48 protein-coding genes and 1 riboswitch are annotated in these 51,096 nt (G+C 61.9%); of the genes, 19 read left to right on the forward strand and 29 right to left on the reverse strand.

Features of this window, described 5'->3' with window-relative positions:
* Nucleotides 1-66: 66 nt before the first annotated feature.
* Nucleotides 67-4,749 carry an RHS repeat domain-containing protein gene (locus BT125_RS26085; RefSeq protein WP_256573838.1) on the forward strand — a complete coding sequence of 1,561 codons (4,683 nt, stop codon included), beginning with the start codon at nt 67-69 and terminating at the stop codon, nt 4,747-4,749.
* A 24-nt stretch (nt 4,750-4,773) separates the two neighbouring features.
* On the opposite strand, the gene BT125_RS26090 is transcribed toward BT125_RS26085, so the two are convergent.
* From BT125_RS26090 to cobO, 10 genes are all read right to left on the reverse strand, one after another.
* Nucleotides 4,774-5,505: an adenosylcobinamide-GDP ribazoletransferase gene (locus BT125_RS26090; protein ID WP_072411787.1), complete on the reverse strand. Its 732-nt coding sequence runs from the start codon at nt 5,503-5,505 to the stop codon at nt 4,774-4,776.
* A gap of 2 nt (nt 5,506-5,507) precedes the next feature.
* Nucleotides 5,508-6,083 carry an alpha-ribazole phosphatase family protein gene (gene cobC, locus BT125_RS26095; RefSeq protein ID WP_072411789.1) on the reverse strand — a complete coding sequence of 192 codons (576 nt, stop codon included), beginning with the start codon at nt 6,081-6,083 and terminating at the stop codon, nt 5,508-5,510.
* The gene (gene cobT / locus BT125_RS26100; RefSeq protein WP_072411791.1) at nt 6,080-7,135 is read right to left on the reverse strand and encodes a nicotinate-nucleotide--dimethylbenzimidazole phosphoribosyltransferase; all 1,056 of its coding nucleotides are present in this window, start codon (nt 7,133-7,135) and stop codon (nt 6,080-6,082) included. Before cobT ends, cobC begins: the two co-directional genes overlap by 4 nt.
* A complete protein-coding gene (cobU, locus tag BT125_RS26105; RefSeq protein WP_072411793.1) occupies nt 7,132-7,653 on the reverse strand; it encodes a bifunctional adenosylcobinamide kinase/adenosylcobinamide-phosphate guanylyltransferase in 522 nt (173 codons plus the stop codon). Before cobU ends, cobT begins: the two co-directional genes overlap by 4 nt.
* Before the next feature lie 123 nt (nt 7,654-7,776).
* Entirely contained in the window at nt 7,777-9,228 is a 1,452-nt protein-coding gene (locus BT125_RS26110) for a cobyric acid synthase (protein WP_072411795.1), read from the reverse strand.
* Nucleotides 9,225-10,217 (reverse strand): threonine-phosphate decarboxylase CobD, encoded by a 993-nt coding sequence (cobD, locus tag BT125_RS26115; protein WP_072411797.1) that lies wholly within the window; start codon nt 10,215-10,217, stop codon nt 9,225-9,227. The genes BT125_RS26110 and cobD overlap by 4 nt, the downstream gene beginning before the upstream one ends.
* On the reverse strand, nt 10,210-11,118 hold the full coding sequence (cbiB, locus tag BT125_RS26120; protein WP_072411799.1) for an adenosylcobinamide-phosphate synthase CbiB: 909 nt from the start codon (nt 11,116-11,118) through the stop codon (nt 10,210-10,212). The genes cobD and cbiB overlap by 8 nt, the downstream gene beginning before the upstream one ends.
* Entirely contained in the window at nt 11,115-11,765 is a 651-nt protein-coding gene (bluB, locus tag BT125_RS26125; protein WP_072411801.1) for a 5,6-dimethylbenzimidazole synthase, read from the reverse strand. The genes cbiB and bluB overlap by 4 nt, the downstream gene beginning before the upstream one ends.
* A complete protein-coding gene (locus tag BT125_RS26130) occupies nt 11,762-13,156 on the reverse strand; it encodes a cobyrinic acid a,c-diamide synthase CobB (RefSeq protein WP_072411803.1) in 1,395 nt (464 codons plus the stop codon). Before BT125_RS26130 ends, bluB begins: the two co-directional genes overlap by 4 nt.
* Entirely contained in the window at nt 13,153-13,764 is a 612-nt protein-coding gene (gene cobO / locus BT125_RS26135) for a cob(I)yrinic acid a,c-diamide adenosyltransferase (RefSeq protein ID WP_072411805.1), read from the reverse strand. Before cobO ends, BT125_RS26130 begins: the two co-directional genes overlap by 4 nt.
* Before the next feature lie 80 nt (nt 13,765-13,844).
* A riboswitch (cobalamin riboswitch) is annotated at nt 13,845-14,057 on the reverse strand.
* A 153-nt stretch (nt 14,058-14,210) separates the two neighbouring features.
* On the opposite strand from cobO, the gene BT125_RS26140 reads away from it, so the two are divergent.
* Together BT125_RS26140 and BT125_RS26145 are read left to right on the forward strand one after the other, a co-directional pair.
* Entirely contained in the window at nt 14,211-14,795 is a 585-nt protein-coding gene (locus tag BT125_RS26140; protein ID WP_072411807.1) for a hypothetical protein, read from the forward strand.
* A 177-nt stretch (nt 14,796-14,972) separates the two neighbouring features.
* Entirely contained in the window at nt 14,973-16,283 is a 1,311-nt protein-coding gene (locus BT125_RS26145) for a PQQ-dependent sugar dehydrogenase (protein ID WP_072411809.1), read from the forward strand.
* A 72-nt stretch (nt 16,284-16,355) separates the two neighbouring features.
* Here the strand turns inward: BT125_RS26145 and BT125_RS26150 are convergent, their stop codons facing one another.
* From BT125_RS26150 to BT125_RS26170, 5 genes are all read right to left on the reverse strand, one after another.
* Nucleotides 16,356-16,892, reverse strand: a complete 537-nt coding sequence (locus tag BT125_RS26150) for a C40 family peptidase (protein ID WP_072411811.1) — start codon at nt 16,890-16,892, stop codon at nt 16,356-16,358.
* A gap of 165 nt (nt 16,893-17,057) precedes the next feature.
* Nucleotides 17,058-17,684 carry a C40 family peptidase gene (locus tag BT125_RS26155; RefSeq protein WP_072411813.1) on the reverse strand — a complete coding sequence of 209 codons (627 nt, stop codon included), beginning with the start codon at nt 17,682-17,684 and terminating at the stop codon, nt 17,058-17,060.
* 212 nt (nt 17,685-17,896) lie between these two features.
* Entirely contained in the window at nt 17,897-18,601 is a 705-nt protein-coding gene (hda, locus tag BT125_RS26160) for a DnaA regulatory inactivator Hda (RefSeq protein ID WP_003178999.1), read from the reverse strand.
* Nucleotides 18,602-18,770: 169 nt separating this feature from the next.
* The gene (locus BT125_RS26165) at nt 18,771-19,844 is read right to left on the reverse strand and encodes an AI-2E family transporter (RefSeq protein WP_072411815.1); all 1,074 of its coding nucleotides are present in this window, start codon (nt 19,842-19,844) and stop codon (nt 18,771-18,773) included.
* A 32-nt stretch (nt 19,845-19,876) separates the two neighbouring features.
* The gene (locus BT125_RS26170; RefSeq protein ID WP_072411817.1) at nt 19,877-20,935 is read right to left on the reverse strand and encodes a DUF2066 domain-containing protein; all 1,059 of its coding nucleotides are present in this window, start codon (nt 20,933-20,935) and stop codon (nt 19,877-19,879) included.
* A gap of 365 nt (nt 20,936-21,300) precedes the next feature.
* On the opposite strand from BT125_RS26170, the gene purM reads away from it, so the two are divergent.
* From purM to BT125_RS26185, 3 genes are read left to right on the forward strand one after another with little or no spacing between them, the layout of a single operon-like run.
* Entirely contained in the window at nt 21,301-22,359 is a 1,059-nt protein-coding gene (gene purM / locus BT125_RS26175; protein ID WP_072411819.1) for a phosphoribosylformylglycinamidine cyclo-ligase, read from the forward strand.
* On the forward strand, nt 22,359-23,009 hold the full coding sequence (gene purN / locus BT125_RS26180; protein ID WP_060741065.1) for a phosphoribosylglycinamide formyltransferase: 651 nt from the start codon (nt 22,359-22,361) through the stop codon (nt 23,007-23,009). The genes purM and purN overlap by 1 nt, the downstream gene beginning before the upstream one ends.
* An 8-nt stretch (nt 23,010-23,017) precedes the next feature.
* Nucleotides 23,018-23,731, forward strand: a complete 714-nt coding sequence (locus tag BT125_RS26185) for a DUF3108 domain-containing protein (protein ID WP_060741064.1) — start codon at nt 23,018-23,020, stop codon at nt 23,729-23,731.
* Between the two features lie 245 nt (nt 23,732-23,976).
* Here the strand turns inward: BT125_RS26185 and BT125_RS29250 are convergent, their stop codons facing one another.
* Nucleotides 23,977-24,462 carry a hypothetical protein gene (locus BT125_RS29250; RefSeq protein WP_139271805.1) on the reverse strand — a complete coding sequence of 162 codons (486 nt, stop codon included), beginning with the start codon at nt 24,460-24,462 and terminating at the stop codon, nt 23,977-23,979.
* A 497-nt stretch (nt 24,463-24,959) separates the two neighbouring features.
* On the opposite strand from BT125_RS29250, the gene BT125_RS26190 reads away from it, so the two are divergent.
* Nucleotides 24,960-25,154 (forward strand): hypothetical protein, encoded by a 195-nt coding sequence (locus BT125_RS26190; protein ID WP_025215049.1) that lies wholly within the window; start codon nt 24,960-24,962, stop codon nt 25,152-25,154.
* Nucleotides 25,155-25,292: 138 nt separating this feature from the next.
* Here BT125_RS26190 and BT125_RS26195 read toward each other — a convergent pair whose 3' ends face one another.
* The 5 genes from BT125_RS26195 to cysM all read right to left on the reverse strand — a co-directional run bounded on the left by BT125_RS26195 (nt 25,293) and on the right by cysM (nt 31,443).
* Nucleotides 25,293-25,832 (reverse strand): DUF2058 domain-containing protein, encoded by a 540-nt coding sequence (locus tag BT125_RS26195; protein WP_053124301.1) that lies wholly within the window; start codon nt 25,830-25,832, stop codon nt 25,293-25,295.
* Between the two features lie 26 nt (nt 25,833-25,858).
* Complete coding sequence (gene mazG, locus BT125_RS26200; RefSeq protein WP_072411821.1) at nt 25,859-26,692, reverse strand: nucleoside triphosphate pyrophosphohydrolase; 834 nt, start codon at nt 26,690-26,692, stop codon at nt 25,859-25,861.
* A gap of 130 nt (nt 26,693-26,822) precedes the next feature.
* A complete protein-coding gene (gene relA, locus BT125_RS26205; protein ID WP_014339754.1) occupies nt 26,823-29,069 on the reverse strand; it encodes a GTP diphosphokinase in 2,247 nt (748 codons plus the stop codon).
* Between the two features lie 101 nt (nt 29,070-29,170).
* A complete protein-coding gene (gene rlmD, locus BT125_RS26210; protein WP_072411823.1) occupies nt 29,171-30,541 on the reverse strand; it encodes a 23S rRNA (uracil(1939)-C(5))-methyltransferase RlmD in 1,371 nt (456 codons plus the stop codon).
* Nucleotides 30,541-31,443, reverse strand: a complete 903-nt coding sequence (cysM, locus tag BT125_RS26215; RefSeq protein ID WP_072411825.1) for a cysteine synthase CysM — start codon at nt 31,441-31,443, stop codon at nt 30,541-30,543. Before cysM ends, rlmD begins: the two co-directional genes overlap by 1 nt.
* A gap of 302 nt (nt 31,444-31,745) precedes the next feature.
* Here cysM and BT125_RS26220 point away from each other — a divergent pair, with 302 nt between their 5' ends.
* The 4 genes from BT125_RS26220 to BT125_RS26235 all read left to right on the forward strand — a co-directional run bounded on the left by BT125_RS26220 (nt 31,746) and on the right by BT125_RS26235 (nt 36,608).
* Complete coding sequence (locus tag BT125_RS26220) at nt 31,746-34,496, forward strand: response regulator (RefSeq protein WP_072411827.1); 2,751 nt, start codon at nt 31,746-31,748, stop codon at nt 34,494-34,496.
* Nucleotides 34,497-34,573: 77 nt separating this feature from the next.
* Nucleotides 34,574-35,563, forward strand: coding sequence for a 2-hydroxyacid dehydrogenase (locus BT125_RS26225; RefSeq protein WP_072411829.1), 990 nt, complete (start codon nt 34,574-34,576; stop codon nt 35,561-35,563).
* Between the two features lie 206 nt (nt 35,564-35,769).
* Nucleotides 35,770-36,204, forward strand: a complete 435-nt coding sequence (locus tag BT125_RS26230; protein WP_072411831.1) for a hypothetical protein — start codon at nt 35,770-35,772, stop codon at nt 36,202-36,204.
* The gene (locus BT125_RS26235) at nt 36,204-36,608 is read left to right on the forward strand and encodes an META domain-containing protein (RefSeq protein WP_072411833.1); all 405 of its coding nucleotides are present in this window, start codon (nt 36,204-36,206) and stop codon (nt 36,606-36,608) included. Before BT125_RS26230 ends, BT125_RS26235 begins: the two co-directional genes overlap by 1 nt.
* A 201-nt stretch (nt 36,609-36,809) precedes the next feature.
* Here BT125_RS26235 and BT125_RS26240 read toward each other — a convergent pair whose 3' ends face one another.
* Entirely contained in the window at nt 36,810-37,277 is a 468-nt protein-coding gene (locus BT125_RS26240; protein WP_072411835.1) for a TlpA disulfide reductase family protein, read from the reverse strand.
* Between the two features lie 114 nt (nt 37,278-37,391).
* Between BT125_RS26240 and arsC the strand changes: the two genes are divergently transcribed.
* From arsC to BT125_RS26255, 3 genes are read left to right on the forward strand one after another with little or no spacing between them, the layout of a single operon-like run.
* Nucleotides 37,392-37,745, forward strand: a complete 354-nt coding sequence (gene arsC, locus BT125_RS26245; RefSeq protein WP_072411837.1) for an arsenate reductase (glutaredoxin) — start codon at nt 37,392-37,394, stop codon at nt 37,743-37,745.
* Nucleotides 37,742-38,347, forward strand: a complete 606-nt coding sequence (gene wrbA, locus BT125_RS26250; protein ID WP_072411839.1) for an NAD(P)H:quinone oxidoreductase — start codon at nt 37,742-37,744, stop codon at nt 38,345-38,347. The genes arsC and wrbA overlap by 4 nt, the downstream gene beginning before the upstream one ends.
* Nucleotides 38,340-38,765 (forward strand): DUF2069 domain-containing protein, encoded by a 426-nt coding sequence (locus BT125_RS26255; RefSeq protein ID WP_072411841.1) that lies wholly within the window; start codon nt 38,340-38,342, stop codon nt 38,763-38,765. The genes wrbA and BT125_RS26255 overlap by 8 nt, the downstream gene beginning before the upstream one ends.
* 87 nt (nt 38,766-38,852) lie before the next feature.
* Here the strand turns inward: BT125_RS26255 and BT125_RS26260 are convergent, their stop codons facing one another.
* On the reverse strand, nt 38,853-39,527 hold the full coding sequence (locus BT125_RS26260; protein WP_072411843.1) for a DNA-3-methyladenine glycosylase I: 675 nt from the start codon (nt 39,525-39,527) through the stop codon (nt 38,853-38,855).
* Nucleotides 39,528-39,608: 81 nt separating this feature from the next.
* Complete coding sequence (gene ttcA, locus BT125_RS26265; protein WP_003204698.1) at nt 39,609-40,433, reverse strand: tRNA 2-thiocytidine(32) synthetase TtcA; 825 nt, start codon at nt 40,431-40,433, stop codon at nt 39,609-39,611.
* Nucleotides 40,434-40,816: 383 nt separating this feature from the next.
* Here ttcA and BT125_RS26270 point away from each other — a divergent pair, with 383 nt between their 5' ends.
* Nucleotides 40,817-41,419, forward strand: coding sequence for a Yip1 family protein (locus BT125_RS26270; RefSeq protein WP_039591896.1), 603 nt, complete (start codon nt 40,817-40,819; stop codon nt 41,417-41,419).
* Between the two features lie 148 nt (nt 41,420-41,567).
* Entirely contained in the window at nt 41,568-42,062 is a 495-nt protein-coding gene (locus BT125_RS26275) for a SprT family zinc-dependent metalloprotease (protein ID WP_003204703.1), read from the forward strand.
* Nucleotides 42,063-42,104: 42 nt separating this feature from the next.
* On the opposite strand, the gene BT125_RS26280 is transcribed toward BT125_RS26275, so the two are convergent.
* Both BT125_RS26280 and BT125_RS26285 read right to left on the reverse strand, forming a co-directional pair.
* Nucleotides 42,105-43,286, reverse strand: a complete 1,182-nt coding sequence (locus BT125_RS26280; protein WP_072411845.1) for a CaiB/BaiF CoA transferase family protein — start codon at nt 43,284-43,286, stop codon at nt 42,105-42,107.
* A gap of 210 nt (nt 43,287-43,496) precedes the next feature.
* A complete protein-coding gene (locus BT125_RS26285; protein ID WP_072411847.1) occupies nt 43,497-44,849 on the reverse strand; it encodes a dicarboxylate/amino acid:cation symporter in 1,353 nt (450 codons plus the stop codon).
* Nucleotides 44,850-45,181: 332 nt separating this feature from the next.
* Between BT125_RS26285 and BT125_RS26290 the strand changes: the two genes are divergently transcribed.
* Nucleotides 45,182-46,180, forward strand: a complete 999-nt coding sequence (locus BT125_RS26290) for an AraC family transcriptional regulator (RefSeq protein WP_072411849.1) — start codon at nt 45,182-45,184, stop codon at nt 46,178-46,180.
* Nucleotides 46,181-46,345: 165 nt separating this feature from the next.
* Here BT125_RS26290 and BT125_RS26295 read toward each other — a convergent pair whose 3' ends face one another.
* From BT125_RS26295 to BT125_RS26305, 3 genes are all read right to left on the reverse strand, one after another.
* Nucleotides 46,346-47,692: an ATP-binding protein gene (locus BT125_RS26295; RefSeq protein ID WP_072411851.1), complete on the reverse strand. Its 1,347-nt coding sequence runs from the start codon at nt 47,690-47,692 to the stop codon at nt 46,346-46,348.
* The gene (locus BT125_RS26300; RefSeq protein ID WP_072411853.1) at nt 47,689-48,366 is read right to left on the reverse strand and encodes a response regulator; all 678 of its coding nucleotides are present in this window, start codon (nt 48,364-48,366) and stop codon (nt 47,689-47,691) included. The genes BT125_RS26295 and BT125_RS26300 overlap by 4 nt, the downstream gene beginning before the upstream one ends.
* A gap of 105 nt (nt 48,367-48,471) precedes the next feature.
* A complete protein-coding gene (locus BT125_RS26305) occupies nt 48,472-49,071 on the reverse strand; it encodes a hypothetical protein (RefSeq protein ID WP_072411856.1) in 600 nt (199 codons plus the stop codon).
* A gap of 144 nt (nt 49,072-49,215) precedes the next feature.
* On the opposite strand from BT125_RS26305, the gene BT125_RS26310 reads away from it, so the two are divergent.
* Complete coding sequence (locus BT125_RS26310) at nt 49,216-50,007, forward strand: dienelactone hydrolase family protein (RefSeq protein ID WP_072411858.1); 792 nt, start codon at nt 49,216-49,218, stop codon at nt 50,005-50,007.
* Nucleotides 50,008-50,209: 202 nt separating this feature from the next.
* On the forward strand, nt 50,210-50,935 hold the full coding sequence (locus tag BT125_RS26315) for a 4'-phosphopantetheinyl transferase family protein (protein ID WP_072411860.1): 726 nt from the start codon (nt 50,210-50,212) through the stop codon (nt 50,933-50,935).
* Nucleotides 50,936-51,096 lie beyond the last annotated feature (161 nt).

Below are 51,096 nucleotides of genomic sequence, written 5' to 3' on the forward strand. Positions count from 1 at the left end.
CTGGCCCTGAGCACGGGTGAAACTTTCAAGGTCACCGGCAGCGACACCGTCAGCGGCCAGTTGGTGATGAAGGAAAAAAAACTCGACAGTTTTCACTTCTACCAGGAGGACGACAAGCATTACCGGGTCGTGCATAAGTCCGGCCTGGTGGAGATATTGGAAGTACTGGGCAGTTCACAGGGCGAGGTAGCCCTGCCCGTTGAGATTCGTGCGGCCACGGGACACTCGGTCACGCTCGGCTATACCCCATTCAGTGGTACTTATCAGGTACTGGCATGGGTCAAGGATGACGCCGACCAGACCCTGCTGACGGTCGACCGCCAGAGTACGTCCCTCGAAGTGCTGCTCCAGCCATCCGCCGGACCGGACGGTGGCCCGTTGGCACGCTTTGCCATGGCTCTGGAAGGCTCTGACAAATACGTCAGCCGCATCACCCTGCCGACCGAGAACGAAGCATCCTGGCGTTTTGGCTACGACCTTGTCCGCGATCATCTCTGCATCACGCGGGTAGAGACCCCAACGGGGGGGAGGGAGGAAATATTCTATCAAGACGACGGCCATCAATTCCCGGATGACAGCGGACACACGCCGTTGCCTCGGGTGACCCGGCACCTGACCGAGCCGGGATTCGGCCAGCCGCCGATTGATGTTCGCTATACCTACAAAAGCGAAGACCCCGGGGAAAGCGAGAAAAACTTCCTGGGCGGCGGCCTGCTCTTGTCTTGGGAAGACAACGGCCTGGACAATCTCTATAAATACATTGGCGTCTACGAATACGTGTGCATCGAAACGCTCTGGATTCAGGATGACTCGGAACCGGAGCCTTACCCAGTTCGAAAAATCGAGCGCAAGTTCAACCAGTTCCATTTGCTGACAAGCGAAACGACCACTCAAAACAATAATGTCGAGACGGTCGAAACCACGTACTACCTGACCCCGGGTGTCGAGTTCGACCAACAACCCAACTACTGCCAACTGCCCAAGACAGTGAGGACCACTTGGTCGTTGCTCAATAATCCCAACCGCAGGCGCACTGAAACCGTCAGCAGTACTTATGACAACTTTGGCAACCTGCGGGTGCAGGTCCGGGCAGACGGCGTTATTGAAACCAACATCTGGTATTGCGCCGCGGGTGAGGACGGCTGTCCGGCCGACCCCGAGGGTTTCGTACGCAACCTCAAGGAGCAAACCGTCACCCCGGCTCCGCCAGCCAATGGCCAGGCCCCGACGCTGAGTACTCGTTACCGTTACAAAGCGCTGTCGCAAGTAGACGACAGCACGTCGCAAGACCTGCCGTTAAAGAAATGGCTCACGCTCGAAAGCCAGACGCTGGTGCAGCTCGGGCCCACCGAAAGCGAACTGGAACAAACGCTCTTCGAGCCTATCGACGATTCGACCAATGCGTTCCTGCATGGGCGCGTTTCCCGTCAGACGACGACCTTGAATGGCCATTCCACCCGGGTCGATTACGACTACAGTAAATTCGACAGCCTTCAATTCGGAGTGCCCGTGCAGCAAACCACGGAAACGCTGAGCACAACGCTCGATGACGCCAGCAAAACCATCATCCGACAGCATTCACGACTCACCTCGCAAGAACTGTCAAGTCACGAAGACGGCGTGGAAACCCATTATTACTATGACGTCCTGAATCGCGTGACGAGGGAAGTCGTCGCCCCAAATACCGCCTTCACGGCCATTCGCAATTATGAATACACCCTCAGCGCCACTCGGGGACAACAGGCGGAGCATTTGACCCTCAACGCCAGGAGAATCAAGACACGCAGCGTGCTCGATGGATTGGGCCGTTTGGTTTTCCAGGAGAGCGAGCATTTCGACAGCGCCGACTCGAGCAGGACTCGCCAAACCTATGCGGCCATTTATAACGCCTGGGGAGAGTTGGCTGAAGAAACCGAGTATGACTGGCTGGACGGAGAATCGAGGGCGCTCAAGAGCACGTTCCACTATGACGACTGGGCGCAGCAAAGCTACGTGGTCGGTCCAGACGGGGTCGAGATCCATCAAAGCCTGGACCCGATCGGGACACCGGAGTCCCAGGGACCGATCCAGCGCAACTGGATCCAGAGCCCCGGGCCATCCCCCATGATAAGCGGCCTGAGCGAGACCTGGCTCAACCTGTTCGGCAAGCCCTCGCAGGTGCGGACCGTGGATGCAGCCGAAGAGGAAATCGCGACCGAAACCTACCTCTACGACGGCCTGGGCCGTTGTACCCAGCACACGGATGCCGCGAAATACACCACTGAATTCGTCTATGACCCCTGGTCGCGCCTGATCAGCAGCACGCTGCCCGACGACAGCATCGTCAAGCGCACGTATGCAGCGCACAGCACCTTGGAATTGCCGGTGGACCTGTGCGTCAGCGGTGGCGGCGTAGACGAAACGAGCGTAGGCACTCAGGCGTTCGATGGCTTGGGACGCCTGACCCGGACCACCGTTGGCACGCACACAGAGCGCTACACCTACGAGGCCGGCCAGTTGCAAGTGAAGACGAGGATCACGCCGGCTAACGATACCATTGAGTACGTATACAACCTGGCACTCACCGACCAGCCCATCAGCAGTAGCGCTCCAGATGAAAACGCGGATTTTGCCTACCACTCGATCAGCTCGCGCCTGACCCAGGCATGTAACGAACAGGGACGCAGAGAATACGAATACAACACCGCCAATCAATTGCGCGTCGAGCGTTGGGTCGACAGTCGAAACATTGCCTGGGAGACCCTGCATGCGAGCTCCATGCAAGGCCGTCCGCTCAAGCGCACCGAATTGAAACAAGAGCATAGCGCCGGGCTGGACACCGTCTATGGTTACGACGAGGCCGGGCGAGTGAGTAGCATCAATCAGGGCCAACTCCACGCCGCGTTCGAATATGACGGCTTGGGCCAGCTCTTTTGCACCACTACGACGGACCTGGCGGCGGACAGCACGCTGGTGGCGCAATTGCAGTATGACGATCAAGGTCGCGAAGTACTGCGCACGCTGACCTTGAATCAGTTGCCACCCTACACCCAGACGCAAACCTGGCAGGTCGACAGCTTGTTGCAAAGCCGACACCTGCAGCACAACGGGGTGAGCCTGCTCAAGGAGACGTTTGGCTATGACCCCCGTGGGCGACTGGTCAAACACGAGTGCGAGGGCAGCACGTTACCCAGGGACAACGAAGGGAGGGAGATCACCAGGCAAATATTCGCGTTCGATGCCTTGGACAATATCAAGCTCGTCTTGACGACATTCGCCGATGCTACAACCGAACGGGCCATATTCGCCTACGCAGACGATAACCCTTGCCAGCTCCAGAGCATTGAGTACACACCGGAAAGAGCCACACAGAATCCGACATTCGCCTACGATCTCAACGGCTGCCAACTCAACGACGAGCGCGGTCAACGCTTGATTTATGACAGCCAGAGCCGCTTGGTAGGCGTCGAAAGCCCTGTGGGCGAGACCGTGAGTCAGTACCGCTATGACAGCCATGATCATTTGCTCACATCGAAACAAGGTAATGAAAGTGAAGTCCTGCGTTTTTATCAGGACGAGAAACTGAGCAGTATCGACCAGGACGGTCAACAGACCCACCTCCTCCATCACACTGACGGGCCACTGGGGCAACAAGCCTCGGACGACTCACAGACGTTGCTGTTACTCACCGACCCGAACCACAGCGTCATCGGTGAAAGCCGGCAACGCGACCTGCGCACTGCCGTCTACAACGCGTACGGGGAACGCCACAGTGACGAGCCTCTGAGAAGCCTGCTGGCCTTCAACGGTGAAATCCGTGAGCAAGCCAATGGCTGGTACATGCTCGGCCTGGGTTACAGGGCCTACAACCCGGGCCTGATGCGCTTCCACACTCCGGACTCCCTCAGCCCGTTTGGCAGCGGTGGGGTGAATCCTTACACCTATTGCCTGGGTAACCCGATAGCCCTGCGTGACCCCACCGGGCACGAGGCGATCGGCTGGAGTGGCAGGTTGCGACGGCCGGACGAGGATACCCCCCTACCGTCGGGCGGCGGTGGTGGCGTGGAAGGCTGGATTTCCGTGGCGGTGGGCGCATTCTTTGTGGTCGTTGGGGTTATTGCATTAATTCCGTCATCGGGCGCCACCTTTGCATTGATCGCCGCGGGTACCGCGCTCTCGGCTGGCTCGACGATCGCCAGCGCGGTGGCGGTAGCGGACACGAATGAGCAGGCCGGTAAATGGGGGCTGTATCTGGGGTATGCGGCGATAGCAGTGTCGCTCCCGCTTATTGCCAAATCATCCTACAACGGAGTCAAGTCGATGCGCGCAAAAGCTAGCGGTGTGGCTAAGAACAGGTCATCAGCCCATTTGATTTTTTCCGGTACCGTGGCTCCGAAAAACTCAACGATGGCAGTTCTTCCAAATAAAAAAGTAGCGCTTATCCAACAGATCATACCGCAAGCAAGATCGATGAATGGGCGTGTCTTCCCTATGCCGCGAAGTGCCGTCCCCGCTACGGTTACGGCTACAGCTTCAGCTGCGCCTACTCCACCGCCACTGAAGCCAATCGGCGGTGGTGGTGCCAGTAGCACTTCAGCGGTAATCAAGCCAATCCAGCCAGCACCGAAAGGAAACGGTGCTGCAATGCTGCCTGACAATCAGAATGCTTTAAAACCTGTGCAGGAGTTTAAGGAAAGACCTAGCATAAAAAACTCCCCGTCTGCGAATACATCCAGTAGCTCAACTACACCCAATCCAGTCCGTACCTAACCCTATTGATCTTCGGAGGCAAACTCAGCTCAACACCCCCCCTACCAACACCACCATCTCCAACAACTCCAACAACGCCCCCGCCGTATCCCCGGTACAGCCCCCCAATCTGCGCAGCATCATGTGGCGCAAACCGATGAACACCGTGCAGGCGAGCAGCAGGGTAAGGACGCCGGCCCATCCCGCAACCAGCACACACCCCAGCGCACACACGAGCAACACCCACCACCCGGCACGCCGAGGCACATGGTCGGCAAGGGCCTGGCCCAACCCACCCGCCCGCACGTAAGGCGTGCTCAGGAACAGGCCAAGCAAAGCGGCCCGCCCCAGCACCGGCACGATGATCAACATCAAGCCCTGCCCTTGCTCGATCAACGCCAGCAACGCAGCGAATTTGAGCAACAGCACCAGCACCAACGTGATGACCGCAATCGGCCCGCTGCGCGGATCCTTCATGATCAGCAACGTGCGCTCGCGGTCGCCAAAACCGCCGAGCCAGGCGTCGGCGCTGTCGGCCAGGCCATCGAGGTGCAGGCCACCGCTGAGCAACACCCACGCCGTCAGCAACAGCGCGGCGTGCAGCAGCAGTGGCGCGCCTGTCAGCCACTCATTGAGCAGCCATAGCAAGCCGCCGAACAACAGGCCCACCAACGGGTAGAACAACAGCGAACGACCCAGTTGCCCGGGCTCGGGTATGCCGGGCAGGCGAACCGGCAGGTTGCTGAGAAATTGCAGGGCGATCCAGAACGGCAACATGGTCAAACCGCCTCTTCCAGCCGCGCGCCGGACGACACGCGCAGGGAAAACAACGCGCCATGGCCGACTTCGACATTGAGCAACTGTTCACGCGGCAGACCACGAGCCCGGGCCAGTAGCAAGCGCATCACGCCGCCGTGGCTGACCAGTAAGACGCGCTGCCCCGCGTAGGACGCCTGCAAACGCTCGACCGCCGCCAGGACCCGGCTGGAAAACGCCAGCACCGGTTCGCCATCGGGCGGAGTGAAGCCGTAGGGATCGGCCCAGAACCGGCCCAGGGCTTCGGCGTCGGTCGTCATCAGCGCCGCCGCGCTACGGCCTTCCCAGGCGCCAAAATGCAGCTCTTGCAGGTCTTTGTCCAAGTGCACCGGCAGTTCGAGCCGGGCACCGAGTTGCTCGGCGAAATGGGCGCAGCGCTGCAAGGGCGAACTGACCAGTCGATCCCAGGGGCCGCCCTGCGCCACCGCCGTGTGCATTTGTTCCCAGCCCTTGGCGGTCAGGGCATCGTCGAGGCTGCCGCGCAAGCCGCCGCCCAGTTCGGTTTCGCCGTGACGCAGCAGGTCCAGGCGCAAGGTCATGCTGGGCGGTCCGCCACGGCCGCTTCGGCAAACGTCGCCATCTGCCCGTGCAGGTCGCAGGCCAGACGCAACAGCGGCACCGCCAACGCCGCGCCACTGCCCTCGCCCAGGCGCAGGCCGAGATCCAGCAGCGGTTCGGCGCCGAGGGTTTCCAGCACATGACGATGGCCCGGTTCGGCGCCGCGATGAGCGAACAGCAACCACGGCCGGCACGCCGGATTGAGGCGCACCGCCACCAGGGCCGCGACGCTGCAGATGAAGCCATCCACCAGCACGGCGACGCCCTGCTGGGCACAGGCCAGGTATGCGCCGACCAACGCGGCGATTTCAAAACCGCCGAGGTTGAACAGGGTCTGCAACGGGTCGTTACCCTGGGCAGCGTGCAACGCCAGGGCCCGTTCGATCACTTGGGCCTTGCGGCTGACACCCACGGCGTCCAACCCCGTGCCCGGCCCGACCAGATGCGCCACCGGGCAGTCGAGCAAGGCGCAGGCCAGGGCGCTGGCGGCGGTGGTGTTGCCGATGCCCATCTCGCCGCCGATGAACAATTGCGTCCCGGCCGCGACGGCACGCAGCACACTGTCGCACCCGGCGTGCAAGGCTTGCTCGCCCTGTCTCATCGTCATTGCCGGGCCCTGGGCGAAATTCGCCGTGCCCGGCCCGAGATTCAGGTGCCGCACACCGGGCAGGTCCAGCGCAGGCGTGACGGTGCCCAGGTCGACCACTTCCAGGGAGGCGCCCAGTTGTCGCGCCAGGACGCTGATGGCTGCGCCGCCGCTGACGAAATTGAGCAGCATTTGCCCGGTGACCTCTTGGGGATAAGCCGATACGCCTTCTGCGACCACGCCATGGTCACCGGCGAAAATCGCGATCCACAACCGGTCCAGGCCCGGTTTGAGCTGCCCTTGCAGACCCGCCAGTTGCACCGCCACCGACTCCAGCCGCCCCAGGGAACCGGCCGGTTTGGTCAGTTGTTGCTGACGGGCCGCGGCCAGTTCCAATGCTTGGTTATCGACGGGTTTGCACGGGTCCAGCCACCAGCGATGATTCATAACGCAGTACCTTTGAGAGTCAGGGGCAGGCCCGCGACGGTCAGCACGACGCGCTGACAACGTTCGGCCAAGGCTTGATGCAGCCAACCGGCTTCATCGACATAACGGCGAGTCAACTCACCCAGCGGCACGACACCCATGCCGGTCTCGTTGCTGACAAAAATGATCTGCCCGGGCAGCGCGGCCAGGCTGTCCAGCAGCGCTTCGCGCTCGGCGTTCAGTTGCTCAGGAGCGTCGAGCATCAGCAGGTTGGTCAGCCACAGGGTCAGGCAATCCACCAGCAGGCATTGCCCGGAGGCAGCGTTTTCCCGCAGCACCCGGGCCAGGGCCAAGGGCTCCTCCACCAGCGCCCATTCGGCCGGCCGCCGGGCGCGGTGCTGGGCGACACGATCGTTCATCTCACCGTCCAGGGGTTGGCTGGTGGCGATGTAGGTCACTGGCAAGCCGGTGTCCGCCGCGAGTTTTTCAGCCAGGCGACTCTTGCCGGAGCGGGCGCCGCCGAGGATCAGTTGGAGCATGGGTCATTACCTTTATTTGGCGGTGTGGCGACTGGCGCCATCGCGAGCAAGCTCGCTCCCACATTTTGAAATGCATTCCCCTGTGGGAGCGAGCTTGCTCGCGATGAGGCCAGCCCAGCCCCCCTAAATCCCACAAAGCTCACGCAACAATCCAATATCCAGATGCCGCTCCACCAGATCCGCCAACCGCTCGATGTCCCGCTCGCGCAAGCCGTGGTAATCCACCGTTTGCACATCCGGCAACCCCGCCCAACGCAACAACGCGCTGCTGGCCTGGGGGGACTCGAACAGCCCGTGCAGGTAGGTGGCGAAAATTTGCCCATCGAGGCTCTGGGCACCGTCGCAACGCCCATCCTCCAGATGCACCGCAGCCTGTTCCAGGGCCGGGCCAGTGGTCACGCCCGCGTGGATCTCATAGCCGCTGACTTCGGCCGCTTCCAAGGCCAGTCGCCCGTGCACATTGCGCAGTTGCTTCTCGTGTTCCAGGGTCGTTTCGAAGTCCAGCAGGCCCAGACCGGCACTGGAGCCCGCCGCGCCTTCCAGCCCCAGCGGGTCGTGGACCTGCTGGCCAAGCATCTGCAAACCGCCGCAGATTCCTAGCACTTTTCCGCCGTAACGCAGGTGACGATCGATCGCCGTTGCCCAGCCGTTGGCGCGCAGGTAGGCCAGGTCGCTGCGCACGCTTTTCGAGCCGGGCAGGATGATCAGGTCGGCCGGCGGGATGGGCTGGCCGGGGCCGACGAATTGCAGGTCGACCTGTGGGTGCAGGCGCAACGGATCGAAATCGGTGTGGTTGCTGATGCGCGGCAAGACCGGCACCACCACTTTCAGCACTTGCTCGGCCTTGTCGATCTGACGCTGATCAAGGCCATCCTCGGCTTCCAGGTGCAGATCCATGACGTACGGCAACACGCCGATCACCGGTTTGCCAGTGCGCGCTTCCAGCCAGTCCAGGCCCGGTTGCAGCAAGGCGATGTCGCCACGAAAACGGTTGATGATGAAGCCCTTTACCCGCGCCTGCTCGCTGGGGGAAAGCAACTCCAGCGTGCCGACCAGATGGGCGAACACCCCGCCGCGATTGATATCGGCGATCAGCAACACCGGGCAGTCCACCGCCTCGGCAAAGCCCATGTTGGCGATGTCACCGGCGCGCAGGTTGATCTCCGCCGGCGAGCCGGCGCCCTCCACCATCACCACCGGATAGGCCGCGCTCAAGCGCGCGTGGGAAGCCAGCACCGCTTGCATCGCGATGGCTTTGTAATCGTGATAAGCCACGGCGTTCATGGTGGTGACAGCGCGACCGTGGATGATCACCTGGGCGCCGGTGTCGCTGTTGGGCTTGAGCAGCACCGGGTTCATGTCGGTGTGCGGTTCGAGACCGGCGGCCTGGGCCTGCACCGCCTGGGCCCGACCGATTTCGCCGCCGTCAGCGGTCACGGCGCTGTTGAGGGCCATGTTCTGCGGCTTGAACGGCACCACGCCCACACCCTGGCGCTTGACCCAGCGGCACAAGGCCGTGACCAGGGTACTTTTGCCGGCATCGGAGGTGGTGCCCTGCACCATCACTGTGGTCATGGGGTGTCCTTGGCGTAGGCCTCGAAGGCTTGTTCGAGGCGCAGGAACTCGCTGTCGTCGGCCGGCAGCCCGAAACGCAGGCTGCTGGTGTTCACGAACAGACGCAGGAGAATGCCGCGATGGGCCATGAAATCGTGAAGCCCCTGAGCGTGTTCGGTGACCAGCCATTGGAACAATCCACAGCCACCCTGCGGCTTGAAGCCGTGGCGTTCGAGCAACAGAGCCAGACGATGGCTGGTGGTTTCGCAGCGCTGGCGCTGGTCTGCGTGGGCAGCGCTGTCCAGCAGGCACGCCTGGCCCAGCACCCGGGTCGGCCCGCTGACGGCCCACGGCCCGACTTGTTCGGCGAGCAACTTGAGCAAGCGCCGTTCGGCCAATACAAAGCCCAGGCGAACCCCGGCCAAGCCAAAGAACTTGCCGAACGAACGCAGGACGATCAGCCCGACCAGATGGGTGTACGCCGCCAGGCTCAGCGCCGGTGTGACGTCCATGAACGCTTCATCCACCACCAACCAGCCACCGCGCTGGGCCAGGCGGGCATGCCAATCCAGCAAACGCTCGGGCGCCAGGCTCAGGCCCGTGGGGTTGTTCGGGTTGACCACCACCAGCACGTCGAGGCTGTCGAGGAAGAAATCCACCTCCGCTTCCAGCACTTCGCGCACGATATAGCCACTGCGGCGCCAGGCTTCGGCGTGCTCGGCGTAACACGGCGACAAGACGCCGACCTTGCCGCTGCGACGCAGGCGCGGCAACAGCTGGATGGCCATCTGCGAGCCCGCCACCGGCAGCACATTCAACGCACCGTAGTAATCGCAGGCGGCCTGCTCCAAGCCATCATCGGTTTCCGGCAGGCGCGCCCAAGCCCGCAGGGGAATCGCCGGAACGTCGAACGGCCAAGGCGCGAGGCCGCTGGACAAGTCGAGCCAATCGGCTTCGGCAATGCCATATTGCCGGGCCGCGTTGCGCAAGCGCCCGCCGTGCTCAAGCATAGAACTCAGCTCCCAGGCAGAGAATCAGCAACCACAACCATACCCCGCGCTGGACCAATTGCCAGCCGCGATCAATGGAGTCGGCACTCGCCGGCACGCCTTCGCCCAAGGGCGGACGTTGGTGCAGTTCGCCGTGGTAAACCGCCGCCCCGCCCAGCTCGACACCCAGCGCTCCGGCCCCGGCGGCCATCACCGGCCCGGCGTTGGGGCTGTCCCAGGTCGGGCCCTGGGTGCGCCAGCACTTGAGTGCCAGGCGGGTTTTGCCGAGCAGCGCGTAGGTCAACGCCACCAGGCGCGCCGGAATGTAGTTGAGCACATCGTCGATCTTGGCCGCCGCCCAGCCGAAGCGCTCGAAGCGTTCGTTGCGATAACCCCACATGGCGTCGAGGGTATTGCTCAGGCGGTACAGCACCACACCTGGCGCGCCAGCCACGGCGAACCAGAACAGCGCGGCGAACACCGCGTCGCTGCCGTTCTCCAGCACCGACTCGGTGGCGGCGCGGGCCACGGCGGTTTCATCCAGTTCAGCAGTCTCGCGACTGACCAGGTAGCCGACGCGCTGGCGCGCCTGCTCCAGATCACCGCTGCGCAATGCCCGCGCCACCGGCTCGACATGCTCGCCGAGGCTGCGCAGGCCGAGGGCACAGTACAACGCCAGGATCTCCACCAACCAGCCCACCATCGGCGCCCAAGACAGCGCCGTGGCGAGCAAGGTCAACGGCACCACGGCGATCACCCAAGCCGTCACCCCGTGGCTGCGCCAGCCACGTCCGCCTGAGTTGAAACGTTGTTCGATGCGATCGGCAAAGCCACCGAACGCCACCAACGGATGCCAGCGCCTGGGCTCGCCCAACAGCGCATCCAGCGCCACCGCGGCGGCACTGAGCAACGCCACGCTCATGGACTCACTCCCCAACGGTTTTCATACAGCAATTCATTGAGCGGACGCGGTTGCGCCCAACCTTCCAGGGCGAGCATCGGCGCCGGGTAAAACCCCTCCACCGGGCCCAGGCAAAGGATCGCCAGCGGCTTGGCCCCGGCGGGCAAGCCCAGCAGGTCGGCCAGGGCCTGAGGTTCGAACAATGACACCCAGCCCATCCCCAGCCCTTCGGCGCGGGAGGCCAGCCACAGGTTCTGGATGGCGCAGGACAGCGAGGCCAGGTCCATTTCCGGCAAGGTCCGACGACCGAAGATATGCCGCTCGCGATCCTCCATCAATGCCGCCACCAGCACTTCGGCACAATAGTCGATGCCTTCGACCTTGAGCGTCATGAACTCATCGCTGCGCTCGCCCAGGGCCTGCGCGGTGCGAATGCGTTCCTGCTCCACCAGTTGGCGGATCTGCCCACGCAAGGCGCGGTCGCTGATGCGGATGAATCGCCACGGCTGCATCAGGCCGACACTGGGGGCCTGGTGCGCGGCTTCCAGCAAGCGACGCAGCAACGCCGGTTCGACCGTGCCGCCGCTGAAGTGGCGCATGTCACGGCGTTCAGCGATGGCGCGGTAGATGGCGTCGCGTTCAGTCTGGGAGAAAGCGTTGTCGGTCATGGCCTCTTCGCGAGCAAGCCCGCTCCCACAGGGTTCAGGTGATCAAATGTGGGAGCGGGCTTGCTCGCGAAGGCGGCCTCAGGGTCAGGCGCAAACAACGCGGCAATCGCCCTGGGATTGGACGGAAAATAAAAGTGCACATAGGAAGCCGTCATCCGCCCTTGCCGGAAAACCGCCTCCGCACCGCGTCCGCCATTGGGGCTATGGCCACGGGCAATCGGTTCAACCTCGGTGCTGGTCAGGGAATGATGATAGGTGTGCCCACGCAGGTTGCCTTCCGGCAAATCCACCGACTGCAGCGCCAGGGCCGCCAGGCGCTTCTGCATCTGCGCATCGCCGGCCAGCAAACCCAGCAGTTCGGCGCGCACGCCGTCGACATCGGTCAATGAATCGAGCAGGTACAACATGCCGCCGCATTCGGCGAGTAACGGTTTATCGGCGGCATGGTGAGCACGGATCGCGGCCAGCATCGGCGTATTCCGGGCCAGCGCAACGTGGTGCAGCTCCGGATAACCGCCAGGCAGATAAAGACTGTCCGCCTCAGGCAGTTCGGTGTCATGGATCGGTGAAAAAAAGCTCAACTGCGCCCCCATGGCCCGCAGCAGATCAAGGCTTGCGCCATAGGTGAAGGCGAACGCTTCGTCACGGGCCACGGCGATGCGCACACCGTCGAGCCACGGCGGCGGATTGATCACCTCGGGCGCGGCGAATTCGACCGCTGGCGGCAGCGCCACCTCGCAACTACCGGCCAAGGCATCGGCCGCCGCGTCGAGGCGCAGGTCGAGATCGTTCAATTCACTGGCCTGGACCAACCCGAGATGACGGCTTGGCAATTCGATGCCGGTTTCCCGGGACAGCGCGCCGTACCAACGCAGGCCTTCGGTCAGGCTACCTTCGAGCAATTGCGCGTGACGCAAGGTGCCGACCCGGTTCGCCAAGACCCCGGCGAATGGCAGGTCCGGTTGATAACGGGCCAGGCCCAGGGCCAAGGCACCGAAGGTCTGGGCCATGGCCGTGCCGTCGATCACCGCCAGCACCGGTACGCCAAAATGCCTCGCCAGATCGGCGCTGGACGGGGTGCCGTCGAACAGCCCCATTACCCCTTCGATCAGGATCAGGTCCGCTTCGGCGGCGGCTTCCCACAACAGCCGGCGACTTTCCTGCTCGCCGACCATCCACATGTCCAATTGATAGACCGGCGCGCCGCTGGCCCGCTCGAGGATCATCGGGTCGAGGAAGTCGGGGCCGCACTTGAAGACGCGCACCTTGCGCCCCTGGTTGCGATGCAAGCGGGCCAGCGCCGCGGTGACGGTGGTCTTGCCTTGCCCCGAGGCCGGCGCTGCGATCAACACCGCCGGACAGTGGCGGCTTGTCAGGCAAGGGTCACTCACAGTTCGACGCCTTTCTGCGCCTTGATACCCGCCTGGAAAGCGTGCTTGAGCATGCCCATTTCAGTCACGGTGTCGGCCAGCTCGATCATCTCCGGCTTGGCGCCGCGACCGGTCACCACCACATGCTGCATCGGTGGGCGAGCCTGCAGATCGCTCAGCACCTGGTCGAGGTCAAGGTAGCCGTGCTTGAGGGCGATATTCAATTCATCGAGCACCACCAGGCCGATGGACGGATCGCTGAGCAACTGACGCGATACGGCCCAGGCGGCTACGGCGGCGGCGATGTCGCGCTGGCGGTCCTGGGTTTCCCAGGTGAAACCTTCACCCATGACATGAAAACGCACCTGCTCCGGGAAGCGGCGAAAAAACAGCTCTTCACCAGTGCTGTTGCGTCCCTTGATGAACTGCACCACACCGCATTGCATGCCATGGCCCATGGACCGTGCCAGCATGCCGAACGCCGAGCTGCTCTTGCCCTTGCCATTACCGGTCAGCACCAGCAGCAAGCCGCATTCGTTCGGCGAGTTGGCGATGCGCTCGTCGATCACGGCTTTCTTGCGCTGCATGCGCGCCAGGTGGCGTTCGTCGCGATCAGGGGTGTCGGTCATGGGGAGCTCTCCGTTGGGATTGGATAACGGCGGGCGGGGCACAAAAAAAGACGGCAACAAGCCTGGCATCGCCCACCGTGATGCCGTTGGATGAATCAGGCCGGTCTCCGGGCTCATGAGCGGCGTGACGCCTGGCTGCGCGCCTTCCCATGTCATGCGACACAGTGGCTTAGGCACAGCGTTGACTCATTTACCGTTGCGGGGGCAGCGCCGGGTTCGTATGCACTCACCGGCTTCCCTGTTTCACTCTGTCGGCCAAGCGGCCACAGAGCACCTGAAACAAGCGGCGAAGGTTAGAGGGTTGGGGGTGGAGCGTCAATTAAAGCCGCCTGCCGAGGCGCTCATTGGCGCCGATCAATAAAATGACGCCAATCTTGTGTGATTCTGCGACAAGTGATATCAAAGCGACATTACGACCCGATATCACAAGAACAAGAGGGCAAAACATGCAAGGCATGCTCATCAGCAATCCAAAACTGGAGTTCCTGCGCCCGGTGCTGGAACGTTGGTTTGATTGTATCGACCGCTACAATGCGGTTCGCGGCGATAACGACACCCCCTATTGGTTCGATGAACGAGCCAATCTCAGCTTGCTGTCGGCCGCCGCCTGGATGGCCGAGATGGTCACGCTGCAGAACGCGCCGACCCGCAAGCAGAATGAGGAAGGCGAACGCAACGTCAGCGCCGACCTGTTCATCGCCAGCACCGAAGAGCGTGCCTTCATCCAGGCCACCCAACGCTGGCCCAAGGTCAACAACCTGAACCTGACCCAACCACTGTCGGAAGCCACCAGCGATGCCAAGCGCATCAGCTACGCCAGCGACCTGAAACTGGGCTGCCTGTTCGTCTCGCCGCAAAAAGCCCAGCAAAGCGCCACCCCCGAAGAGCTGCAGGACATGATCGACGACTTGCAGAAGGAAAACACCTGCGCCGTGGCCTGGTACTTCCCATACGCCTATCGCAAGTTGCGCAACGAGGCCGGTCAATACCATCCAGGCATTGCCGTGCTGTTCAAACAGGCCCATGGCTGACTCATTACTGTGGGAGCGAGCTTGCTCGCGATAGCGGCGCACCTGGCAACATCAATCTCGACTTTCACGCCGCCATCGCGAGCAAGCTCGCTCCCACAAGGTTTTGCGCGCAGTTTGAACCATCCGTGCGTCTACGCTTCTCTATGAATAACCTCATGCATTCATAGGGAAGCCAGCATGCTCAAGCCACCACACCTTCTGATCGTCGCCCTTGCCGCCGGGCTTGTCGCTTGTGGCGAGTCTTCCACGCTGCAAGTGTCCGACGGCACCGGTCCTGCGCCGAAACTGCCGGAACCGAACAAGACCCTGGTCCCCACCGTCAACATCGCCGAAGCCGTCGGCTGGCCGCAAGGCGCCAAGCCAACCCCGGCCCAGGGCCTGCAAGTGGCCGCGTTCGCCGAAGGACTGGACCATCCACGCTGGCTTTACGTGCTACCCAATGGCGATGTGCTGGTGGCCGAGACCAATGCCCCACCCAAACCGGACGATTCCAAGGGCATCCGTGGCTGGGTGATGAAAAAGGTCATGGGCCGCGCCGGTGCCGGCGTGCCCAGCCCCAACCGCATCACGCTATTACGCGACGCCAACCACGATGGCATCGCCGAAACTCGTACGGTGTTCCTGGAAAACCTCAATTCGCCGTTCGGCATGACCCTGGTGGGCAATGACCTGTACGTGGCCGACACCGACCGACTGATCCGCTTCCCCTACAAGGACGGCGATACGCAAATCAAGGCCCAACCGACCAAGGTCGTCGACCTGCCGGGCGGCACCCTCAACCATCACTGGACCAAGAACGTGATTGCCAGCCGTGACGGCAGCAAGCTGTACGTCACCACCGGTTCGAACAGCAACGTCGCGGAAAATGGCATGGAAGCCGAAGAGGGTCGCGCCGCCATCTGGGAAGTGGACCGTGCCAGCGGCAATCACCGGATCTTCGCCTCAGGCCTGCGCAACCCCAACGGCCTGGCCTGGGAACCCCGCAGCGGAGCCCTGTGGACAGCAGTGAACGAACGGGACGAGATCGGTAGCGACCTGGTGCCGGACTACATCACCTCGGTCAAGGACGGTGCGTTCTATGGCTGGCCCTACAGCTACTACGGGCAGCACGTCGATGCCCGGGTCGAACCACAGAACCCGGCTCTGGTGGCCAAGGCCATCGCCCCGGACTACGCCGTCGGCCCCCACACCGCCTCACTGGGCCTGACCTTCGCCGAAGGCAGCACCTTGCCTGCACCGTTTACCGAAGGGGCTTTCGTCGGTCAGCACGGCTCCTGGAACCGTAAGCCCCACAGTGGCTATAAAGTGATTTTCGTACCGTTCAACGGCGGCAAACCCGCGGGGCAACCGGTGGATGTACTGACTGGATTCCTGAATGCCGACGAAAAAGCCCAGGGCCGCCCAGTAGGCGTGGTGATCGACAAGCAGGGCGGCTTGTTGGTGGCTGATGATGTGGGGAACAAGATCTGGCGAGTGTCTGCCAAATAGTGCTGATCGCACTCTCTTGTGGCGAGGGGATTTATCCCCTCGCCACAAATTGCGCTGGTCTGAATCTCCGCGTCAGGGATTACGTGCCAGATGCTCCGGCTGCAACACACGCTTGGCGCCCAGGTAAGCCTTTTGCCAATAGGCCTTGGACAGGCTGTCGAGCTTGACCGTGCCGCCCGTGGCCGGCGCGTGGACGAAGCGCCCTTCGCCGACATAGATCCCGGCATGGCTGACCTGAGAGCCGCCGTTGGTGGCGAAGAAAATCAAATCACCGGTCTGCAAGGCATTCTTGCCAACATCCGGGGCGCGCATGCCGATCATCTCGCGCGTGGAGCGCGGCAGGGAAATACCGGCGGCGTCGCGGTACACATAACCGATCAAGCCACTGCAATCGAAGCCCGAATCCGGCGTGTTGCCGCCCCAGCGGTACGGCGTCCCCACCAGGCCCAGCGCCCGGAACAGGACGTCTTCGGCGGCCGGCGAAAAGGATTGCGAGGGAGCAAAGACCACCGGGGACCGTACAACAGATGCTGGCGGCGGAGTACGGCTGGCGCACGCACTGAGCAGTGCGGCGAGGAAAATGAGCGCGAGGCGGGCCGACGTCGACATATGCAGAACAATCCTGATCTGGATGCGGCTTTTCTGCCGTGGGCATGAAAACAAATCCGCCTGCGTAGTACGCAGGCGGATTGCCATCAATCAATGATCAAGGATTCTAGCGGCTATGTGGCAAACTTCAAGTAAGACTTTAAGTTTGCCTTACAAACTGTGTGCTTACTTGCGAGCAGTGACCACAGTGGGTGCCATGGCGAGGGCGCGCTTGGCTTCGATGAAGGTCTTGCTCCAGTAGCTGTCGCCCAGACTGTCGATCCGCACACCACCGCTGCGGCGGCTGCTGGAATGGATGAACTGGTTGTCGCCCAAGTAGATACCGGCATGACTGACGCGACCGCGACGACCGTTGGTGCTGAAGAACAGCAGGTCACCGGGCTCCAGCTGATTGCGCGCTACCAGTGGGGCGTTCACGTTGATCATTTCGCGAGTGGAGCGCGGCAGGTTCATGCCAGCCTCTTCGCGGAACAGATAACCGATGAAACCGCTGCAATCGAAGCCGGCTTCAGAAGTACCGCCAAAACGGTAGCGGGTACCGATCAACGACATGCCACGTTCCAGAATGCTGTCGGCCAGTACTGGAAGCTGGTAAGGCTTGCTGCCGGCGAAGGCTGCGAGCTCTTTGTCGGAGGCCATTTCTTCCTGGAACGCAACGGAGGAAGACTGGGCAGTAACGGAATTCTGGACCTGTGGTTGTGGCGCTTGCTGGGACACTGGAGAGTGGGCAGCGCAACCGAACAACAGGGTAACGAGTGCGAGAGGCACGAGGGGTGCGAAGCGATTTAGCATGGGCACGACCGTGGCTGAAGTAGTAAAGATGGCGAGACTATGCCTTCTATCAACCTCATTTGCAAATTCAATCGATGCAAATGTGACTTCTCGGTTTTACGTTTACATCTAAGCGCTTAAGCCCATTTTGAACGTCACGCAGCCTGCAACCCAGCAGGACCGCGGGTTCCGCCGCGCCCAGAATAGGCCATGAGCCACTACTTACAACGGTTCTACCAGCCCAAAGTTTCTTTCAAAAAAGGAATAGTCAGCTTGCGCTGGGCCTGGAGCGAGGCTTGGTCGAGGCGCTCGAGCAGCTCGAACAATGCGCTCATGCTGCGGGTGCCACGAGTGAGGATGAAATGCCCGACTTCGTCGGTCAGGTGCAGGCCACGTCGGGAAGCGCGCAGCTGCAAGGCACGGAGTTTGTCTTCGTCGGACAACGGGCGCATCTGGAAAATCAGCGCCAGGGTGAGACGGGATTTGAGATCCGCCAGCTTCACCGGCAGCTCCCGAGGCGACGTCGAGGCGGCGATCAGCAAACGCCGACCGCTGTCGCGCAGCCGATTGAACAGATGAAACAGCGCTTCTTCCCAGTCAGCCTTGCCGGCCACGGCCTGGAGATCGTCCAGGCAGACCAGTTCGTACTGTTCAAGGTTGTCGAGGATTTCAACACCGCGATCGAGCAACTCGGCCAACGGCAGGTAAACAGCAGGCTCACCTAACTGCTCGAACCGAAGGCACGCGGCCTGCAACAGGTGCGTGCGCCCTACCCCGTCCTTGCCCCACAGATAGATCAGGCTTTCGGTCCAGCCGGCGTCGGCTTCGCAAAGCCGCTCGACATAGCCGAGTGCAGCGGCATTGGCGCCTGGGTAGTAGTTGATAAAGGTGGCGTCATCACGCAGACGCACACCTAGGGGCAGCTGAATCGGTTTCATGCTGACTGAACAGTTCCCAAGGAACCGTTAGTGGCCTCTGTGTAAAGTGCGCAAAGTTTATACCCGTGGCGCGGACCGCACAATGCGCCGGACCACGAGCAAAATCAAAGGTTTGCAGCGACAAGGGCGCGGAGTGTCAGTTTCCCTGACACCTGGCCGGTCATTCGCCCTACAGATCGGGGTCTTCAGCGCCGCTATAAATGTCAGAATCCTTGTACAAATCGTGCATATGCCGCACCAGCACCATGATCACCGCCGCCACCGGCAGCGCCAGCAGGATGCCGGTGAAACCGAACAATTCGCCACCGGCCAGAATCGCAAAGATCACCGCCACGGGATGCAGGCCAATGCGGTCGCCCACCAACAGCGGCGTCAGCACCATGCCCTCCAGGGCCTGCCCGACCATGAACACCGCCACGATGCCGACCATCGGGTACAAGTCGCCGCCGAACTGGAACAACCCGGCGATCAACGCCGCACCGATACCAATCACAAAGCCCATGTACGGCACGATGGCCGCCAGCCCGGCGATCAAGCCGATCAACAGCCCCAGCTCCAGCCCCACCAGCATCAAGCCGGCCGCGTAGATGAAGCCCAGGGCCACCATCACCAGCAACTGCCCGCGCACGAACGCCCCCAACACTTCATGGCATTCGCCGGTCAGGGTCATGATGCGTTCTTCGCGCTGACGCGGCAGCAGGCTGCGGATCTTGGCCATCATCAGGTCCCAGTCCCGCAGCAGATAGAAAGCCACCACCGGGATCAGCACCAGGTTCGCCAGCCAGCCGATCAACGCCAGGCCCGAGGCCGTGGCCTGGCTCAACACCACGCCAACGATGTCGGTCGTCTGCCCCATGTGCTCGCTGATGGCGGCCTTGACCTTGTCGAACTTCCAGAAACCGTCGGCCAAGCCCAATTTCGACTGCACCCACGGCATCGCGCTGTGCTGCAACCAATCGAGCATCTGCGGCGCCAATTCATACAGGCGCAACAGTTGCTTGGCGAGCATCGGTATCAGCACCAGTAACAGGGCGCTCACAATCAGTGTGAATAGCGCAAACACCGCCACCACGCCCCAGGTACGCGACAGGCCGAGTTTTTCCAGGCGATCCACCACCGGATCGAACAGATAGGCCAACAGCAGCGCGACCAGGAACGGTGTGAGGATCGGATGCAGCAAATAGATAAGGGCGAACAGCAGGGCAACCCCACCCAACCAAAACCAACGCCGCGTATCGCCCATGAACCACTCCTAGCTATATAAAGAAAGACAACCTACCAGCGGAACCGCAAATTGGCGGCCGGTGCTGGCGCAGGCGCTGCAACCGGGGCCGAGCCATCGGCGGCGGGCGGCGCGACCGGCACCGGCGCGATGGCCTCACCGGCTGGCACCTCCTGCAGTTTTGCCAGGGCCAACTGAGCCTTCAATTGTTCGGCGCTGCCGTTGACCCGATAGACGATCCGGTCCCCTTCGACCCGCTGCAACTGCCCAGCGAACGGTTCGAGCAAACGCCCCAGCGCCGCGTAACGCTCCAGGTTCATGCCCTGCACTTCCAGCAGTTGTTCTGTGGCCACACCCGGCTTGGCGACGAAGCGCGGCGCCAGGCGCTGGCTCACCGCGAGCATGACCGCATCGGCCAAGGCCGCAGGATCGGCGCCCTGGGCAGTACCCTGCTCACGCTGGTCCCCCAACCACAGGCGCCAGGTGCCGTGCCACTGCCCACCCTCTTCCTTGGCATGAACCGCCAGCAAGGCGTCCGTCGCGTAGCGCTCCGAGGCATCGCGCAAAGGCGCTGGATCGCTGCCTTCCAGGTTCGGCGCGGTGGCGACGATCTGCTCGCTCAGATCCGCCAGCGGCAGGTGCAAAGCCAGGCCCCGATGCTGCGCGGCACGCCGCAGCGGCGCGGCGCTGGCTTGGCCATCGCCCACCAGACTGGAGCCCTCGGCCGAATCGTTCAGCCACCAGCCCAGGATCGATGGCCGGTTCGCGCTCCAGAGCGACAAGCCTGCCGAGCGCAATGCCCGGTCGGTACTCGCCGGGTCGAAATCCACCTTGAGGCTTTCCGGCGGGCCGGCGTCGTAGCCATATTGAAGAATGATCTGTTGCGGATCCTGGCGGATCGCCGCCAACCCGGGATTCTGGGCCGCCTTGGCATCGCCGGTCAGGCGCAGCACCAGCGTATCCAGGGCGCGCAACGTCGCCTGGTTACGCTCCTCCGGCGTCTGGCTGGTAACCGGTTCGAGCACTTGATAGAGGCCATTGACGGTTTCGGCATGGCTCGCCAGGCTGATCAGCGACAAGCAGCCCACGGACAAGAATTTGAACAAACGCATGGAAGATTCCCGGACATAACGGCTGGAACAGGCCGTGTGAAGAAGATTGAGCATGGCTGAGACCACAGCACCCGGCAAAACATTCACATGCCCGGTGGAAGTTTCGCACGGTCATCACCATAACCGGTTACCGCTACACCTTATACAGAGGCGTTGCGCAGTACCAATATAAGAAATATCGGTTTTTTTCTGCGGATATGTCCCTGCCCGTCGGCGCGAGGATGGCCGCTGCCCCTCAAGCCTGATAAAATCGCGCGCCTTCGCAGACCGGCAATGGCTGGGCTCCCGGAATAATTCGTACAACGGTTATTCAATGGCCCTGGCGGTCGGTCGTTACCCAGAAATCCCCCCTAAAGGCCTGGATCATGAGCAAGCAACCCTCCCTGAGCTACAAGGACGCCGGTGTAGACATCGACGCCGGTGAAGCATTGGTCGAACGCATCAAGAGCGTCGCCAAGCGCACCGCGCGCCCGGAAGTCATGGGCGGCCTGGGCGGTTTCGGCGCCCTCTGCGAGATCCCGGCCGGCTACAAGCAACCGGTCCTGGTCTCGGGCACCGACGGCGTCGGCACCAAGCTGCGCCTGGCCCTGAACCTGAACAAGCATGACAGCATCGGCATCGACCTGGTGGCCATGTGCGTGAACGACCTGGTGGTGTGCGGTGCCGAGCCGCTGTTCTTCCTTGACTACTACGCCACCGGCAAACTGAACGTCGACACCGCCGCCCAGGTCGTGACCGGCATCGGCGCCGGCTGCGAACTGGCCGGCTGCTCCCTGGTCGGCGGCGAAACCGCCGAAATGCCAGGCATGTACGAAGGCGAAGACTACGACTTGGCCGGCTTCTGCGTCGGCGTCGTGGAAAAAGCCGAAATCATCGATGGTTCGAAAGTCGCTGCCGGCGATGCCCTGCTCGCCCTGCCATCCTCCGGCCCGCATTCCAACGGCTACTCACTGATCCGCAAGATCATCGAAGTCTCGGGTGCCAACATTGAAAACACCCAGCTCGACGGCAAGCCACTGGCCGACCTGCTGATGGCCCCGACCCGCATCTACGTCAAGCCGCTGCTCAAGCTGATCAAGGACACCGGTGCCGTCAAGGCCATGGCCCACATCACCGGTGGTGGCCTGCTGGACAACATCCCGCGCGTGCTGCCAAAAGGCGCCCAGGCCGTGGTCGACGTGGCGAGCTGGACCCGCCCGGCGGTATTCGACTGGCTGCAAGAGAAAGGCAATGTCGATGAAACCGAAATGCACCGCGTGCTGAACTGCGGCGTGGGCATGGTCATTTGCGTGGCCCAGGAGCACGTCGAGACTGCCCTGAACGTCCTGCGTGAAGCCGGCGAACAGCCTTGGGTCATCGGCCAGATCGCCACCGCGGCCGAAGGCGCCGCACAGGTCGAGCTGAAAAACCTTAAGGCACACTGATGTCCGCAACCTGTGACGTGGTGGTGCTGCTGTCCGGCACCGGCAGTAACTTGCAGGCTTTGATCGACAGCACGCGGACCGGCGACAGCCCGGTCCGTATCCGCGCGGTGATTTCCAACCGCGCCGATGCCTACGGCCTGCAACGTGCCAGGGACGCGGGCATCGACACCCGCGTCCTGGATCACAAGGCGTTCGAGGGCCGCGAAGCCTTCGACGCCGCGCTGATCGAACAGATCGACACCTTCAATCCGCAACTGGTCGTGCTCGCTGGCTTCATGCGCATCCTCAGCGCTGGCTTCGTGCGTCACTACCAGGGCCGCCTGTTCAATATCCATCCCTCGCTGCTGCCCAAATACAAAGGGTTACATACTCACCAGCGCGCGCTGGAGGCCGGAGACACGGAGCACGGCTGCTCCGTGCACTTCGTCACCGAGGAACTCGATGGCGGACCACTGGTCGTACAGGCAGTAATACCGGTAGAGTTGCACGACACGCCGCAAAGCCTGGCGCAACGGGTTCACGCCCGCGAGCACCAGATCTACCCGATGGCCGTGCGTTGGTTTGCCGAAGGAAGGCTGACCCTCGACGATCGCGGTGCCTCACTGGACGGCCAGTTACTCGCCGCCAGCGGCCATTTGATTCGATACTAGGAGATTTTATGCGTCGCGCCCTGCTCTTCGCTTGCGCTCTGCTTGCCTTGCCCCTGGCACAGGCCGCAGAACTTCAACCGTTCTCCGCCAGTTACACCGCCGACTGGAAACAGTTGCCCATGAGCGGCACCGCCGAGCGTAACCTGACCAAGGAGGCCAACGGCACCTGGAAGCTGAGCTTCAAGGCTTCGATGATGATCGCCAGCCTGACCGAAGAAAGCACCCTGACCCTGGACAAGGACACCCTGCTGCCACAGTCCTACCACTTCGAACGGGGTGGCCTGGGCAAGGCCAAGAAGGCCGACCTGGACTTCGACTGGAACACCAAGATGGTCACCGGCACCGATCGCGGTGACGCGGTCAAGCTGCCACTCAACCGTGGCATGGTCGATAAATCCACGTACCAGTTGGCCCTGCAGCATGACGTGGCGGCCGGCAAGAAAAGCATGAGCTATCAGGTCGTGGATGATGGCGAAGTCGATACCTATGACTTCCGTGTCCTGGGCTCGGAGAAGGTCGACACCAAGGCCGGACAGATCGATGCGATCAAGGTCGAGCGCGTACGCGACCCAACGCAAAGCAAACGCATCACCGTGCTCTGGTTCGCCAAGGACTGGGACTACCTGCTGGTGCGCCTGCAACAGGTCGAGACTGACGGCAAGGAATACAACATCATGCTCCAGGACGGTACGGTCAACGGCAAGGCAGTGAAAGGTAGCTGATCGACACCTGCAAAAAAGTAGCCCCGCCAATGCGGGGCTTCTTTTTGCCCGTGATTCAAACATAACACCAATCCCTGCTCGCGATGGCGGTATATCAGTTAACGATGATGCTGATCATGGACTCATCAAAGCTCTCCCGCCGACGGGAACATTAAAGGCAAACATACAGAACTTACAACGTAATCGATACACATAGAACATAAGCGCCGCACGCCCTGCTTAAAGCTGATAGCAGTTAATCCAACTCAAGGCAACGCAGAACGCAAAACCTTAACGCAACTCAATTTTCCGTCATTATATTCACCAGGCCTATTATTCTCTATATACATAACCCCCCGAACCACAATTGAGCCTAAGACAGCCGTCTGCAGTTCCCTGAGATTTATCCGGCGAGTAGTAGTAGGCTGCACGATTGTTTTTATTTTAAAACTCCACTGGTTACGGTCGCTTTTACAAGGTATTCCATCAAACCGTATTTGCGTGGCCGAAGGTACATTATCAAGTGCAAAGTACCGCGCCTCATCGTTCGAACAATTAGTATCGCCTAATTCAAAGTCTTGCCAACCAGTCGTCTCTTTAATACCCAAGATACATGACTTACCACTCCCATCTACGTTTGCAGATAGTTTAATTGATCCTTTTGGCATATCTGCCTGCATTGAGGAATCAACACTTGCGCAGCCGGATATAACCAAAAATCCAACGAACAGCAGTCTGTAAAGATTCATCATACGACCCTCTAATTGCCACCCCGCCATGAGCAGCCATGCCTGTTTAAGCTAGAACAAGCGACTGCCAGCATCGGCCAAACCGTCCCGCCGTTCCACGCCAATAAAAGTAAACAAGGTTTTCAAGAATGAGGTAACTGCCAAAGTTGACAGGTGTGCATGATTTTTTGACGTGTGATTTATCGAGTCTGGCCGGTCGCGCGATTGCTTGGGCTTGCTCTGCCTCGCTGAAAATAGTCGCTGACTGCGATGGCCTCTTCGCGAGCAGGCTCGCGCCCACAAGGAGCGCTGCTTCACTGGGCGCATGCCGCGCCAACATGAAACATTTTTCATGAACACCCCCTGCGACCGAATGCCGCGCACCGCCTGGCCTGCAGGATTGTTGCGCTTTCCATGAAAACTTCTTAACGAACCGGAGCATTTACTTAGCAGGCTATCCAAATCTATAACAAAGGCCTGCACACGCCTTGCTGCAGATAACAGAGATTGGAGCTTGCAAGATGACTGTGAAAGTAACTGAACGCGACGACGCCCATATGTCCCACGAAGGCATTGCCGCCGGTATCCGGATCTGGGACGTGCATCAACAGGATCTGCTGGTGGGCATGTTCCACTCCGAAACGGACGCCCATAGCTACAAGGCTGAGCTGGAGCGTGAGGAACGACTGCGCTCGCGTGAAATGGCAGAATCCTGAACAACAAAACCCCTGTGGGAGCGAGCTTGCTCGCGATAGCGGTATATCAGTGAAAGAGACATTGACTGATATGACGCCATCGCGAGCAAGCTCGCTCCCACAGGGTTTGTGTTTCAGCTCAACGACATTGCGCCGCTCTTACCACATCAAATCATCAGGAATCTGATACGCCGCGTACGGATCATCGGCATCCACTTCTTCGGTCTGGGTGTTGAGCTGGACGATGCGCTTGGGGTCGCGTTCCTGGATCTTCAGGGCCGCTTCGCGCGGGATCACTTCGTAGCCGCCGGCATGGTGGACGATCGCCAGGGAGCCACTGCTCAGCTTGTTGCGCATCAGCGTATTGACCGAGATGCGCTTGACCTTCTTGTCGTCGACGAAGTTGTAATAATCCTCAGTGGTCAGCTTCGGCAGGCGCGAGACTTCGATCAATTGCTTGATCTGCGCGGCACGGGCCTTCTGCTCGACCTTTTCCTGCTGCTGCCGGTTGAGTTCCTGGTCGCGCTTGACCTTTTCGGCCATGGCTTCCTGGGCGGCACGCTGCTGGGAATCATCCAGTTCGATCTGGCCTTTGTGGGCCAGGCGCTGCTGCTTCTGTTTCTCTTTGCCGACCTGCTTGGCCTGCTTTTGGTTGACCAGCCCTGCTTTGAGCAACTGGTCGCGAAGGGAAAGGCTCATGGTGCTTACTCACTTAGGCAACGGCCTCAGCCACAGCTGGGCAAATTCTTTTCCTGACGTTTGGCTTCGCCCCACAAGGCGTCCAACTCTTCGAGGGTGCAATCTTCCATGGGACGGTGGGTGTCGCGCAATGCCTGTTCGATAAATCGGAAGCGTCGTTCGAATTTCCCGTTGGCGCCACGCAGGGCGGTTTCCGGGTCGACTTTCAGGTGCCGGGCCAGGTTTACCACGCTGAACAGCAGGTCGCCGATCTCGTCGCTGATAGCCACCGGATCATTATCAGCCATGGCTTCGAGGACTTCGTCCAGCTCCTCCCGGACCTTGTCGAGCACCGGCAACGGACCTGGCCAGTCGAAACCGACCTGCCCCGCACGCTTTTGCAATTTCGCCGAACGGGACAACGCCGGCAGCGCACCCGGCACATCGTCGAGCAACGACAACTGTTCGGGCGCCGAGGCTTTCTCGGCCCGTTCCTCTGCCTTGATCTCTTCCCAGCGATGCTTGACCTGTTCTTCACTCAGGCGAGGAATGTCCACCGGGGCATAAAGGTCACCGGTAGGAAACACATGGGGATGACGACGGATCAGCTTGCGGGTGATGCTGTCGACCACGCCGGCGAATTCGAAGCGGTTTTCTTCCCGGGCCAACTGGCTGTAATACACCACCTGGAACAACAGGTCGCCCAACTCGCCCTGCAAGTGATCGAAATCGCCGCGCTCGATCGCATCGGCCACCTCGTAAGCTTCTTCAAGCGTATGAGGAACGATGGTGGCGTAGGTTTGCTTGATGTCCCACGGGCAGCCGTACTGCGGGTCCCGCAGGCGGTTCATCAGGTGGAGCAGGTCTTCGAGGCTGTACATCAATCCATCCCATCACAAAAAAGCCCTGTGGGAGCGAGCTTGCTCGCGATGGCGGAACACCAGTTAACATCTCTGCCACTGACAAACCGCTATCGCGAGCGAGCTCGCTCCCACATTTTTTGGGCTGCGCTTAACCTGGCGTCCGGTTACGCCGGGTCTCGATGATGTTCGGCAACTGGGAGATCCGCCCCAGCAACCGCCCCAGCGCATCCAGCCCCGGAATCTCGATGGTCAGGGACATCAGCGCGGTGTTGTCTTCCTTGTTCGAACGGGTATTGACCGCCAGCACGTTGATCCGCTCGTTCAGCAATACCTGGGACACGTCACGCAACAGACCGGAGCGGTCGTAGGCGCGGATGACGATGTCCACCGGGTAGGTGAGCACCGGCACCGGGCCCCAACTGACCTGGATAATCCGCTCCGGCTCGCGACCGGCCAGTTGCAGCACCGAGGCACAGTCCTGGCGGTGAATGCTCACGCCGCGGCCCTGGGTGATGTAGCCGACGATCGCATCCCCCGGCAATGGCTGGCAGCAGCCGGCCATCTGGGTCATCAGGTTGCCCACGCCCTGGATCTGGATATCGCCGCGCTTGCCCGGTTTGTAGCCGGTGGCCTTGCGCGGGATCAGCTCCAGTTGCTCGTTGCCACGCTCCGGCTCCACCAGTTGCTGAGCCAGGTTGACCAACTGCGCCAGGCGCAGATCGCCGGCACCGAGGGCGGCGAACATGTCCTCGGCGGTTTTCATGTTGGCTTTTTCGGCCAGCTTGTCGAAGTCCACCTGCGGCAGCCCCAGGCGCCCGAGTTCACGCTCGAGCAGGGTCTTGCCGGCAGCGACGTTCTGGTCGCGGGCCTGCAGCTTGAACCAGTGGACGATTTTTGCCCGCGCCCGGGATGTGGTGATGTAGCCCAGGTTCGGGTTCAGCCAGTCGCGGCTCGGCGTACCGTGCTTGCTGGTGATGATTTCGACCTGCTCACCGGTCTGCAGGCTGTAGTTGAGCGGCACGATCCGGCCGTTGATCTTGGCGCCACGGCAGTTATGACCGATCTCGGTGTGGACCCGGTAGGCGAAGTCCAGCGGTGTCGCGCCCTTGGGCAGATCAATCGCGTGGCCGTCGGGGGTGAAGATATAGACCCGGTCCGGTTCGATGTCGACGCGCAGTTGTTCGGCCAGGCCGCCGATGTCACCCAGTTCCTCATGCCACTCGAGCACCTGGCGCAGCCAGGAGATTTTCTCTTCGTAGTGGTTGGACCCGGACTTGACGTCGGTGCCCTTGTATTTCCAGTGGGCACAAACCCCCAGCTCGGCTTCCTCGTGCATGGCATGGGTGCGGATCTGCACTTCCAGCACCTTGCCCTCGGGGCCGATCACCGCGGTGTGCAACGAGCGATAGCCGTTTTCCTTGGGGTTGGCGATGTAGTCGTCGAACTCCTTCGGAATGTGCCGCCACAAGGTGTGGACGATCCCCAGCGCGGTGTAGCAATCGCGCATTTCCGGGACCAGCACACGAACGGCGCGAACGTCGTAGATCTGGCTGAATTCCAGGCCCTTGCGCTGCATTTTTCGCCAGATCGAGTAGATGTGCTTGGCCCGGCCACTGATGTCGGCTTCCACGCCGGTGGCCTGCAACTCTTCACGTAACTGGGTCATCACATCGGTGATGAAGCGCTCGCGATCCAGGCGCCGCTCATGCAACAGCTTGGCGATCTGCTTGTATTGGTCGGGCTCCAGGTAACGGAAGGACAGGTCCTCCAGCTCCCACTTGATGTGACCGATGCCAAGACGATGGGCCAGGGGTGCGTAGATGTCGAACACCTCCCGGGCGACGCGATTGCGCTTTTCGTCATCGGCGGACTTCACGGCGCGGATCGCGCAGGTGCGCTCGGCCAGCTTGATCAGCGCGACGCGCACGTCGTCGACCATCGCCACCAGCATCTTGCGCAGGTTTTCCACCTGGCCCTGGGTGCCCAACACCATGGATTGGCGCGGGCTGAGGCTGGCGCTGATAGCGGCCATGCGCAGCACGCCGTCGATCAGCTTGGCCACCACGGTGCCGAAGCGCTGGCTGACCACCGGTAGCTGGATCTGCCCTTCGCGCACGCCGCGGTACAGCACCGCCGCCACCAGGGAGTCCTGGTCGAGCTTGAGGTCAGCGAGAATTTCGGCGATCTCCAGGCCCGTCTGGAAACTCGAGGTGCCTTCGGACCACAGGTTCTTCGCCGCGTTGTGTTGCTGCTCCGCCTCGCGAGCGAACTCGCAGGCGGCCTTCAAGGCTTCGCGATCCAGTGCCATGTCGACGCTGACCGCATGATCGAGCCAAGCCTCGAGATTGATACTGCCGTCGGTGTTGATCGGCTGGTGTGCTCTCACCTGTACCATCTTTACTTACCTTCCCTACGACGCAGATTCAATGCGTCAACTTCGCTGACCTTCGCTGCCCGTGTTTCCGCCCAGGGCTGTGGCGGGTTGGCACGAACGGGTCAGTCGGACAAGCCATCCTGGCTCGCTTCAAATAACGCCATGGCCTCGACATGCGCCGTTTGAGGAAACATATCGAGAATCCCGGCACGTTTTAACCGGTAGCCCTGCTTGATCAGTTCGACCGTATCCCGGGCCAAAGTTGCCGGGTTGCACGATACATAAACCAACCGTTTGGCCCCCAGGGACGACAGCTTGCGCACCACCTCGAAAGCACCGTCACGGGGTGGGTCCAAGAGTACCGCAGAAAAGCCTTCGCCGATCCATTCGGCATCCGCCAGAGGCTGGGATAAATCGGCCTGAAAAAAGGCAGTGTTATTCAAATTGTTGCTGACGGCATTGGCCGCCGCACGGTCCACCATGGTTTGCACGCCTTCCACGGCCACCACTTGGCGCACGCTTTTGGCCAGCGGCAAGGCAAAATTGCCCAGGCCGCAGAACAGGTCCAGCACCCGCTCCTCGGAACGCGGCGCCAGCCATCGCAGGGCCTGGGCGATCATCGCCTCGTTGACCCCGGCGTTCACCTGGATGAAATCCCCGGGCCGGTACGCCAGCTCAAGGTCCCAGGCATCCAGGCGAAAGCCCAGGGCCTGTCCGGGTTCGACCGGTTGCGGCTCACCTTCACCGTGCAACCACAACTGGGCCTCATGAAACGCGCAGAAATCCTTGAGAATGGTCAGGTCGGCTTCCGACAGCGGCGCCATGTGGCGCAGCAATACCGCAAGGGACGAGCCGGCGAACAATTCCACATGGCCCAGGGCCTGGGGTTTGCCCAGGCGTCGAAGCATCTCCGGCAGGCGATTCATGATCGACTGCAAGGGCTGTACCAGCACCGGACAATCGCCAATGGCGACGATGTCCTGGCTGCCGACAGCACGGAATCCCACTTCGAGTTTTTTCGCCTTCTGATCCCAGCGCACCGCCACGCGGGCGCGACGCCGATAACCGAACTCAGGCCCGCTCAATGGCGCGGCCCATTCATCCGGCTCGACCCCAGCCACCCGCGACAGCTGCTCGGCGAGCATGCGCTGTTTCAGGGCGAGTTGTTCGTCATGGGGCAAATGTTGGACGCTGCAACCGCCGCAACGACCGGCATGGATACACGGCGCTGCGCGACGCAGGTCACTGGACAGGAACACCCGCTCGGTACGTGCCTCGACCACTTTGCCGTGGGCACCGAGCACCCGCGCCTCGACCTCTTCGCCGGCCAGGGCGCCGATGACAAACCAGGTCCGCCCGTCGACAAAGGCAATGCCCCGGCCATCGTTGGCCAGGCGTTCGATGGTCAGGCGCTGCTTTTTACCGGTGGGCACTTGCGGGGCCCGGCTTCCGCCGCTGGGCTGGAAGCGCAAGCCTCTTTCATGTTTGGCCATCAGTTGGGCGCGTCGAAAATGCCGGTCGACAGGTAACGGTCGCCACGGTCGCAGATGATCGCCACGATCACCGCATTTTCCACTTCCTTCGACAGGCGCAGCATCCCGGCCACGGCACCGCCCGACGACACGCCGCAGAAGATGCCCTCCTCACGCGCCAGGCGACGGGTCACGTCCTCGGCTTCGCTCTGGGCCATGTCGATGATGCGGTCCACGCGGTCGGCCTGGTAGATCTTCGGCAGGTACTCTTCGGGCCAGCGGCGGATGCCGGGAATGGCCGAGCCTTCCATCGGTTGCAGGCCGATGATCTGCACGTTCGGGTTCTGTTCTTTCAGGTAGCGCGAGGTGCCCATGATGGTGCCGGTGGTGCCCATCGAACTGACGAAATGGGTGATCGTGCCGCCGGTCTGGCGCCAGATCTCAGGGCCAGTGGTGGTGTAGTGGGCCTCGGGATTGTCGCCGTTGGCGAACTGATCCAACACCTTGCCACGCCCCTCGGCCTGCATGCGCTCGGCCAGGTCCCGGGCACCTTCCATGCCCTGCTCCTGGGTCACCAGGATCAACTCGGCGCCATAGGCCGTCATCGCCGCCTTGCGCTCGGCACTGGAGTTGTCGGGCATGATCAGGATCATCTTGTAGCCCTTGATCGCCGCCGCCATCGCCAAGGCAATACCGGTGTTGCCGGAAGTCGCCTCGATCAGCGTATCGCCAGGCTGGATCTGCCCGCGCAACTCGCCACGGGTGATCATCGACAGCGCCGGCCGGTCCTTGACCGAACCCGCCGGGTTATTCCCTTCGAGCTTGAGCAAAAGCGTATTAGTGGTCTCGCCGGGCAAGCGCTGCAAGCGGACCAGCGGGGTGTTGCCGACGCAATCGGCGATGGTGGGGTACTGCAAAGTCATGGCGTATTCGCAATCCGGACTGCGGGGGCGCCTATCATACCGGCAAACCTGGCGCGGCCATATCACGCAAAGTGTGGTGGTTATGGCTTATGGGAATAAGCCGAGCGCAATGCTACCGGTCATCGCGAAATTGACTCCAGACGCCACCACCATTTATCGCCGTGGGCAATTGCCCAGCGCCACGAATGCACGGCAGACACGAATTTACGAAGATCGCCCGCCCGCAAATCGCTACACTGCGCAGGTGGTGCGTGCCGGATGCGCGCACAGCTCAATCAGACCGCTGGATGCAGGAGATAAGTGTGCTCAAGAAACTGGGAATCAAAGGCCGCGTGCTGTTGCTGACCCTGTTGCCGACCAGCCTGATGGCGCTGGTCCTGGGCGGTTATTTCACCTGGATGCAGCAATCGGACCTGCACGCCCAGTTGCTGCAACGTGGCGAGATGATCGCCGAGCAACTGGCCCCATTGGTCGCCCCGGCCATGAGCCGCCAGGACACCGATCTGCTGGAGCGCATCGCGACCCAGTCCCTCGAGCAAGCGGACGTACGCGCCGTGACTTTCCTCGCCCCCGACCGCGCGCCGCTGGCCCACGCCGGCCCGACCATGCTCAACCGGGCACCGGAGGGCAACAGTGCACAGCTGCTGCAACGCACCGGCAACGACGCCACGCGCTACCTGCTGCCGGTATTCGGCAAACACCGCAACCTGGCGGGCGAACTGATTCCCGAAGAAGCCGACCGCCTGCTGGGCTGGGTCGAGCTGGAGCTGTCCCACAGCGGTATGTTGCTGCGCGGCTATCGCAGCCTGTTCGCCAGCCTGCTGCTGATCGCCGCCGGCCTGTGCCTGACAGCGCTGCTGGCCCTGCGCATGGGCCGCACGATCAACCGCCCGCTGAGCCAGATCAAGCAAGCCGTGGCGCAACTCAAGGACGGTCACCTGGAAACCCGCCTGCCACCGCTGGGCAGCCAGGAACTGGATGAGCTGGCCTCGGGCATCAATCGCATGGCCAGTACCTTGCAGAACGCCCAGGAAGAATTGCAGCACAGCATCGACCAGGCCACCGAAGACGTGCGCCAGAACCTGGAAACCATCGAGATCCAGAACATCGAGCTGGACCTGGCTCGCAAGGAAGCCCTGGAAGCGAGCCGGATCAAGTCCGAGTTCCTGGCGAACATGAGCCATGAGATCCGCACACCGCTCAACGGCATTCTCGGCTTTACCCACCTGTTGCAAAAAAGCGAGCTGACCCCGCGCCAGCTCGATTACCTGGGCACCATCGAGAAATCCGCCGACAGCCTGCTGGGGATCATCAACGAGATCCTCGACTTTTCGAAGATCGAGGCCGGCAAACTGGTGCTCGACAGCATTCCGTTCAACCTGCGGGACCTGCTGCAAGACACCCTGACCATCCTCGCCCCGGCCGCCCACGCCAAGCAGCTGGAACTGGTGAGTCTGGTCTACCGGGACACGCCGCTGTCGCTGGTGGGCGATCCGCTGCGCCTCAAGCAGATTCTCACCAACCTGGTGAGCAACGCCATCAAGTTCACCCGCGAGGGCACCATCGTCGCCCGGGCCATGCTCGAAGACGAGCACGAAGACAGCGTGCAGTTGCGCATCAGCATCCAGGACACCGGTATCGGCCTGTCCAACCAGGACGTGCGGGCGCTGTTCCAGGCATTCAGCCAGGCTGACAACTCGCTGTCCCGGCAACCGGGTGGCACCGGCCTGGGCCTGGTGATCTCCAAGCGCCTGGTGGAGCAGATGGGCGGCGAGATCGGCGTCGACAGCACACCGGGCGAAGGCTCGGAGTTCTGGATCAGCCTGCGCCTGCCCAAGACCCGCGACGATGCCGAAGACCTGCCGGGCCCGCCGTTGCTGGGCCGACGCGTAGCGGTGCTGGAGAACCATGAACTGGCCCGCCAGGCCTTGCAGCACCAGCTCGAAGACTGCGGCCTGCAAGTGACGCCGTTCAACACCCTGGAGAGCCTGACCAACGGCATCACCGTCGCCCACCAGACCGACCAGGCGATCGATCTGGCCGTGCTGGGCATCACCAGTAACGACATGCCGCCGGAGCGCCTCAACCAGCACATCTGGGACCTTGAGCACTTGGGCTGCAAAGTGCTCGTGCTGTGCCCCACTACCGAACAGACCCTGTACCACCTCTCGGTGCCCAACCCCCACAGTCAGTTGCAGGCCAAGCCGGCCTGCACCCGCAAGTTGCGCCGCGCGCTGTCCGACCTGGTCAACCCGCGCCCGACCCGCAGCGAACCCAGTGAACCGGTTTCCAGCCGTGCCCCGAAAGTGCTGTGCGTGGACGACAACCCGGCCAACCTGCTGCTGGTGCAGACCCTGCTCGAAGACATGGGCGCCAAGGTGCTGGCGGTGGAAAGCGGCTACGCGGCGGTCAAGGCCGTGCAGAAGGAAACCTTCGACCTGGTGTTGATGGACGTGCAGATGCCCGGCATGGACGGTCGCCAGAGCACCGAGGCGATCCGCCAGTGGGAAAGCGAGCGGCACTGCACACCGCTGCCCATCGTCGCCCTCACCGCCCACGCCATGGCCAACGAAAAACGCGCCCTGCTGCAAAGCGGCATGGACGACTACCTGACCAAGCCCATCAGCGAACGGCAACTGGCCCAGGTGGTGCTCAAATGGACCGGCCTGGCCCTGCGCAACCAGTCGCCGGAGCGCAACAGCGATGCCCAGGGTGGCAGCGAACTGCTGGTGCTCGATCATGAAGAAGGCTTGCGCCTGGCCGCTGGCAAGGCCGATCTGGCAGCGGACATGCTGGCGATGCTGCTCGCGTCCCTGGAAGCCGACCGTGAAGCGATCCGCCAGGCCAGCGAGGCCAACGATCAAAACGCCCTGATCGAACGGGTCCACCGCCTGCACGGCGCCACCCGCTACTGCGGCGTACCGCAATTACGGGCGGCCTGCCAGCGCAGCGAAACCCTGCTCAAGCAACAGGACCCCAAGGCTGCCGTCGCCCTGGAAGAACTGGAGCGCGCTATCAACCGCCTGGCCAGCGAGGCGCGTATCAGCGCCTGATCCAGGGCAATACCCTGGAAATCGGAATCGCTGAAAATCCACGCTCCTACAGGTTTATTTTTTTGCCAGGAGGCCCCATGCGCGCGATTCTTTTCAGCAGCCAGACCTACGACCGTGACAGTTTCATCAAAGCCCCGGCGCCCGCCGGCCTCGAGTTGCAGTTCCAGCCCGCCCGCCTGAACCTGGACACCGTGGCCCTGGCCGAACGGCATGAAGTGGTCTGCGCGTTCATCAACGATGACCTGAGCGCCCCGGTGCTGGAACGACTGGCCGCGGGCGGCACGCGGCTGATCGCCCTGCGCTCGGCCGGCTACAACCACGTCGACCTGCCCGCCGCCAAGCGCCTGGGCTTGAGCATCGTCCGGGTACCGGCGTACTCACCCCACGCCGTGGCCGAGCATGCCGTAGCGTTGATCATGGCCCTCAATCGCTGCCTGCACCGCGCCTACAACCGCACCCGGGATGGCAATTTCAGCCTCCATGGGTTGACGGGGTTCGACCTGGTGGGCAAGACCGTCGGCGTGATCGGTACCGGGCAGATCGGCGCGACGTTCGCGCGGATCATGGCCGGTTTCGGCTGTCAGCTACTGGCTTACGACCCGTCCCCCAATCCTCAGGTGCAAGCCTTGGGTGCGCGCTATCTGGCTCTGGATGAACTGCTGGCGCAGGCGCAGATCATCAGCCTGCACTGCCCGCTGAACGAACAGAGCCGCCACCTGATCAACGCCCGCTCCCTGGCGTCGATGCAACGCGGCGCCATGTTGATCAACACCGGACGCGGCGGCCTGGTGGATACACCGGCCCTGATCGAGGCGCTGAAGAGCGGCCAATTGGGCTATTTGGGGTTGGATGTCTATGAAGAAGAGGCCGAACTGTTCTTCAAGGACCGCTCCGACCAGCCCTTGCAAGACGATGTGCTGGCACGCCTGCTGACCTTCCCCAACGTGGTGATCACCGCCCACCAGGCCTTCCTCACCCATGAAGCCCTGGCGGCGATTGCCATGACCACCCTGGACAACATCGCGGCCTGGGCGGCCGGCACGCCGAAAAACCTGGTTGACCGCTAAACCTTCTCGCAAACAGACCCCTGTGGGAGCGGGCTTGCTCGCGAAGGCGGTGTGTCAGTTTATGAATGTGGTACTGACACACCGCCTTCGCGAGCAAGCCCGCTCCCACAGAAGGGAGTTTCGTCGGCCAGATCCCAGGTTGACCGGCATCCGGACCATCCCAAGCCATGCCCCGTGCTAGCATGTCGCGCCTATTTGGAGGACCCATGGCCGAACACGATTTTCGCTACACCCTGATGAACCCGCAGCACACCCTGACCGAAGTCCGCGCCCTGGCGCCGGGCCGCTACCAGGTCACTGGCAATGGCGGTTCGATCCAGGCCAACGATGTACTGCTCGTCACGCTCAAGGGCAGCAAGGATTTGTCCATGCGCCTGACGGTGGACACCGTGCGGCACCTGCTCAAACCCATGGGTCAGTGGACCGCCATGACCACCGGCCCGGTGTTCGGCGAACTGGCGATCCATACCTGGCAGGTCAACTGCGACGCTTGCGCCAAGGCACTGAGCTTCGAGTTCGCCGTCGATGCCAAACTCGGCGTCAAGGCCGAGAAACCGGCCGCCAGCGCACGGATCGCCGAGCTGGGCTGGACCACTGCGGGTGAAAAACACCTGTGCCCGACATGCCAGGAAGCCGCCTGATGAAACGTTTGGCCCTGTCCGCGTCGATCGGCATGAGCCTGATGGGGTGTGCCGCGGAACCTGTGCAGTTGCAACACAACCGCAGCTATATCCTGGAATGGATCGGCGAGCGGCCATTGATGGACTACAGCCACCTGACCATCACCCTTGGTGATGACGGCCGGGCCTACGGCAACGGCGGCTGCAACCACTGGTTCGCGCCCTACACCCTGGAAGGCCATCGCTTGAGCTTCGGCAAGATCGGCAGCACCCGCAAGCTCTGCGCCCCGGCGCTGATGGAGCAGGAGGCGCGCTTCCTGCAGGCCCTGGAAAAGGTCGAACGCTGGGACATCTCGCCCATCGAGCAGATGCGCTTCTGGCCGGCCCAGGGCAAGCCGCTGCGGTGGTGGCTGGAAGAGGGCTGAGGCCTGAGCCCTCCAGACACACCTGGTTGGACCAGGGACATGGTTAACCCTGTGGCGAGGGAGCTTGCTCCCGCTGGGCTGCGAAGCGGCCCCCGGATGCACCTGTCACTTTGATGTTTCAGGCAGAATGCAGGGGCCTGCTGCGCAGTCCAACGGGAGCCAGCTCCCTCGCCACACACGAAGCCCTCAACCACAAGTGGGTTATTTGAACGCCTGCAACGCCTCAAGCTTGGCCATTACCCCCGCCGCCGTCTGCTCCCCCAGCAACTGTTCGCGCACCTTGCCCCGGTTATCGATGATGTAAGTCACCGGCAAGCCTTCACTGCGAGGCAGGTCGAAGATCTCGGCCGGATCCCGGGCCAGCACCGTGAAGCGAATCCCCATCTTGTCGCTGGCGCTCTTGAGTTCTTCGCCCTGCACCTGGTCGAAATTGACCCCGAATACACCGACGTTGCGGCCCTTGAGCTGTTCGGCCAAGGCATTGAATTCCGGGATTTCGGTGCGGCACGGCGCACACCATTCCGCCCAGTAGTTGAGCACCAGCCATTGTTTGTCCAGCCGCTGCGAGTCGATGGCCTGGCCGTTCTGGTCCACTCCGTAGTCGTTTCCGCAACCAGCAAGCAACAGGATGCCCATGAATGTCAGTGCCGCCATCAATCGCCTTGCCATGTGTCAATCCCTATCTGAGTGTGAACGCTGCTGCGACCCGTCGCCTCTCTAAGGTGCTAGGGACTTCGCGGCACAGTAGAATAGTCGCCACCTTACGCAAGATGCGACCCGCTCATGACCGATCTGACGCTTTATCACAACCCGCGCTGTTCGAAATCCCGCGGTGCGCTGGAACTGTTGGAGGCCCGCGGCCTGACACCCACCGTAGTCCGCTACCTGGAAACCCCGCTCGACGCCGCGCAACTGGAACGCCTGCTGGGCAAGCTCGGCATCACCGCCCGGCAATTGCTGCGCACCGGCGAGGATGAATACAAAGACCTGAACCTGGCCGACGAAAGCCTGAGCCAGGCCCAGTTGATCGCGGCCATCGCCGCCCACCCGAAACTCATGGAACGGCCGATTCTGGAAGCCGGTGAAAAGGCCGTGATCGGCCGTCCGCCGGAGAAGATTCTGGAGATCCTGCCGTGACCACGCCGTACATCCTGGTGCTGTATTACAGCCGCAGCGGCTCCACCAACGAAATGGCCCGGCAGATCGCCCGTGGTGTCGAACAGGCCGGGCTGGAAGCCAGGCTGCGTACGGTGCCGGCGATTTCCGCCGAGTGCGAAGCGGTTGCCCCGGACATCCCTGAGCAAGGCCCGCTCTACGCCAGCCTCGATGACCTGAAAAACTGCGCCGGCCTGGCCTTGGGCAGCCCGACTCGGTTCGGCAACATGGCTGCGCCGCTCAAGTACTTTCTCGACGGCACCAGCAACCTGTGGCTGACCGGCGCACTGGTAGGCAAACCGGCCGGGGTGTTCACCTCCACCGCGAGCCTGCACGGCGGCCAGGAAACCACCCTGCTGTCGATGATGCTGCCGCTGTTGCACCACGGCATGCTGATCACCGGCCTGCCCTACAGCGAATCGGCCCTGATCGACACCCAGGGCGGCGGCACGCCCTACGGTCCGAGCCATCATGCCGGGGCCGACGGTAAAAGCGGCTTGAACGAACATGAAGTCGCCCTGTGCCGCGCCTTGGGTTTGCGCCTGGCGAAAACCGCCCTGCTGCTGGAGAACGGCCGTGGCTAAGAAGCCGAAGATCCTGCCTTCCATCCATTGGCTCGAACCGCGCGTACGCCTGGCCCGCGTCCTCAGCCTGCTGTGCTTTTTCGGCCTGGTGGGGTTGCTCAGCGCCTACTACCTGCTGATCGCCGACCTGCACGGCGCGCGGCCCTGGGTGATTCTGCTGATCGAACTGGTGCCGCTGTTGATACTCGCGCCCGGCATGCTCAGCGGCAGCGCCCGTGGACACTCATGGATGTGCTTCGTGGTGAACCTGTACTTCATCAAAGGCGCACTGGCGGCCTATGACCCGAACCGTCAGCTGTTCGGCGTGCTGGAAATGGCGGCGAGCGTGGCGGTGTTCTGCTCGGCCTTACTGTATGTGCGCTGGCGGTTCCAGTTGAACCGGCGGTTGGCGGGGGAAGGCGAGATCTCCGTCGCCTGATACCGCTATCGCGAGCAAGCTCGCTCCCACAGGGTGCCATCGAGTCCCTGTGGGAGCGAGCTTGCTCGCGATGGCCGCAACGCGGTCTCAATGATTCACGGTATACGCCAGCATCATCGATATCTGGCTCATGGGCCTTCCCCCGCTCTCTTCATGCCACTGGTTGAAGGCATTCTGCACCGTCGCCAGGTCCCGCTGGCTGGTGGGGACTTTGTCGATGATGTCCTGGGCATTGAGCGCGGCCACCACGTCATAACTGGGCACGAAGGTGTCCTTGCCCATCATCCGCAAGAAGCGCGGCGCCGACAGGCCGCCCAGTTGATGGCCGCGTTTTTTCAGGTACGTCCACAGACCGACGATGTCGGTCACTGGCCAGTCGGCGACCAGTGCGGCGAAGCTGCCCTTTTCGTGGGCCACGTCCAATATCAGTTGCGCGTTGCGCGGTACGCTCTTGAGCTTGCCCAGATGGCGGATGATCCGCGCGTCCTGCATCAACCGCTCCAGGTGCTCGGCGCTCATCAGCACGACTTTCTCCGGATCGAACTTGAAGAACACCTCTTCGAACGCCGGCCACTTGGCGTCCACCAGGCTGTGCTTGAGCCCGGCGCGGAACACCCGCAGCGCCATGGCCGAAAGGTAGCGGTCGTCGCCGATCTTGCGCAGTTGCGCCGGGGTCTTGGGAACCGGCAGGTGGGCTTCCAGTTCAGCCGCCGAACCGAAGCGGTTCAGACAATACTCGTGCAGCCACTTGTAATCGCGCATGCCCTCTCCTGGGGTCGGAAATGAAAACGGCGCCAGTGGCCCTTATAGCCATTGGCGCCGTGAATAGAGCGGTTGGCGCCGTCAGAGGTTCACCACGTTGACGAACCGCGGCGTGGCGTTTTCATCGATGCGCAGGTTGGTGAAGTCGAACAGGTTGCGGTCCGCCAGTTGCGACGGAATGACGTTCTGCAATCCACGGAAAATGCTCTCGGTACGGCCCGGGGTCTTGCGTTCCCATTCCTGGAGCATCTCCTTGACCACCTGGCGTTGCAGGTTTTCCTGGGAGCCGCACAGGTTGCAGGGGATGATCGGGAACTGTTTGAAATCCGAATAGGCCTGGATGTCTTTCTCGCTGCAATAGGCCAGCGGGCGGATCACCACGTTGCGCCCGTCATCGGCCCGCAGCTTGGGCGGCATGGCCTTGAGTGAACCGTTGTAGAACATGTTCAGGAAGAAGGTCTCGACGATGTCGTCGCGATGGTGACCCAGGGCCATCTTGGTCGCACCGATCTCGTCGGCAAAGGTGTAGAGCGTTCCGCGCCGCAGGCGCGAGCACAGCGAACAGGTGGTCTTGCCTTCGGGAATCAGTTCCTTGACCACCGAATAGGTGTCTTTTTCGACGATGTGGTATTCCACGCCCAGCGACTCGAGGTAGGCCGGCAGCACATGCTCGGGGAACCCGGGCTGCTTCTGGTCCATGTTCACCGCGACGATGTCGAACTTGATCGGTGCAACCTTCTGCAAATGCATCAGCACATCGAGCAAGGTGTAGCTGTCCTTGCCGCCGGACAGGCAGACCATGACCTTGTCGCCGTCCTCGATCATGTTGAAATCGGCGACCGCCTCACCGGCCTGGCGGCGCAGGCGCTTTTGCAGTTTGTTCTGGTTGACCGTAAGAGTGCCCATGACGCGAAATCCGTGAGGTGTGACGAAAGGCCGGCATTTTACGCAAAAAACCTCCCGTATGGCACCGCCCCTCTGTGGCGAGGGAGCTTGCTCCCGCTGGGGTGCCAAGCAGCCCCTAAATCTGCGAGCGCTGCGCACTCGAGCGGGAGCAAGCTCCCTCGCCACAGATGAATTCTGCCAGCCAGAGCGGTGCACAGACTTATCAGCGATTAACGTTCCCTTCTACAGCGCGATTTGCTCTAAGCCCCCCATCCCCCTCGGGGTAACTCCTTTCTATACTGCGACATAAGGTCGCACACATATCCAGACCTTTACTTACTTGGCCGTTTGGCCCGTAGGCGCTCCGTTGGGGGGCGATGGCAATAACAAAGGAGTGACTGACTATGATCCATCATGTCGTGGGGCTCTTTACCCACCCTGATCAAGAATGGAAAGAAATCCGTGGCGATCAGGAGGAAAGCATCAGCCACATGTACCTCACCCACACGCTGATCCTGGCGGCCATTCCCGCGGTTTCGGCGTTCATCGGCACCACGCAGGTGGGATGGGTCATCGGCAATCGTCCACCGGTCATGCTCACCCAGGAAAGCGCGCTATGGATGACCATCATGTCGTACCTGGCCATGTTGGGAGGCGTGGCGGTAATGGGTGCCTTCATCCACTGGATGGCCCGCACCTACGATGCCAATCCGAGCCTGGCCCGTTGCGTCGCGTTCGCCACCTACACCGCGACACCTCTGTTCATCGGCGGCCTGGCGGCGCTCTACCCGCACATGTGGCTGGGGATGATCGTCGGCACGGCGGCAATCTGCTACACCGTCTATCTGTTGTATGTAGGCCTGCCAACGTTCATGAACATTCCCCAGGACGAAGGTTTTCTGTTTTCCAGTTCGGTGCTCGCGGTCGGCCTGGTGGTGCTGGTGGCCATCATGGCGTTCACGGTGATCGTCTGGGGGCTGGGCGTCGGCCCGGTCTATACCAATTGAAGTAGTGCCCTCCAATAAAAAAGCAGGATCTGCCAACACAGGCCGCCGCAAGGCGGCCTTCCTGTGTTTGAAACGACCACTGGGCGCCTGGGCGATTCGCAACGGTCGACGCTTGCGGCATACTCGGGCTTCTGGAGACCCGTAAAGCATGCTCGAGCAACTCAATACCCGCGTCGAAGAGTGTTACCAACAAGCCGAATCCTTTTTCAAACGTCCTTTCAAACGCCCGGTGGTCAGCTTCAAATTGCGTGGCCAGAAGGCCGGTGTCGCGCACCTGCATGAAAACCTGCTGCGCTTCAACCCACAGTTGTACCGGGAAAACGCCGAAGACTTCCTCAAGCAGACCGTCGCCCACGAAGTCGCGCACCTGATCGCCCACCAACTGTTTGGCGAACGCATCCAGCCCCATGGCGAAGAATGGCAACTGATCATGCGCGGCGTGTACGAACTGCCACCCAACCGTTGCCACACCTACGAAATCAAACGCCGCAGCGTGACCCGCTACATCTACAAGTGCCCTTGCGATGGCAGCGACTTCCCATTCTCGGCCCAGCGCCACAGTCTGGTACGCCAGGGCCGGCGGTATTTGTGCCGTAGCTGTCGCAATACCTTGGTGTTCAGTGGGGAAACGCGGGTGGAGTGATGCTCTTGTAGTGGCTGGGCTCGCGATGGCGGCCTTGTCGCTCTACAAAATCACCCCGCTCCTGCGCAATTCGGCAATCCGCTGCGCACTGAACCCCAACGCCCCCAACACCTGATCCGTATGCGCCCCCAGCCCCACGCCGATATGGCGAGGTTCAGGCAGCCCCTCCGAAAACCGCAACGGACAGGCCATTTGCGCCTGGCTCGAACCATCCCCCCGGGGCACCTGTTTCACCAGTTCCCGAGCCTGTAACTGCGGATGCCGGACAGCTTCCTCCAGGCTCAGCACCGGCTCGACGCAGGCATCGATCCCGGCAAACAGTTGGCAAAGCTCGGCAAAATCATGCTTTTCGAACTCGGTTTGCAGTGCCTGCTTCAGGGCGTGTTGCTGTTCAGGCTTGGGCGACAGTCCCTGGGTTGCCAGTTCCGGGCGCCCCAAAGCCTCGCACAGCGCCTGCATGAAGGCCGGCTCCAGGCTGCCTACCGACATCCAGCGACCATCGCGGGTACGGTAATAGTCGTAGAAGCTGCCGCCGTTGAGCATCTGGTTCTCCCAACCCGGCCCCACACCGCAAGCCAGGTAACCGGCACCGGCCATGGCGTTGAGGCTGAACGCGCAGTCAGTCATGCTCACGTCCAGATGCTGGCCCTGACCGGTCTGCTGGCGGGCGATGACCGCCGCCAACAGTCCGATCACCCCGTGCAATGAACCACCGGCGATATCCGCCGCCTGAATACCCAGCGGCAACGGCCCGCTATCGGCACGGCCGGTGTGGCTGGCCAGTCCCGCCAGGGCCAGGTAATTGATGTCGTGGCCGGCGCGATCCTTATAAGGGCCGGTCTGACCGTAGCCGGTGATCGACACGTAGATCAGCCGCGAATTGATGGCTTTCAAGGCTTCGTATCCCAGGCCCAGCCGCTCCATCACGCCGGGGCGGAACTGTTCCAGCAGGATGTCGTAGTCCCCCAGCAACTGCGTGATCACCTCCAACGCTTCCGGCCGCTTGAGGTCCAGGGCCAGGCTGCGCTTGTTGCGGTTGAGGTAGGCGTGGCTGGCCGATACGCCCTGGTCATGGGGCGGCAGTACCCGTAGCAAGTCCTGACGGGTCGGCGACTCGATGCGCAACACCTCGGCCCCCATGTCCGCCAGCAACAGCGAGGCGAACGGGCCAGGCAACAGGGTCGAGAAATCCAGAACCTTGAGCGATGCCAGTGGGCCTTGCATGAGTGATCTCCGAAGGGGGGATGGTTAGAGACTAGGCAGGGACTGGCGGTGGGGCAATTACCGCAGGTGCCAGCCTGGATGACCATTGCGCTCAGCGTGAGCGCTCTTATGGTGAGGGCGCTCGCACCCTCACCACAGAAGCCTCCTCGACTGAAGCGTTCTTCCAATAAAAAAACCCGCCGAAGCGGGTTTTTCATTGCAGCCTGAAGATTACTTCACAGTGCCTGGAGCAGAGGTCTCAGCCGCTGCAATCTGCGCCGCCGCGATCTGCTCGTCATCTTCACGAACGTCGGAGATACCGCGACCACCGGAAGCCAGCTCGGTCTGCAGCTGGTCTTCGTCCAGCTCCTTGACCCACTTGGCAACCACGATGGTGGCAACGGCGTTGCCCACCAGGTTGGTCAGGGCGCGAGCTTCGGACATGAAGCGGTCGATACCCAGGATCAGCGCCAGGCCGGCCACCGGCAGGTGACCTACGGCCGACAGGGTGGCCGCCAGTACGATGAAGCCGCTACCGGTCACGCCAGCAGCACCTTTGGACGACAACAACAGCACCAGCAGCAGGGTGATCTGGTGGGTCAGGTCCATCGGGGTATCGGTGGCCTGGGCAATGAACACCGCCGCCATGGTCAGGTAGATCGAAGTACCGTCGAGGTTGAACGAGTAGCCAGTCGGGATCACCAGGCCTACGACAGATTTCTTGGCACCCAGGCGCTCCATCTTGATCAGCATGCGCGGCAGGGCCGATTCCGAGGAGGAAGTACCCAGCACGATCAACAGTTCTTCACGGATGTAACGGATCAGCTTGATGACGCTGAAGCCGTGGGCGCGGCAGATGGCGCCCAACACCACCAGCACGAACACCACGCAAGTGATGTAGAAGCAGATCATCAACTGGCCCAGTTGCACCAGCGAACCGACACCGTAGGCACCGATGGTGAAGGCCATGGCACCGAATGCACCCAGTGGAGCCAGCTTCATGATCATGTTGATGATGATGAACATCACGTGGGCGAAGCGATCGATGAAGTCCAGCACCGGCTTGCCGTAGGCACCCAGGCGATGCAGGGCGAAGCCGAAGAGCACCGAGAACATCAGCACTTGCAGGATGTCGCCGTTGGCGAACGCGCCGACGATGGTGTTCGGGATCACGTTGAGGATGAAGGCGACGATGCTCTGGTCTTTACTGGCCGAGATGAAACCGGCGATCTTGCTGGTGTCCAGGGTCGATACGTCAATGTGCATGCCGGCGCCCGGTTGCACGACGTTGACCACCACCAGACCGATCAGCAGGGCAATGGTGGAAACGATTTCGAAGTACAGCAGCGCGTAGCCGCCGGTCTTGCCCACCGATTTCATGTTCTGCATGCCGCCGATACCACTGACGACGGTACAGAAGATGATGGGGGCGATGACCATTTTGATCAGTTTGATGAACCCGTCGCCGAATGGCTTGAGGGCAACACCGGTCTGCGGGTAGAAGTGGCCGAGCAAAATGCCGATGGCAATGGCTACGATCACCTGGAAATACAGGGATTTGTACAGTGGCTGACGAGTCGTCATGGCAAACCTTCCTCAAGAGTCCCGCATGACGACTTCCACCTGTCGTCCACGGCACCTCAATTGCGAACCCTCCTGCACTGGAGGGATTTGTTTTTTTCGGCTGCACGGGGCAGACCTACCCAACGCATCGCAAAGCGCGTGCCATTTTTGCGAAATGCCCTACACCCGGTATAGCAGACGGGCTTGCGGTTTCCATACGCGACTAAACGCGGCGTATAAGTGGCGGATTTCCGCCTGCGGACCATCCCGCGTTCCGGGATTTGGCGGATATCCGCCTTGTCCCGCCTCAAGCCCCTGTTACCATTCGCCCGCTTAACGGACGGATTTCTGCCATGCGCCAACGCACGATCGCCAGCCACTTCGCCCGCGCAGCCCTGGGCGGCGCACGTCGGCAAGGCTTCGATTATTTGCCTTTGCTGCAACAGCTGGGCATCAGCCCCGAGCTTTTGGATGAGCCGCGCGCACGAATTGCGCCGGAGCAGTTCGCCCACCTGTTACAAGCGTTGTGGCTGGCAATGGAGGACGAATACCTGGGATTCGGCCGGGCGGCGAGTAAACCCGGGACGTTTGCCATGATGTGTCACGCGTCGATCCACTGTCGGACCCTGGGCAAGGCCCTTCAGCGCGGCTTGTTGTTCTACAGCTTGTTCCCCGACGCCCCACGCCTGACGCTGGAAACCGAAGGCGAACGGGTGCGGCTGGTGCTGGACGACTCGACGTTGTGGGATCCCGATCACTTCCTGACTGAAAGCCTGCTGGTGGTCTGGCATCGCCTCGCCAGTTGGCTGATCGGCCAGCGGATAGGCCTGGAGCAGGTGACTTTCGGCTATGCCAAGCCTGCCCACGGGGCCGAATACGACTTATTGTTCCCCTACCCGCTGGTGTTCGACGCGCCCGCCAGCAGCCTGCTGTTCCACAGCCGCTACCTGGACATGCCGCTGTTGCAGGACGAGCGTACCCTCAAGCATTTCCTCGAACACTCCCCCGCCGACCTGCTGTCACGCCCGGACGATGGCCACAGCCTGAGCAGCCAACTGCGCCGCCTGCTCAGCCGCGACACGGCACACTGGCCCGACCTGGACACCGTCGCCGCTCACTTGCACATCAGCCCGCAAACCTTGCGCCGGCATCTGCGGGAGGAAGGCACCAGCTTCCAGGAACTCAAGGATCAGCTGCGGCGGGATATCGCCATCTACCACTTGGGGCGTGCGGATTTGTCGTTGCAGCAGATTGCCGAGCAGTTGGGTTTCTCCGAACCGTCGGCGTTTCACCGGGCGTTCAAGAAGTGGACGGGGCTGACGCCGGGGGCCTACAGGGAGTTGGAGAACTGAGTGGTGACACCCAACTTCTGTGGGGAGCCTGCCGGCCCCTGTGGCGAGGGAGCTTGCTCCCGCTGGGCTGCGAAGCGGCCCCAAGAACTTGCGAGCGCTGCGCACTCGAGCGGGAGCAAGCTCCCTCGCCACAGGGCGCCCCGCCGACACAGCGAAAAACTTCAGTCAAACCACCGGAAAATGAATCCGGAACGCCGCCCCGCCCAGCTCTGAATCCCCCAGGGTCAACCGGGCGCCGTAACTTTCGATGATGTCCTTGACCACCGCCAGGCCAATGCCCTGCCCCGGATGCTGACGGTCCAGCCGTTCGCCCCGTTGGAGGATCCGCGCACGTTGATCCGGCGGCACGCCCGGCCCATCGTCCTCGACGCTCAACTCCGTGCCGCCGAGGGTCTGGTGCACGCTGACGCGCACCTCGCCCAGGCACAGTCGATAGGCGTTCTCCAGCAGGTTGCCGAGCATCTCCAGCAAGGCGCCCTGTTCGATCGGCACCTGGCAGTGCTCCGGCAGATCGAAACTCACATTGACCCGCTTGTCGCGATAGACCTTGTCCAACGTGTCGCACAGACTTTGCAGCACCGGGTGCAAGCGCACCTGGTGGCGCACCAACCCGCTTTTGCGCAAGCTGGCGCGCTGCAACTGGTAGCCGATCTGCTGGCTCATGCGTTCGATCTGGGTTTGCAGCACCCAGGCCTGGCCACGGTCCTCGGGGCGCCGGGCCATGTCCTCGCTGACGCCTTGCAACACCGCCAGCGGGGTTTTCAGGCTGTGGGCCAGGTCATCGAGGGAATCACGGTAACGGCTGCGCTGCTCCCGCTCGCTGTGGAGCAAGCGATTGAGGGAACCGGTCAGGCGCAACAGTTCCCGGGGGTGCTCGGTACTGAGGCTTTCCCGGGCGCCGCTTTCGATTTCGTCCAGCTCCTGGCTCAGGCGCCGCAACGCACGCAGGCCCCAGGTCAGGCCGATCCACAACAGCGCCAGCAACACCGCCAGCGCCGCGCCAAAACCCAGGTAGAGATTGTCCCGCAGCCCCTGCAAGGTCACTTCGTAGTCGCGTACCGGTTGTAAGGTAACGATACTGAAGGCCGCGTTCTGGCCGCCGAGCAACTTGATCTCGACGTCATAGACAAAAAACTCCTGGCCGTCGTTTTCGCGAATGCGGGCGAACTGGTTGCCCTGGCCGTCATAGCGCGGCGTGTAATTGATGTTTTCTTCCTGGGTGGCCTTCGACCGCCAGACCAACCGCCCCTCACGATCATAGATGTCCCCCAGCAGGCGGGCATCGGCGAGGTTGAAGCGCTCATCGGGCAACTGCGTCGGCATCTTCAAGCGGTTGTTTTCCACCCGGGCGGCGGAAATCAGCGTGGTCACGTCCGAGGCCAGGCGTTGCTCGAGGGATTCCTGCAACGCCAGGCTGAAGGCGCCTTGCATGGCCGGCAACAAGGCCAGCATGAATAGCACCGCCAGGGTCATCGCGGCCAGCATCAGCCGCAGCCGAAGCGAACGAATCACTGGCAGCGCTCGTTGAACAGGTAACCCAACCCGCGCACGGTGTCGATGGGCTTGAAGCCGGCGGGGGCTTCCAGTTTGCGGCGCAGGCGCCCTATCAGCACTTCGATGACATTGGGATCGCGCTCGTCATCATCGGGATAAAGCTGCTCCATCAAGCGGTCCTTGGCCACCACCTGCTGGTGATGGCGCATCAAGTATTCGAGGATGCGGTATTCGTAGGCGGTCAGCGCCAGCGGCTCGTCATCGAGAACGGCCTGCTTGCGATTGAGGTCCAGCAGCAACGGCCCGGCGACGATGGTCGATTGGGTAAAGCCGCTGGAGCGCCGCAACAAGGCGTTCAACCGGGCCTCCAGTTCTTCGAACTGGAACGGCTTGACCACATAGTCGTCGGCACCGGCGGCCAGGCCCTCGACCTTGTCCTGCCAGTTGCCACGGGCGGTCAGGATCAGGATCGGAAACGTCTTATCCTGCGAGCGCAGCCGGCGGATCAGTTCCAGGCCGCTGATGCCCGGCAAACCCAGGTCGATCACCGCCAGGTCATGGTTGAATTCGCGAACCTGATACAAGGCTTCTTCGGCATTGGCCACGGCCTGCACCACATGGCCGCTGTCAGTGAGACGGGTTTGCAGGTGATGACGCAACAGCGCTTCGTCTTCGACGACCAGTAATTTCATGGAGCCTCTCCCCAGGCAAATCAAACAATCGCGCGCGGCGCACCTCAACGAAAGGCGCCGGATCGTCTTCGACCGATCCGGCTGGATACACTCACCCTGGCCCGCTTAGAACGTGTAGTTGGCGGACAGGTAGGTCTGGGCGCTGCTGGTCAGGTCCAGCGAACCGACCTTGCCACCACCGTGCGGGCTCATCTCGGTGCTGGCGTTGCTGCGCAGGTAACGGTAACCCAGTTCAACCGAGGTGTTTTGCGAAATTTGTTGCAGCACACCGCCCTGCAGGCCTACCGCGTAGCCGATGTCGCTGTCGCGGCTGAAACCGGGAGAATCCTGGGTCAGCTTGGTCAGGCCCGCCGTGCCGCCACCGAACAGTTTGGTCGTGCTGGTGACCGGAAGGAACACATCGTAGCTGCCCAGCAGGTTTTCCTGGCGCAGCTTGATGCCGTTGTGGGTGCCCGAGACGTTGTCGTACGTGGCGTAGTAGCGGCCCTGGTCGTTCTGCTTGCCCAGGCGCAGGCCATACGTGGTGTCCTTGCCGATGATGCCGTCGGCGTTCGGGTGGTTCAGGTTGGCATCCAGGGCGTCGGATTTCTTGACCTTGTCGCTGGTCTGACCGAGGGTCAGGCTGGCGAAGTTGTCATCGGCGTGGACCAAGGCGCTGGCGCCCAGCACGGTGAAAGCCAGCAACAGTTTTTTCATCTGGGTCATGGTCGAGCTCCTTTGAAGCATGGGTGGTGTGTGAAGTCGCTGTCACGTTAACCAGCGCTGCCTGAACACCCCTTGAACGTTCTCTGAACCTGCGCTGAATGAATCGGCTAATCTGTGCGGACTACTTTCATAAGGAGATCCGTCATGCGCAGGCTGCTTGCTGTTGTACTTCTGGCCATGAGCGGCGTGAGCCACGCCGCCATCCAGACCCAGGAGCTCCCCTACACCAGCGCCGATGGCACCCAGCTGATCGGTTACTACGCTTATGACGACGCCGTCAAAGGCCCGCGCCCGGGTGTGGTGGTGGTTCACGAATGGTGGGGGCTGAACGATTACGCCAAGCGCCGCGCCCGTGACCTCGCGGGCTTGGGCTACAGCGCCCTGGCCATCGACATGTACGGCGACGGCAAGAACACCGAGCACCCCAAGGACGCCCTGGCCTTCATGCAGGCGGCACTCAAGGACGGCAAAGCCGCCAGCGCACGCTTCCAGGCAGGGTTGGACCTGCTGAAAAAACAACCCCAGACCGATCCGGACAAACTGGCCGCCATCGGCTACTGCTTCGGCGGCAAGGTGGTGCTCGATGCGGCGCGCCAGGGTGTACCGCTGGCCGGCGTGGTGAGCTTCCACGGTGCGCTGGTGACCAACACCCCGGCCACCCCGGGCAGCGTCAAGGCCAAGGTACTGGTCGAGCATGGCGCCTTGGACAGCATGGTCACCCAGGACAACGTCACCGCGTTCAAGAGCGAGATGGACAAGGCCGGCGCCGACTATAAATTCGTCAGCCTCGAAGGCGCCAAACACGGCTTCAGCAACCCAGACGCCGACCGTTTGAGCCACGGCGAACATGGCGGGCCGGACATTGGCTATAACAAGGAAGCCGACGAGAAGTCGTGGGCGGACATGCAGAAGTTCTTCAAGAAAATTTTTGACTGACGCCTTGTAAGAGATTTCTTGTGCACACCTGTAGGAGCTGACGAGTGCAACGAGGCTGCGATCTTTCCCTTGCCAATTGAGTCAAGAGCGAAAGATCAAGATCAAAAGATCGCAGCCTTCGGCAGCTCCTACAGGTCGGCCCCGGCAGGGAAAATTCCATCGCCACTACCCAGCCCCAAGCCAACCCGGCAAAATGCCGGGCATGAACGCACTCCCCGACCTGCCCGCCTGCTGTACGCCTCTGGATGATCAATGGCTGTTGCCCGAAGCCCTGTCCGATACAGTGCTGTTGAGCACCTGCTTTGATCCACTGCTGCTGACCGGCAATGACTTTCCCGACAGCGCCATCGAACCACCGGCGAGCATCCAGCGCTCGGTGGCCAAGCGTCAGGCAGAATTCCTGGCCGGGCGGATCTGCGCCCGGGCGGCATTACAGCGGCTCGACGGCCGGGCCTGCGTGCCGGCCATCGGCGAAGACCGCGCCCCGGTGTGGCCGGCCCATATCAGCGGCTCGATCACCCACAGCACAGGCCGGGCAGCGGCCATCGTCGCGAAAAAAGACCACTGGCAAGGCTTGGGCATGGACGTGGAAAACCTGCTCGACCCCGAGCGCGCCGAGCGCCTGGCCGGTGAAATCCTCACCTCGCCAGAATTGCAGCGCATGACCCGGCTCACGCGCGATGACCAGGCCTTGCTGGTGACCCTGACCTTTTCAGTGAAGGAAAGCTTGTTCAAGGCGCTGTACCCCATCGTCAGGCAGCGTTTTTATTTCGAGCATGCCGAGGTGCTGGACTGGACACACGACGGGCAGGTGCGGCTGCGCTTGCTGACGGACCTGTCGACCGAATGGCGCCATGGCAGTGAGCTGCAGGCACAGTTTGGGGTGAAGGATGGGCAGTTGTTGAGCCTGGTGGGGATCCGGGCCTGAGGTTTTTAGTGTCTGGGAGGTGCCTCATCGCGAGCAAGCTCGCTCCCACAGGTTGAACGCATGCCCATGTGGGAGATTCTATGTTGCAGGGGAACCCTGCACCGTTAAATTTGGCCGGTATTCGCTCTGTTTTTTCATCAGAGCGAATGCCACTCGGCACA

This window comes from Pseudomonas sp. NFACC04-2, assembly GCF_900119265.1.
Lineage (GTDB): Bacteria > Pseudomonadota > Gammaproteobacteria > Pseudomonadales > Pseudomonadaceae > Aquipseudomonas > Aquipseudomonas fluorescens_AA.

What these genes read in the sequence shown, in the direction of transcription:
- BT125_RS26085 (WP_256573838.1), top strand. Translation starts at nt 67, where the DNA reads ATGAAGGAAAAAAAACTCGACAGTTTTCACTTCTACCAGGAGGACGAC.
- BT125_RS26090 (WP_072411787.1), bottom strand. Translation starts at nt 5,505, where the DNA reads ATGTTGCCGTTCTGGATCGCCCTGCAATTTCTCAGCAACCTGCCGGTT.
- cobC (WP_072411789.1), bottom strand. Translation starts at nt 6,083, where the DNA reads ATGACCTTGCGCCTGGACCTGCTGCGTCACGGCGAAACCGAACTGGGC.
- cobT (WP_072411791.1), bottom strand. Translation starts at nt 7,135, where the DNA reads ATGAATCATCGCTGGTGGCTGGACCCGTGCAAACCCGTCGATAACCAA.
- cobU (WP_072411793.1), bottom strand. Translation starts at nt 7,653, where the DNA reads ATGCTCCAACTGATCCTCGGCGGCGCCCGCTCCGGCAAGAGTCGCCTG.
- BT125_RS26110 (WP_072411795.1), bottom strand. Translation starts at nt 9,228, where the DNA reads ATGACCACAGTGATGGTGCAGGGCACCACCTCCGATGCCGGCAAAAGT.
- cobD (WP_072411797.1), bottom strand. Translation starts at nt 10,217, where the DNA reads ATGCTTGAGCACGGCGGGCGCTTGCGCAACGCGGCCCGGCAATATGGC.
- cbiB (WP_072411799.1), bottom strand. Translation starts at nt 11,118, where the DNA reads ATGAGCGTGGCGTTGCTCAGTGCCGCCGCGGTGGCGCTGGATGCGCTG.
- bluB (WP_072411801.1), bottom strand. Translation starts at nt 11,765, where the DNA reads ATGACCGACAACGCTTTCTCCCAGACTGAACGCGACGCCATCTACCGC.
- cobO (WP_072411805.1), bottom strand. Translation starts at nt 13,764, where the DNA reads ATGACCGACACCCCTGATCGCGACGAACGCCACCTGGCGCGCATGCAG.
- BT125_RS26140 (WP_072411807.1), top strand. Translation starts at nt 14,211, where the DNA reads ATGCAAGGCATGCTCATCAGCAATCCAAAACTGGAGTTCCTGCGCCCG.
- BT125_RS26145 (WP_072411809.1), top strand. Translation starts at nt 14,973, where the DNA reads ATGCTCAAGCCACCACACCTTCTGATCGTCGCCCTTGCCGCCGGGCTT.
- BT125_RS26150 (WP_072411811.1), bottom strand. Translation starts at nt 16,892, where the DNA reads ATGTCGACGTCGGCCCGCCTCGCGCTCATTTTCCTCGCCGCACTGCTC.
- BT125_RS26155 (WP_072411813.1), bottom strand. Translation starts at nt 17,684, where the DNA reads ATGCTAAATCGCTTCGCACCCCTCGTGCCTCTCGCACTCGTTACCCTG.
- hda (WP_003178999.1), bottom strand. Translation starts at nt 18,601, where the DNA reads ATGAAACCGATTCAGCTGCCCCTAGGTGTGCGTCTGCGTGATGACGCC.
- BT125_RS26165 (WP_072411815.1), bottom strand. Translation starts at nt 19,844, where the DNA reads ATGGGCGATACGCGGCGTTGGTTTTGGTTGGGTGGGGTTGCCCTGCTG.
- BT125_RS26170 (WP_072411817.1), bottom strand. Translation starts at nt 20,935, where the DNA reads ATGCGTTTGTTCAAATTCTTGTCCGTGGGCTGCTTGTCGCTGATCAGC.
- purM (WP_072411819.1), top strand. Translation starts at nt 21,301, where the DNA reads ATGAGCAAGCAACCCTCCCTGAGCTACAAGGACGCCGGTGTAGACATC.
- purN (WP_060741065.1), top strand. Translation starts at nt 22,359, where the DNA reads ATGTCCGCAACCTGTGACGTGGTGGTGCTGCTGTCCGGCACCGGCAGT.
- BT125_RS26185 (WP_060741064.1), top strand. Translation starts at nt 23,018, where the DNA reads ATGCGTCGCGCCCTGCTCTTCGCTTGCGCTCTGCTTGCCTTGCCCCTG.
- BT125_RS29250 (WP_139271805.1), bottom strand. Translation starts at nt 24,462, where the DNA reads ATGATGAATCTTTACAGACTGCTGTTCGTTGGATTTTTGGTTATATCC.
- BT125_RS26190 (WP_025215049.1), top strand. Translation starts at nt 24,960, where the DNA reads ATGACTGTGAAAGTAACTGAACGCGACGACGCCCATATGTCCCACGAA.
- BT125_RS26195 (WP_053124301.1), bottom strand. Translation starts at nt 25,832, where the DNA reads ATGAGCCTTTCCCTTCGCGACCAGTTGCTCAAAGCAGGGCTGGTCAAC.
- mazG (WP_072411821.1), bottom strand. Translation starts at nt 26,692, where the DNA reads ATGTACAGCCTCGAAGACCTGCTCCACCTGATGAACCGCCTGCGGGAC.
- relA (WP_014339754.1), bottom strand. Translation starts at nt 29,069, where the DNA reads ATGGTACAGGTGAGAGCACACCAGCCGATCAACACCGACGGCAGTATC.
- rlmD (WP_072411823.1), bottom strand. Translation starts at nt 30,541, where the DNA reads ATGGCCAAACATGAAAGAGGCTTGCGCTTCCAGCCCAGCGGCGGAAGC.
- cysM (WP_072411825.1), bottom strand. Translation starts at nt 31,443, where the DNA reads ATGACTTTGCAGTACCCCACCATCGCCGATTGCGTCGGCAACACCCCG.
- BT125_RS26225 (WP_072411829.1), top strand. Translation starts at nt 34,574, where the DNA reads ATGCGCGCGATTCTTTTCAGCAGCCAGACCTACGACCGTGACAGTTTC.
- BT125_RS26230 (WP_072411831.1), top strand. Translation starts at nt 35,770, where the DNA reads ATGGCCGAACACGATTTTCGCTACACCCTGATGAACCCGCAGCACACC.
- BT125_RS26235 (WP_072411833.1), top strand. Translation starts at nt 36,204, where the DNA reads ATGAAACGTTTGGCCCTGTCCGCGTCGATCGGCATGAGCCTGATGGGG.
- BT125_RS26240 (WP_072411835.1), bottom strand. Translation starts at nt 37,277, where the DNA reads ATGGCAAGGCGATTGATGGCGGCACTGACATTCATGGGCATCCTGTTG.
- arsC (WP_072411837.1), top strand. Translation starts at nt 37,392, where the DNA reads ATGACCGATCTGACGCTTTATCACAACCCGCGCTGTTCGAAATCCCGC.
- BT125_RS26260 (WP_072411843.1), bottom strand. Translation starts at nt 39,527, where the DNA reads ATGCGCGATTACAAGTGGCTGCACGAGTATTGTCTGAACCGCTTCGGT.
- ttcA (WP_003204698.1), bottom strand. Translation starts at nt 40,433, where the DNA reads ATGGGCACTCTTACGGTCAACCAGAACAAACTGCAAAAGCGCCTGCGC.
- BT125_RS26270 (WP_039591896.1), top strand. Translation starts at nt 40,817, where the DNA reads ATGATCCATCATGTCGTGGGGCTCTTTACCCACCCTGATCAAGAATGG.
- BT125_RS26275 (WP_003204703.1), top strand. Translation starts at nt 41,568, where the DNA reads ATGCTCGAGCAACTCAATACCCGCGTCGAAGAGTGTTACCAACAAGCC.
- BT125_RS26280 (WP_072411845.1), bottom strand. Translation starts at nt 43,286, where the DNA reads ATGCAAGGCCCACTGGCATCGCTCAAGGTTCTGGATTTCTCGACCCTG.
- BT125_RS26285 (WP_072411847.1), bottom strand. Translation starts at nt 44,849, where the DNA reads ATGACGACTCGTCAGCCACTGTACAAATCCCTGTATTTCCAGGTGATC.
- BT125_RS26290 (WP_072411849.1), top strand. Translation starts at nt 45,182, where the DNA reads ATGCGCCAACGCACGATCGCCAGCCACTTCGCCCGCGCAGCCCTGGGC.
- BT125_RS26300 (WP_072411853.1), bottom strand. Translation starts at nt 48,366, where the DNA reads ATGAAATTACTGGTCGTCGAAGACGAAGCGCTGTTGCGTCATCACCTG.
- BT125_RS26305 (WP_072411856.1), bottom strand. Translation starts at nt 49,071, where the DNA reads ATGACCCAGATGAAAAAACTGTTGCTGGCTTTCACCGTGCTGGGCGCC.
- BT125_RS26310 (WP_072411858.1), top strand. Translation starts at nt 49,216, where the DNA reads ATGCGCAGGCTGCTTGCTGTTGTACTTCTGGCCATGAGCGGCGTGAGC.
- BT125_RS26315 (WP_072411860.1), top strand. Translation starts at nt 50,210, where the DNA reads ATGAACGCACTCCCCGACCTGCCCGCCTGCTGTACGCCTCTGGATGAT.